Raw genomic sequence first — 43,737 nt, 5'->3', positions numbered from 1 at the left:
TGGTAGCTTGCGCCACCTTTCTAGTTCATCTCATGCGAGATGTTCTCTTATCTGGTATTAGCTCCGGTTTCCCGGGGTTATCCCAGTCTTACAGGCAGGTTGCCCACGTGTTACTCACCCGTCCGCCGCTAGGAATTAGAAGCAAGCTTCCAATTCCTCGCTCGACTTGCATGTATTAGGCACGCCGCCAGCGTTCGTCCTGAGCCAGGATCAAACTCTCCATAGAAACTTTTAATGTTTTAGCATTTAGAGTTTCTTGTCCTGTGATTCAGCTACAGAAACATCTTCACGAGGGCATAAAAAGTTATCCTTAACTCTAATAAATTGATTAGGTCCACATTTCTGTGGTACGCTTGGCTTTTACACTGTTCAGTTTTCAAAGAGCAATCAAAGTTTCAATTAGTGTGTCGTAACAGCGACAAAATACATTTTATCATGCATTATGTTAACTTGTCAACTGTTTTTTTGTTTCTTTTTTATCGCTTATTTTAAGTCATATATTTTAAGCGACGATTTATAATTTAACATATCTATTCTATTCATGTCAATATAAAATATTTTTTTTTAATGTGTTTGGCGATTTCTTGCATATTTTGATAGTTCTTTATTTGATGCGGTTCTTGCTAACATTTTAAACACAGTATAATAACGATCTTCTATTGCATTTCTTAATGCACCATCAATCCTTTTATCACTTAAATCTAATAACATTTCATCAAGTTCTTTTTTTAACATATATTCTAATTCCCTACATTCTCTTTCATTAAATAGAAATCCTAACACATTTAATCACTCCATCTAAACTGTTTTCCCTAGTATCAATAATCTTCCATTTTTGAATAAAAAAAATACCCTAAAAATAGGGTATTTTTTTTATGGTTTTGTCTATAGATCGTATTTCTCGCCATTTATTTCAAAGCTAGCAGTAATTTGAGCATTTAAAGATTTGGATACTGAACAATAAGTTTCTTGTGTAAGCTTAACGGCTTTTCTAACTTTCTCTTCTACAAGGTTTGGACCTGTTAATTTGTAATTGATGTGTATTTTTGTAAATCTTTTTGGATGTTCTTCTGCTCTTTCAGCATCAATTTCCATATCAAAGGTCTCAATATCTTGGCGCATTTTCTTAAGAATAGAAACAACATCCATTCCTGTACATCCACCTAAACCAATAAGTACGGTTTCCATCGGTCTTGGCCCTTTGTTTTCTCCTCCTACTTGAGGAGCAGCATCTAATAAGACGGAGTGCCCTGATTGTCCAGTGCCCTCAAAAGCCATATTCCCTTTCCAAGCAACATTCATTTTCATATTTTTATCACCTCATAACAATAAATTTAATTAAGATTAGATAGGTTTGTCAACAAGTATCCTGTTAAAGTACTCTCGATGATTGCTGCTACAAACAAAATGGCAACTAGCCCTATTAGGATATAAAAGATTTGTTTTATTGTGTGCCAAAGATACAAGAAGTTATACTTTCTTTCCTGCCTTTTAAACACCTCAACACTTGCATGAAAAAAAGCAAAACCTAACTTCATTCCAAATGCTGCTGCAATGATAATAGCTGGTAATTCCAGGATTCCATGTGGTAAAATCCCCAATATTGCAAAACGAACCGTTTGACCGGCTTCCAGTAAACTTTTTAAGATATATCCAATAAATAAACCATTCATAAATAAGAGAAACATTGGATAGATTCCAAATAAAATACCTAGGGAAATCATCAAGAATGCAAGTCTCATATTATTAACAAAAATAGTGTAAATCATGTAAAATACACTATCCTTTTCTTTGATTTCTCCAACAATATTCTGCAATTGTTTAATAAGAGTTTGTATGTAAGCATTATTCTGATCAATAAAAAAATATCCAACCAACAAACTCATGAAAAATATAAGACTAGCCAATTTTATGTTTTTCTTATTCTCAATTATTGCAGCCCAAAATAATTTAAACATTTGGAACACTCCCTCTACCTTCTAATTTTTATCATATCATATTTATTCCATTTTTTCTTCATTTAAAGGTTAAGCATATCCTTGTCTCACATGCATATATATGTATATGAAACAACCAATCATTGGAGGTGAAAAAAATGAAATTTATATGGGTTTTAAGCGGAAAAAAGGTTAAACAATTTTTAGTTGTTCTTACCGCATTCCTTTTTACCATAGGTATTGTATATACTGAAAAGGAAAGCATTACTGTCTTTACCAACAGTGACGACCCAAAAGCACTTTATAGTGTAAATACAAAAAATAAACAAGTTGCTTTAACCTTTGATATTAGTTGGGGTGAGGAAGTTCCTGTTCCTATCTTAAATATCTTAGACCAACAAGGACTAAAAGGTAAAGTCACCTTCTTTTTATCCTCACCATGGAGCGAAAAACATCAAGACATTGTAAAAAGAATAGCTGATAGCGGTTATGAGATTGGAAGTCATGGCCACAAACATGTAAATTATAGTGAGTTGACTGATCAAGAGATTGAAAGTCAAATTCTAAAAGCAGAATCGATTTTAGAAAACCTTACTGGGCAAAAACCAACTTTAATTCGTACACCAAATGGAGATTTTGATAAGCGAGTCTTAAGAATTGCCGATCGTTTAGGCTATACTGTAGTTCAATGGGATACAGATTCAAGAGATTGGATGAAACCGGGCGTAAACGAAATTGTCAAAAGAGTAACAGAAAGAGTGCATCCCGGAGATATCATTTTAATGCATGCTAGTGATTCAGCAAAGCAATCTATTGAAGCTTTACCCATCATTATTGAAAATTTAAAAAAGCAAGGTTATACGTTTGTAACTGTTTCTGAACTTATTTCTAATGCAAAAATTAATTCAACTGAAGTTGAATAGGGTTAAAGCTAGACACGTAGGTCTAGCTTTCGTCTTTTTTAATGGTAAAATATAAGCTTCTTTTTTCTTCGTGAGCCACGCAGTATGAGAATTTGCTTCAAAACGAATCATCACTTTGTGCTTTCTTTGCTAACACCAAACCAATGTCTCCTTTAAATTCTTGGTCGCTAACTACAGACATTTCTAATCCTCGCTCTTTAACCTCTTTCATCATTTCTACTATGAATGTAGGATTAAGTTCTGCATGTAAGACCATTAGTTGAACTCTATGATCCTTCAGATTTTCTTTTATTTTTTTCATAATTGAGGAATGCTTTAACTCGTCGAACCTATATGTATATAGTATATTTCCTAGGTTTTGGCCTAATAAATTAGCCTTTTCTTTATCAAAAAACACTTTATTATCGTTTGCTATTATTCTTTCGATTCCTGTTCTTTTTTCGATTTGATGCATGGTTTCTAGAAGAAAATCATCTTCAACTTGTGATATATTTTTCTCATTTTCTTTGTCCATTTCTTTTTTCACCAACCTCTTTCTACAATATTTTTTTTCATAAAATTTTAGCTTTTAAGGCATATTATAGGTAAGGATACGATTAGGAGGGGTGTGTTTTGGTCACTCATAGATATTATAAAATTTACACCTATTTTACCTTTTTACTCATAACTTTAATCTTATTAAGCGGTTGTAATGCTTTTCGAAAATCTGAGTCTTCCTCAATGCCCAATTATAAAGAATTAAAACAAATGGTAGTGGATATTCTGCAAACAGAGGATGGCAAAAAAGCTGTTGCAGAGGCTCTTAATGACCAAGAAACGAAAAAGAAAATGACCTTAAACACTGATGATGTTCAGAAAATTATCCAAAATGAAGTTTTATCCCCTGAGAATAAAGCAAAATTGAAAAAGATGTATGAAGATCCCAAATTCGCCTCTGAATTAGGAAAGACACTTAAAAAGGAAAATGAGAAAATTTTAAAGGATTTAATGAAAGACCCTGATTATCGGAAAATGGTTATTGAAACAATGAAAGACCCTGAATTTGAAAAAATGATAATGGATGTAATGAAATCAAATGCATATCGTCGGCAAATGATGCTTGTTATCAAAGATTCTTTAGAAAGTCCTATGTTCCAAGATGATTTGCTTAAATTGATGGAAAAAGCAAATGAGGAAGCTTTAAAACCTGAAAAAGAGAAGGGTAAGAAAAAAGAAGATACAGGAAAAACGGGTGAAGAACAATCCCAGTAAGTGAATAAAATATAAAAGGCCTTCTAACTAAACGTTTGGGTAGAAGGCCTCTACATAGCGAATACAATATTACGCTTTTTCAATTATTTTTTGAGCCAATTGTTGATAGATTTCTCCAGTAACACTTCCCTGAGGATAGACAGATGGAGCAAATTCTTCCTCGTCTTCACGGTCAGGTGCCCCAATTGGGATTTGTGCAATCAATTCGGTATTTAATTCTTCGGCAAGTTTCCTTCCGCCATCTTTTCCAAAGATATATTCCCTTTTGCCTGATTCACATTCAAAATAAGACATGTTTTCTACTACACCAATAATTTCATGATTTGTTTTTAAAGCCATTGTGCCTGCTCTAGCTGCTACAAATGCTGCCGTAGCATGAGGTGTAGTTACAATAATTTCTTTACTTTGGGGAATGGTACTATGCACATCTAATGCCATATCACCTGTACCTGGTGGCAAGTCTAAGACAAGATAATCTAACTCTCCCCAATGGACTTCTTCGAAAAAGTTCTTTAACATTTTACCAAGCATAGGTCCACGCCAAATAACAGGTGTGTTGTCCTCAACGAAAAATCCCATCGACATGACCCTAACTCCAAAACGTTCTACTGGCAAAATCACGTTATCAATTACAGTAGGTCTAAATTCAATCCCCATCATGTCAGGCACGCTAAAGCCATAGATATCAGCATCAATTAATCCAACTTTCTTTCCGGTTCTTGCCAAAGCAACTGCTAAATTAACGGAAACAGTTGATTTCCCTACCCCACCTTTACCACTCGTGACTGCGATAAATTTCGTCTTAGAATCAGGAGCTAATAATGGTGAACCTTTTTGCGGATTTAATGAAACCGTATTCTTATTTCCATGTAATTTTTCTGCTAGAGCAGTTCTTTCCTCATCAGTCATTGAGCCGAAAGTCAAATCCACTTCTTTTGCACCGATTGCCTTTAATGCTTTTTCGACATCTTGTCCAATTGTTGCCTTTAATGGACATCCTTGTATGGTTAATACAATCTCTAACCGAACATGATCCTCATTTATTTCGATGTTGCGCACCATATCAAGTTCAACAACACTTCGATGGATCTCTGGATCTTCAACGCCTTTTAAGGCCTCAAGGATTTGTTCCTTTGTAATCATGTTGGCACCCCGCTTTACTTTTACAGTTTTTCATAGTACAAACTTTATTATAGCATAAAATATTCCCCTCGTAGTGAGTGATTTTTATTCTGCAGGAACGTCATCACCTGAATAGTATCTTAATATTCCCTGATAAATAGCGAAAGCGATTTTCTGCTGGTATTCTGTTTGATTTAATAAAGCTGCTTCTGTAGGATTTGATAAGAATCCAACCTCTACCATGGTGGAAGGAATATTCGCATATTTTAATACCATAATATCGTTACGGGGTAGGGCAACACGATCTGTATTTTTTAGGTTGATCCTTAATTGCTCTTGGATTAACCTAGACATTTGTTCATTTTCACTTCGAATTGGATAATAAAAGGTTTGTGCCCCATGCCATTTTTCTGAAGGTATACTATTTAAATGGATACTAATAAAAAAGTCTGCATCACTATCATTCGTTAATCTCACTCTATTTTGTAGATCCTCAAGTTTTCGATTAGCGATTCCTCTTGTATGTTCATCTGCCAAATCAACATCTGATTCTCTTGTCATGATCACTAATGCTCCAGCCTCATTTAAATAATCCTGTAGATATTTTGTGATTTTCAGGGTGATATTCTTTTCAACGATACCATCTTTACTGACTGCACCTCCATCAGGGCCACCATGTCCAGCATCTAAAATAAGGATTTTCCCTGATAACGGAAGGGACCATACAAACCATGAATCATTTATAGGCACATCATACAACATGATTGTAATTAGCAAAACAAGTGCTAAAATAAAGCTTACGATTTTCATTTTTAACATCGATTTTCCCCCTTGCTATCTTTCTTCCCTTTCATAATGTATGGGACGAGTTAGGGGTTTATGACAAAAAAGAAAAGCACCCAAAAAAATGAGTGCTTTTGAAATCGAAAAAAATTAACGTTTAGAGAATTGTGGTGCACGACGAGCAGCTTTGAGACCGTATTTTTTACGCTCTTTCATACGTGGATCACGAGTTAAGAATCCTGCCTTCTTTAATGTAGGGCGATACTGAGAATCTACTTTTAGTAATGCCCTAGCGATTCCATGACGAATCGCTCCCGCTTGACCAGTAAATCCGCCACCTCGAACATTTACTAAAACATCATAGGCATTGGTTGTATCTGTTGCAACCAATGGTTGTTTTACAATTAATTTTAATGTTTCTAAGCCAAAATAATCATCTAAATTGCGTTTATTGATAATGATTTGACCGTCCCCAGGTACCAAACGTACACGGGCTACAGAATGCTTACGACGACCTGTACCATAGTATTGAACTTGTGCCACAAGCTAAACCTCCTTATTAGCCTCTAATTTCCCAAACTTCTGGTTGTTGTGCTTGATGTGGATGTTCTGATCCTGCATAAACTTTTAATTTCATACCTTGTTTACGACCTAATGAACCTTTTGGTAACATACCTTTTACCGCAAGTTCAATCATTTGTTCTGGTTTATTCTTAACCATATCAGCAGCAACTGTTACTTTTAAACCACCTGGATAACCTGAATGACGGTAGTATTTTTTGCTTTGCATCTTCTTACCGGTTAATTCAACTTTACCAGCATTAATAATGATTACAAAGTCTCCCGTATCTACGTGTGGGGTAAATTGTGGTTTATGTTTACCGCGAAGGATTGTTGCAGCTTCAGTAGCTAAGCGACCAAGTGTTTTACCTTCAGCGTCGATAATGTACCATTTACGTTCAACTTCGTTAGGTTTTGCCATGTATGTGGTACGCATCGTTTTCCCTCCTAATCTATTACAAATCATCTTTATCCATTATACAAATTCATAGTTGTTCTGATTTTATTTTAAGACCCGGGGCTAGTGGGTTTTAAAATACCAAAGAATATAATACTATACTCAATCATAAGAGTCAAGGATTTTATACGCGAGGTTCTGTTGTCTAATATTGGACATCCCAAAGTGTAAGTCCCTTTGCTGGCGCTGTTAAACCTGCTAATGATCGATTCTTTTTTTCGAAAAGTTCCATTACTTCTTCTGGATCCATTTTATTTCTGCCGACCTCAACCAATGTTCCCACCACGATTCGAACCATATTATACAAAAAACCATTACCTGTAATCTGAAAATAGATTTCATTTTCCTTCTTCCAAAGATCTGCGGCATAAATTTTCCTTACTTTATTTTCGACAGTGGTTTTTGCTGAAGAAAAAGCAGTAAAATCATGTTCCCCTATAAATACTTTGCTTACTGCTTTCATTTTTTCCACATCCAGTGGGTATGGATAATGCCAGGTGTAATGCCGGCGAAATATGTTTACGTATGTATGATGATAGATAGAATATCTGTATGTCTTTTGTCTTACGTCAAACCGAGAATGAAATTCTAATGGGACCTCACTAGCAGAATTGACAACAATATCTTCTGGCAAAAGAGCATTTAGTGCAACAGGCCATTTAGATAAGGGCATCGAGTGGTTAATCTTAAAATTACAAACTTGTTTTTTTGCATGTACTCCTGCATCTGTTCTTCCCGATCCAATAATCTTAACTGGTTGGTTAGTCAGTCTTTGCAATGCATCTTCTAATTCTCCTTGTATCGTTCGTTGATTTGGTTGGACTTGAAACCCATGGAAAGCTGTCCCATCATAACTAACTTCTAGTTTAATATTCTTTATTTCTTCCATCTAAGAACCCCTCAAACTGTTATCATTAAAATAAATAGGAGAAGGAAAATGAACATAAGTAAAAGATCCCTCCATGTAAATACAGACACTCTTAACCTTGTTCTACCTTTTCCACCTCGATAGCCTCTGGCCTCCATAGCAATTGCTAATTCATCTGCACGTTTAAATGCACTGATAAATAATGGAATGATGATTGCCACCATATTTCTTACTCGTTTATGAATTGGACCAGATTCAAAATTTGCGCCTCTGGCTGTTTGGGCTTTTATAATTTTGTCTGTTTCATCAAGTAAAGTTGGAATAAAGCGAAGTGATATAGACATCATTAAAGCCAATTCATGTACAGGTACCTTTAAAAAAGTGAAAGGATACATCAATCTTTCAAGTCCCATAGTTAAATCTATCGGAGATGTGGTTAAGGTTAAAATAGTCGCAGTTAAGACAAGAAGAAGCAATCTTATCGAAATATAAATCGCTTGTTTTACCCCCTCTTCATAAATGGTTAACCAGTACCACTGAAATAAAAGGTTACCCCCTTTTGTCATGGATAGATGGAGAATAATCGTTAATATAATCATCCAAAAGATAGGGAGTAATCCTTTAAAATAATAAGAGAAAGGAATACGTGAAAGAATAACTCCTGATAAAATAGTTAAGATGAGAACGAAATAGCTTGTTAGATCCTTGGCAAGAAAAACAAGGATAATAAATAAAAACGTAAAAATAAGCTTTGATCTTGGGTCAAGTCGATGTAAAAATGAGTGATTCGGTATGAATTGTCCGATAATCATGTATTGAGATAGACTCATACTTTTTTCCCCTTCAATAGCCAATCGATTAAATATTCTTCTAATTCTTCCCTAGAAAAACAATCAAGGGGGATAGGCGGATTTATTTTCTGGTTTAATCGTTGAATAAATTTCGTGATATCAGGAATATCAAGGCCTATTTGCTGTAGACGTTCTTCTTCCTTAAAAATTTCCTTAGGGGTTCCCTCTAATATGATCTTTCCTTGATTCAACACAATAAGACGTTCAACCATATTTGCAATATCATCCATACTATGTGAAACCAAGATTGTTGTTATTTCTCTGGACTGATGTAATTCTTTAATCATGTTGAGAATTTCTTTTCGCCCTTTTGGATCTAAACCTGCAGTTGGCTCATCTAAGATTAATATTTTAGGTTGAAAGGCAATGACTCCTGCGATTGCAACTCTTCTCATTTGTCCCCCACTTAGTTCAAAAGGGGAACGTTTTGCAAATTGTTCATAGTCTAGTCCTACTTCTTTCATTGCTTCTTTTACACGTATTGCTATAAGCTCCTCTGGAAAGTCAAAATTTCGGAGTGCAAAAGAAATATCCTTTTCAACGTTTTCTTCAAATAATTGATGTTCAGGGTATTGAAAAACCACCCCAATCTTATTCCTAATTGGTGATAGATTTTTCCTTTTGGATGACCACGCTAAATCTCCTACTTTGATTGTTCCATTTGTGGGAAGGATGAGTCCACTTATCAGTTGAATCAGTGTCGACTTACCTGATCCAGTATGTCCGATAACACCAATGATCGATCCGCTCTTTATCGTTAGATTTACTTCTTGTAAAGCAATTTTCTCAAAAGGAGTATTTTTCATATAAGTGACAGAAACATCTTTTAACGTAATGTCCATAATGCCTCAATAAACTCCTCTTCTCTTACAAGATCGGTATGAAATGAATATCCTTTTTCTTTAAGTCTATGAGCTAAATCAACGGCAATCGGTACATCTAACCCTGTTTCTTCCAAAAGATCTTTTTTAGACAAAATCTCTTTAGGGGATCCATCTGCAATTATATATCCTCGATCCATGATGAGAATCCGATCAGCCAATAAGGCTTCTTGAACAAAATGAGTAATATGAAGAATGGTAATTCCTTCTTCCTCATTTAATTGTTTTGCCACTTTGAGGACTTCGGCTCTTCCTATTGGATCAAGCATGGATGTCGCTTCATCAAAGATAATCACTTTAGGTTTCATCGCAATGATGCCAGCAATCGCTACTTTTTGTTTTTGGCCTCCAGAAAGATGGTGAGGTTCTGTGTGTTTATATTCTTCTAGATTCACCTTCTGTAAAGCATCTTCAACCCTTTTTGCCATTTCACTTGATTCGATCCCCTGATTTTCTAATCCAAAAGCAACATCTTCTTCGACCGTACTTGCGACAATTTGATTATCAGGGTTTTGAAAGACAACTCCAACATGTTGCCTAATATGCCAAATCAAATCCTCATTCTTTGTGTCGATTTGGTCTACGATCACTACGCCATCTGTAGGATGTAATATTCCATTTAGACATTTAGCTAATGTAGACTTTCCAGAACCATTTGGGCCTAATATCGTGATAAACTGTCCCTCAAAAAGATTTGTAGTTAAATTGTTTAATACCCTTTCTGCATTCTTATACTGAAAGGAAAGATTCCTAAGTTGGATGATTGGTTGCATGTTTTCTGCCTCCAAAGTTAAAAAACTTTCTAAAATCATAAAGAAAAAAGGGCATTGAATCAGAATCAAATGATTCTGCCCTCACCCTTTTCTTTCATCATTATTCTACTAATTCTAAATATACCATAGGTGCTGCGTCCCCGCGGCGAGGCCCAATCTTTAAAATACGTGTATATCCCCCTTGACGTTCAGCAAATCGAGGAGCAATTTCACTAAATAGTTTTTGAACTGCATCCTGACCACTTTCACGATAAGCTACTTCTTTTCGAACATATTCTGCAACTTGACGTCTTGCATGTAAATCGCCACGTTTTGCAAGAGTAATCAATTTTTCAGCAATTGAACGAACTTCTTTCGCCTTTGATTCAGTGGTTTCAATACGTTCATTAATAATTAAATCAGTCACGAGATCACGGAACAGTGCCTTACGTGCTGCTGAATTACGACCAAGTTTTGCGTATGCCATCCCTTGTCCCTCCTTTATTCAGTTCACAATTTCTACTCTTCTTTTTTAAGTTCAAGTCCAAGTTCAAGCAACTTTTGTTGAACTTCTTCCAGTGATTTGCGCCCAAGATTACGGACCTTCATCATATCTTCTTCTGTTTTCGTAGTTAATTCCTGCACGGTATTGATACCAGCACGTTTCAAGCAGTTATAGGAACGAACTGAAAGATCCAATTCTTCAATGGTCATCTCAAGAACCTTTTCTTTTTGGTCTTCTTCTTTTTCTACCATAATTTCCGCTTCTTTTGCTTCTTCAGTTAAGCCAACGAATAAATTGAGATGTTCTGTTAAGATCTTTGCTCCTAAACTAACAGCCTCTTCTGGATGAATACTGCCATCAGTCCATACTTCTAAAGTTAACTTATCATAGTTTGTAACCTGACCTACACGAGTGTTATCTACTGTATAATTAACCCTTGTAATCGGAGTATAAATGGAATCGACTGGAATAACTCCAATCGGTTGATCTTCCCTTTTATTCCTGTCCGCTGGAACATAACCACGACCACGGTTCGCATGAATTCTCATATGAAATCTTGAATTTTCATCGACCGTAGCAATATGAAGATCAGGGTTTAGAATCTCAACATCACTATCTGCACGAATATCAGCAGCAGTGATATCCCCACCACCATCAACATCAATTTCAAGAACTTTCTCTTCATCAGAGTGAATCTTTAAGGAAAGCTTCTTAAGGTTTAATATAATCTCTGATGTATCTTCAACGACACCAGGAATTGTAGAAAATTCATGAAGAACACCATCGATTTGAATAGAGGTTACAGCAGCACCTGGCAAAGAAGAAAGAAGAATTCGTCTTAGAGAATTACCAAGTGTTGTACCATATCCTCGTTCTAAAGGCTCTACTACAATTTTCCCGTAAGTAGATTCTGAATTAATTTCTACGACTTCAATTCTAGGCTTTTCGATTTCGATCATTTATCTAAACCCTCCTTCAAAACGTCCATTTCAATGGCAACCACGATATTCGAGGGTAAGGTACCAAAAAAGAACAATCGGTGGTACCGTTTATTAACCTAACCATGTTCTAAAATAAGTAGATCTAGTTGAGAGAGTACATACTTACCCTATCTTACCATTCTATTATTCACATGTTCAGGCAATCTATACATCTATTGGTAAAAATATCACTAGACACGACGACGTTTTGGTGGACGGCAACCGTTATGAGGTATCGGCGTGACATCTTTAATCATATTAACCTCTAGTCCAGCTGCTTGTAAGGAGCGAATAGCTGCCTCACGTCCAGCACCAGGACCTTTAACTAATACTTCAACAGTTTTCATGCCATGCTCCATTGCTGTTTTGGCAGCTGCTTCAGCAGCCATTTGTGCAGCAAAAGGGGTACTTTTTCTTGAACCTTTAAACCCAAGTGCACCTGCACTACTCCAAGAAATTGCATTACCATGTGTATCAGTGATGGTAACAATGGTGTTGTTAAAAGTAGACTTAATATGTGCTACTCCTGACTCAATATTTTTACGATCGCGCCTTTTTGTACGAGTTGTGGTTTTTCTTGTAGCCATTTCGTCATCCCTCCTTACTTCTTCTTGTTCGCTACGGTACGACGTGGACCTTTACGTGTACGTGCATTGGTTTTAGATTTTTGACCACGGACAGGTAATCCACGACGATGACGAATGCCTCGATATGAACCAATTTCAATTAGGCGCTTAATATTAAGAGCCACCTCACGTCGCAGATCTCCCTCAACCTTAACGTTTTTGTCGATAATTTCACGTAATTTTGCTACTTCATCTTCTGTTAAATCACGTACTCTAGTATCTGGATTGATTCCTGTTTCAGTTAAAAGTTTTTTGGATGTTTGAATACCAATACCATAAATATAGGTTAATGCAACTTCTACTCGTTTATCACGAGGTAAGTCTACACCTGCAATACGTGCCATTTAACACACCTCCTTGAATTAACCTTGTTTTTGTTTGTGTTTTGGGTTTTCACAAATGACCATGACTGTGCCTTTACGACGAATAACTTTGCACTTTTCACAGATTGGTTTGACGGATGGTCTAACCTTCATGTTTATAACCTCCTTATGTGCAAACAAATACCTACTTATAACGATACGTAATCCGACCACGTGTCAAATCATAAGGTGATAATTCTACAGTAACTTTATCACCAGGTAAGATCCTAATAAAATGCATTCTAATTTTCCCTGAAACGTGAGCCAAAATTTTGTGACCATTTTCTAATTGGACTCGAAACATTGCATTAGGAAGAGGTTCAATCACTGTACCCTCAACTTCAATCACATCATCTTTAGCCATTTTCATTCTCCTTTCTCTTCATCCAAAGGCAAGCGGTTTGAAAGATAATCCTGCAAGACATATCGTAATTTTGCATTTGTCACTTTGCCGTTTTTATCTAGAGAATCTACTATTTCTTTAGAAATATATCCAGTTGCTCGTATATGGCGAATGTTTTTCCTTTTTGGTTGGTCAAACTTACGTTTATCACCATCTGCAATGAATATATACCGATCGTTTTCTTTCCCAATAATAACCCCGTATTTCCCTTTTTCGCGTCCTGTTAAAATCTCAACGATTTCACCTATATTTAATAAAGGCTTTTCTTTTATCATCACTTCACCCATCATTTCGTCAAAATTTCATGACCAGACTCTGTAATGATAATCGTGTGCTCAAAATGAGCACATAATGAATGATCTTCAGTAACTACAGTCCAGCGATCAGCTAATGTTTTAACATATCGCTTTCCCATATTTACCATCGGCTCAATCGCTAATGCCATCCCTGGCTTTAGTATAGGACCTCGATTGGGTGGGCCATAATTAGGAACTTGTGGATCTTCGTGTAGATTCTGTCCAACTCCATGACCAACATATTCCCTAACAATAGAGTAACCAAAAGCCTCTACATGTTCTTGAATAGCGTGCGATATATCAGATAATCTATAGGCTGGAGTAGCCTTTTCCAGTCCTTTATATAATGATTCTTCTGTAACTTTCAATAATCGATCTGCTTCGTCAGAGATCTTCCCAACAGGATAAGTCCAAGCAGAATCACCATGATATCCCTTGTATTCTGCCCCGATATCAATACTAATGATATCTCCTTCTTTTAATACACGATCACTTGGAATACCATGAACCAATTCATCATTTACAGAAGTACATATACTTGCTGGAAATCCTCCATAACCTAAGAAAGAAGGAATGGCTCCTTTACTGCGAATGAATTCTTCTGCAATATGGTCAAGTTCTTTTGTTGTAATTCCAGGGCGAATTGCCTCTTTTAAAACTTGATGAGTCTCTGCAACAATTCGTCCAGCAATTCGCATCAGGTCAATCTCAAAATCGGATTTACGTATAATCATTACGCCTGACCTCTCAGTATTTTTTCAATTGAATGAAATACCTCATCGATCTCTTGATTACCCTCTATTGTTCGTAAGACTTGCTTATTCTGATAGTAATTCAATAATGGTTCAGTTTGCTTGATATTTACCTCAAGTCTTGTTGCGACTGTTTCTTCTTTATCATCATCACGCTGATAAAGTTCTCCGCCACATTTATCACATCTTCCCTCAATTTTAGGAGGGTTATAAATAATATGATAAGTAGCACCACATTCACGACAAATTCTACGACCAGTTAGACGATTTAATAATAGATTCTTGTCTACATCTATATTGATTACATGTTCGATCTCTTTATTCATTTCGCCAAGCATTTTATCTAGCGCTTGAGCTTGAGCTACTGTACGCGGAAAACCGTCTAGTAAAAAACCTGAGTTTGTGTCTTCTTTACTTAGACGATCTTTCACAATACCAATTACGACTTCATCGGGTACAAGCAATCCTTGATCCATATAAGACTTTGCTTCTAATCCCATTTTAGTTCCTTCTTTAATTGCGCTTCTAAACATATCTCCAGTAGAAATATGTGGGATTAGAAATTCAGCAACGATTTTTTCAGCTTGAGTTCCCTTACCTGCCCCCGGAAGACCCATGAGCACGATATTCAAAAAACATCCCTCCATCAAAATGGCCTATTTTTACTTTTTAATAAAGCCATCATAATGACGCTTGATCAGTTGTGTTTCAATTTGCTTCATTGTATCAAGCGCTACACCAATAACGATGAGTAATGAAGTTCCACCAATCCTTACAGATTGAGGTAAAGTTGTTGCAGCAGTAAAGATGACTGGTAAGATAGCAACAGCTGCTAAAAAAATAGATCCAGCTAAAGTGATTCGGTTTAACACTTTAGAAATATAGGTGGAAGTTGCCTTTCCTGGTCTAATCCCTGGAATATAACCACCATTCTTCTTCATATTCTCTGCCATTTGTATTGGATTGATTTGTACGAATGTATAGAAATAGGTAAATCCAATAATCAATATCACATAAAGAAACATTCCAAATGGATCAGCATAGTTAAAGTGTTTGATAAACCACTGAGCTATACCATTGTTTGGCCAAAAACTTGCGATCGTTGATGGAAACATGAGTAGAGAAAGCGCAAAGATGACCGGAATAACTCCAGCTGAGTTAACTTTAAAAGGAATGTGGCTGGATTGGCCACCGTACATTTTTCTACCTACAACACGTTTTGCATAATGAACTGGAATCTTTCTAATTCCCTGTTGAACATAAATAACGCCAACAACAATTAGAAGAATGACTAACAAGATCAATAGTAACTTAATAATATTAAGGAATAACTGATCAGTAGCCCCTTTAAATTGGGTATCATAAATCGCATAGATTCCATCAGGAATCCCCGCAATGATACCTGCAAAAATGATAATGGAAATCCCGTTGCCAATACCATTTTCTGTGATTTGTTCACCAAGCCACATTAAGAAAGCAGTTCCTGCGGTTAGCGTAATGGCAATAAGAGCATAAGTTGTGAAACTTGGATCGATGACTAAACCTGGATAAATATTGTTAAAACCAATCGATAATCCAATAGATTGGATCAACCCTAGTACAATCGTGCCATAACGGGTAACTTGAGCTAATTTTCTACGTCCTGTTTCTCCTTCTTTTGCCCACTCAACAAATTTAGGTACAACATCCATAGTTAATAGTTGGACAATGATTGACGCTGTAATATAAGGCATGATACCCATTGCAAAAATAGAAAAATTACGTAATGCTCCACCAGAAAAAGTATTTAAGAAACCAAAAATATCTCTTTCAGTTAAAGCAGTTAACGCATCAGCATTGATATTTGGTACTGGAATAAAACTTCCAATACGGAACACGACTAGCATAAGAAGAGTAAAAATGATCTTCTTACGCAAGTCGTTTACCCTAAATATGTTGGAGATCGTATTAAACATTAGATCACCTCAGTTGTACCGCCTGCAGCAGCAATTTTCTTAACAGCAGTTTCTGAAAACTTATTTGCTTTTACTGTTAGTTTTACAGTCAATTCTCCGTTGCCAAGAACCTTAATGCCATCTTTTACTTGTTTTACATACCCTTTTTCAGTCAATAACTCTGGAGTAACTACAGTACCGTCTTCAAAGTTATTAAGAAGATCTAAATTGATTATAGAGTATTCTTTGCGAGTTGGATTATTAAATCCTCGCTTTGGTAAACGACGGTATAATGGGTTTTGACCACCTTCAAAACCAGGGCGTACACCACCACCGGAACGTGCATTTTGACCTTTATGACCACGTCCAGCCGTTTTACCCGTTCCAGAACTAGTTCCACGTCCTACACGTTTGCGTGTATGACGCGCACCTTTCACTGGTTTAAGTTCATGTAACTTCATGGTAGCACCTCCTCTATCTTAAAGCATGTTATTACGCTTCTACTTCAACTACATCAAGTAAATGCTTTACTTTGTTAACCATCCCACGAATCGCAGGATTATCATTATGAATAACTGTTTGGTTAACTTTACGTAATCCCAAAGTACGAACGACTACTCTTTGTGATTCAGGACGACCTATAACGCTACGTTTGAGGGTGATTTGTAATTTTTTCTGCATCATAATCCCTCCTTATCCTAACAGTTCTTCGATCGATTTACCACGTAATTTAGCAACCTCTTCAACGCGTTTTAAACGTTTCAAACCATCAATTGTGGCATGAACCATATTGATTGAATTTGAAGAACCTAAAGATTTACTTAAGATGTCTTCAATTCCTGCTAACTCAAGTACTGCACGAACAGGTCCACCAGCAATTACTCCAGTACCTTCAGAAGCAGGTTTTAATAACACTTTACCTGCACCGAAAATTCCTGTAATAGGATGTGGAATTGTTTTGCTAGTTAATGGTATATGAATTAGGTTTTTCTTTGCATCTTCAATTCCTTTGCGGATAGCATCTGGCACTTCACTAGCTTTACCAATACCAGCACCTACCCAACCATTTTTATCACCAACGACAACCAATGCACTAAAGCTAAAGCGGCGTCCACCTTTAACAACTTTAGCTACTCGATTGATGTGAACCACTTTCTCTTGTAGATCAAGGGTATTTGGGTCAATTCGCATCTTTTTCCCTCCTTCGTATCCGATTAAAACTGAAGCCCTGCCTCACGCGCAGATTCAGCTAAAGCTTTAATTCTTCCATGATATAGATAACCACCACGATCAAATACTACTGAAACATAACCTTTTTCAACAGCACGTTTAGCTACTAGTTCACCAACTAATTTAGCAGCTTCAATATTTCCGCCGTTTTTAATTTCACCGCTAAGTTCTTTATCTAAAGTGGATGCAGAAACTAGAGTTGTTCCAGTTACATCATCAATCAATTGAGCATAAATGTTTTTAGATGAGCGAAACACGTTTAAACGAGGACGCTCTGCTGTTCCAACAATATTCTTGCGAATGCGTAAGTGTCTTCTTTTACGTATTTTATTTTTATCTTGTTTGTTAATCAACTTCAATTCACTCCCTTCGTTTGAACGAAAGTTCTATTGCTAAGTCGTTTATACAAGAAATTACTTACCTGTCTTACCAACTTTACGACGAATACGTTCATTTTCGTATTTAATCCCTTTTCCTTTATAAGGTTCAGGTTCACGGATTGAGCGGATCTTTGCAGCCATCTCACCAACACGCTCTTTATCGATTCCTTTTACAACCACTTTGTTTTGTGCAGGAACTTCTAAATCAATTCCTTCTTCAGGGAATACTTCAACAGGATGTGAATAACCTACATTCAATGTTACCTTATTACCAGACTTTGCTGCACGGTAACCTACACCAACTAATTCTAAAGTCTTTTCATATCCTTTGGTTACACCCTCAACCATGTTATTGATAATACTACGAGTAGTACCATGTAAGGCACGGTGTAGTTTGTTATCAGATGGGCGTTCAACAGTTAGTTGATTATCTTGAATAACAATCTTGATATCTTTATGAAATGATCTTGTTAAAGTTCCTTTTGGCCCTTTAACAGTCAAAATGTTTTTATCATTTGTAATTTCTACACCTGATGGAATTTCAATCGGTTTTTTACCAATACGAGACATTGTTACACCCCCAATCGGATTTGAGTTGATTACCAGATGTACGCTAAAACTTCTCCACCAACTTGGGCTTTGCGGGCTTCTTTATCAGTTAAGACGCCTTGTGGTGTTGAAAGAATCGCTATTCCTAATCCACCAAGCACTTTAGGAATTTCGTTACTCTTTGCGTAAACACGCAAACCTGGTTTACTAATACGTTTTAATCCAGTAATTACACGCTCATTATTTGAACCGTACTTTAAAAATAAACGGATGATCCCTTGTTTATTATCTTCAACAAATTCAGCATCACGGATAAATCCTTCACGTTTTAAAATTTCGGCAATATCTCTTTTGATTTTGGATGCTGGTACTTCAACGATTTCATGACGAACAATATTTGCATTTCGAATACGAGTTAGCATATCTGCAATTGGATCTGTCATCGCCATAACGAAAAACCTCCTTCCCTAACTAGGTTTTACCAACTAGCCTTCTTCACTCCAGGAATTTGCCCTTTGTAAGCAAGTTCGCGGAAGCAAATACGACACAACTTAAACTTACGCATTACACTATGTGGACGACCACAGCGTTCACAGCGAGTATATTCTCTCACTTTAAATTTTTGAGGCCGTCTTTGTTTAGCGATCATTGACTTTTTTGCCACGCTATTTCCTCCTCAAATTTAAGATCACTTATTTTGCAAAAGGCATTCCTAACTGATTTAATAACTCATGAGCTTCTTCATCAGTATTTGCAGTTGTAACAAATACAATATCCATTCCACGAATTTTATCGATCTTATCATATTCAATTTCCGGGAAAACCAATTGTTCTTTTAAACCTAATGTATAGTTCCCACGACCGTCAAAAGCTTTATTGGATACTCCACGGAAGTCACGCACACGTGGTAATGACACATTAAATAACTTGTCGATAAAATGGTACATACGTTCACCGCGAAGAGTTACTTTTACACCAATAGGCATCCCTTCACGTAATTTAAATCCAGCAATAGATTTTTTTGCACGAGTTACAACAGGTTTTTGACCAGAGATTAACTCTAAGTCAGCAACAGCACTATCTAAAACCTTTGGGTTTTGAACGGCATCACCAACACCCATATTGATTACTACTTTCTCTACACGTGGTACCTGCATCACAGAAGCGTAGTTGAATTTTTGCATCAATGCAGGAACAACTTCTTTACTATATTTTTCTTGTAATCTTGCTGCCATTGTTTTTGCCTCCCTTCTTCACCTGACTACTTATCTAACTCTTCGCCAGACTTTTTAGCAATACGCACTTTTTTACCATTAGCTAAAATTTTATGCCCAACTCTTGTTACTTCACCGGTTTTAGGGTCAACTAACATCACATTTGAAGAATGAATTGGAGCTTCTTGAGATACAATGCCGCCATTTGGGTTTGCTTGAGATGGGCGTGTATGTTTCTTAACAATATTTACACCTTCAACAAGTACACGTCCTTCTTTTGGAAAAGCTTCTAAAATACGACCTTTTTTACCCTTATCCTTACCACTAATAACAATAACTGTATCGCCTTTTTTAACATGAAGTTTATTTTTTGAGGATTTCATAAAAGCACCTCCTTTTAAAACAATTCCCTTAGGATATTTAGATAACCTCTGGAGCTAGAGAAATAATTTTCATAAAGTCCTTTTCACGCAGCTCACGTGCTACTGGACCAAAAATACGAGTTCCACGAGGACTTTTATCATCTTTGACAATAACAGCCGCATTCTCATCAAATCGGATATAAGATCCATCATTACGACGAACACCACGTGTAGAACGAACAATAACCGCCTTAACTACGTCACCTTTCTTGACAACGCCTCCTGGTGTCGCTTCTTTTACCGAACAAACAATAACGTCACCAATATTAGCAAATTTACGATGAGAACCACCTAATACTTTGATAGCCATTAGTTTTTTAGCACCGGAGTTATCTGCTACTTGTAATAACGTTTGTGGTTGAATCATTGAATAGTCCCTCCTTCCGGAACATGAGTAAATATACAGTTTATTAGATAATTACAGCTTCTTCAACAACCTCAACTAATCTCCAACGCTTATCTTTGGATAATGGTCTGGTTTCCATAATTTTAACAATATCGCCAATTTTCGCTTGATTGTTTTCATCATGAGCTTTAAATTTTTTGGTGTATTTAATACGTTTTCCGTATAATGAATGCTTTTTATAAGTTTCAACAGCAACGACGATGGTTTTATCCATTTTGTCACTAACAACTTTACCTATTTGTACTTTACGTTGATTACGCTCTGACATTTGATAACCTCCTTTCAGGATTATTTACTGATCCCTAATTCTCTTTCACGCAAAACAGTTTTCGCACGTGCGATCGCTTTGCGCACTTCTGAAATGCGCGTTGGAGTTTCTAATTGACCTGTTGCCAATTGAAATCGGAGGTTGAATAATTCTTCTTTTAAAGAATTGATTTTTTGTTCTATTTCAGCAGTGGTCATATTTCTTAACTCATTAGCTTTCATTTGCGTCACCACCCACTTCTTCACGCTTAATAAACTTAGTCTTAATTGGCAGCTTATGGGATGCCAGACGCATAGCTTCACGTGCTACTTCTTCAGAGACACCAGCTAATTCAAACATAACTTTACCAGGTTTTACAACCGCTACCCATTTTTCTGGAGAACCTTTACCACTACCCATACGAACTTCAAGCGGTTTTTGAGTAACTGGTTTTGAAGGGAAAATCTTAATCCATACTTTACCGCCACGCTTAATATAACGTGTCATTGCAATACGAGCTGCTTCAATTTGACGATTCGTTACCCATGCTGGTTCTAATGCCTGTAATCCGTATTCACCGAAAGCTATCTCTGTGCCGCCTTTAGCGCGACCACGCATTTTTCCACGATGTTCTTTACGATGTTTTACACGTTTTGGCATCAACATAATTATCTGCCTCCTTCCTTTGTTTCTCTATTCTTCGCAACAGGAAGAACATCCCCGCGATAAATCCAAACTTTTACTCCTAGACGTCCATAGGTTGTATGTGCCTCTGCAGTACCGTAGTCAATATCTGCACGAAGTGTATGAAGAGGAACAGTTCCCTCACTATAACCTTCACTACGAGCAATTTCAGCCCCACCTAAACGTCCACTTACTTGAGTCTTAATTCCTTTAGCGCCGGCACGCATTGTACGTTGAATCGCTTGTTTCATAGCGCGGCGGAAAGAAATACGACGCTCTAATTGTTGTGCAATATTTTCAGCAACTAATGTTGCATTGACGTCTGCATTTTTTACTTCACTAATATTGATATGAACCTTTTTACCAGTCATCTTGCTTAACTGTTGACGAAGAACTTCTACTTCTGCTCCACCTTTACCAATAACCATACCAGGTTTTGCAGTATGAATGGTAATATTCAAACGATTTGCAGCTCTTTCAATTTCAATTTGAGGAACTGCAGCATCATAAAGGCGTTTCTTTAAGAATTCACGAATTTTGATATCTTCAAGTAAAAGATCAGCATAATCTTTACCTGCATACCATTTTGAATCCCAGTCGCGTATAATTCCTACACGAAGTCCATTTGGATTAACCTTTTGACCCACGCTTTATCCCTCCTTTTTTTCCGTTAATACAACAGTGATATGACTCGTACGCTTATTGATACGACTTGCACGTCCCATAGCTCTTGGACGAAAACGTTTCAAGGTAGGACCTTGATTTGCATATGCTTCACTAACCACTAGTTCTTCAACATTCATATTATAATTATGCTCTGCATTCGCAATCGCAGAGTTTAACACTTTTTCAATAACTGGAGAAGCTGCTTTTGGCGTATGGCGAAGAATTGCAATTGCTTCTCCAACTTTTTTGCCCCGAATAAGATCTAATACAAGACTTACCTTGCGAGGAGCAATCCGCACGTATCTGGCTACAGCTTTTGCTTGCATGAACGTAAACCTCCTCTCAACTCAATTAGCGCTTGGTTTTCTTATCATCGCCAGCATGTCCTTTGAAAGTACGTGTAGGTGCAAATTCACCTAACTTATGACCAACCATATCCTCAGTCACATAGACTGGTACATGTTTCCTTCCATCATACACGGCAATTGTGTGTCCAACAAAATCAGGGAAAATAGTAGAACGACGAGACCAAGTTTTGATCACTTTCTTTTCATTTTTTTCGTTCATTTCAACGACCTTTTTCATTAGATGATCATCTACAAAAGGTCCTTTTTTCAAACTACGCCCCATACATAAACCTCCCTTCGAGATGAAGAATAGTGGCAATTGACATATTACTTCTTACGACGACGTACAATATATTTATCAGATGCTTTATTTTTCTTACGAGTTTTGTAACCCAATGTTGGTTTACCCCAAGGAGATACAGGTGATTTACGTCCGATAGGAGCTTTACCTTCTCCACCACCGTGTGGGTGATCGTTAGGATTCATAACAACCCCACGAACAGTAGGTCTTTTACCTAACCAGCGTGAACGTCCAGCTTTACCGATCGTTACGTTTTCATGATCTAAGTTACCTACTTGACCAACAGTTGCACGGCATTCTTTACGAATCATGCGCACCTCGCCAGAGCCAAGGCGAATGATTACGTAGTCTCCATCTTTACCTAGTAATTGTGCTTCAGCACCAGCAGCACGAGCTAATTGTCCACCTTTTCCAGGCTTTAGTTCAATATTGTGAATGACTGTACCAACTGGGATGTTTTCAAGTGGAAGTGCATTCCCAATTTTAATATCTGCATTTGGACCAGATTCAATTTGATCGCCAACCTTTAATCCTAAAGGTGCAAGAATATATCTTTTTTCACCGTCAGCATAATTGATTAAAGCAATATTTGCTGAGCGGTTTGGATCGTATTCAATCGTCGCTACGCGTCCAATCACATTATCTTTGTTACGTTTAAAATCAATGATACGATATTTACGTTTATGACCGCCACCTTGATGACGTACAGTAATTTTCCCTTGATTATTACGTCCAGCATTCTTGTTTAAAGGCGCTAACAAGGATTTTTCCGGTTTATCTGTGGTGATTTCTTCAAAAGTTAACACTGACATTCCGCGACGGCCAGCTGAAGTTGGTTTATATTTTTTGATTGCCATTGTGTTTTCCCTCCTTCACTGATGAATTAAACTTCAAAAATTTCGATTGGTTTGCTATCTTCTTTTAATGTAACAACTGCTTTCTTCCAAGCAGATGTATATCCACTAAAACGACCATAGCGTTTAGGTTTTGCAGGCATTTTAATGGTGTTTACTTTAGCAACTTTAACTCCAAAAATACTTTCGATCGCAGATTTGATCTCTGTCTTGTTTGAACGCATATCTACTTCAAAAACATATTTATTTTCTGCCATTAAATCACTTGTTCTTTCAGTAACAACTGGGCGCTTAATGATATCGCGAGGATTTTTCATTACGCAAGCACCTCCTCTACTTTCGCCACTGCCTCTTTCGTCATGATCAACTTATCATGTTTTAAGATATCAACAACATTGACACCTTCAGCAGATACGAATTTAACCCCTGGAATATTACGTGTTGATAATGCCAAAACATCATTGTAATCTTTATCAACGATTAATGCTTTACGATCTACTTTTAAATTATTTAAGATGACAGCCATTTCCTTTGTCTTTGGTGCAGATAATACAATTTCATCCAATACGATGATTTGACTATCTAAAACTTTACTGGAAAGTGCTGATTTTAACGCTAAACGGCGAACTTTTTTAGGAAGTTTGTACGCATAACTTCTTGGTGTTGGACCAAAAACTGTACCACCACCAACCCATTGTGGAGCACGAATACTTCCTTGGCGTGCACGTCCTGTCCCTTTTTGACGCCATGGCTTACGACCACCACCACGCACTTCAGAACGACCTTTAACTTTGTGAGTTCCCTGACGTAAAGACGCTTGTTGCATGACAACAGCATCATGTAGTACTGACTCATTAGGTTTTATTCCAAAGACAGCGTCAGATAACTCGATTTCTCCTATTTGAGCACCATTTACATTATATAGAGCTACTTTTGGCATAGCGAATCCTCCTTTCCTACAACAACTTACTTACCTGCATTTTTTACTGTTTCTTTAATGACAACATAACTATTTTTTGGACCAGGAATAGAACCTTTTACAAGGATAACGTTACGATCTGTATCCACTTTTACAATTTCAAGGTTCTGAATTGTTACTTGGTCTGTACCCATACGTCCTGGCAATGGTTTTCCTTTCAATACTCGGTTTGGAGCAATTGCTCCCATAGAACCTGGGCGTCTGTGATAACGTGATCCGTGCGCCATTGGTCCACGAGATTGATTGTGTCTTTTAATGGAACCAGCAAAACCTTTACCTTTTGTTGTTCCTGTTACGTCAACCATCTCACCTTCAGCAAATAAGTCAGCCTTGATTTCTTGTCCTACAGCGACATCCATAGACATGCCACGGATTTCTTTTATGAAGCGCTTAGGTGCTGTGCCAGCTTTTTTTGCATGACCTAGCTCTGGTTTATTTGCACGGAATTCCTTTTGATCATCGAAACCTAATTGAACAGCTTCATAACCGTCATTTGCAAGGTCTTTTTTTTGAAGAACAACACAAGGGCCTGCTTGCACTACAGTAACTGGTACTACTTTGCCTTCAGGAGTAAAAACTTGTGTCATTCCTAGTTTTTTCCCTAAGATTCCTTTGGCCATATTTGCCACCTCCTATATCTATTTCAACACATTTTCTCATTATAATTTGATTTCGATATCTACACCAGATGGTAAATCCAATCTCATTAATGAATCAACTGTTTGAGGTGTTGGATTTAGAATATCGATCAAACGCTTGTGTGTGCGCATTTCAAATTGCTCACGAGAATCTTTATATTTGTGAACTGCTCTAAGGATTGTGTAAACTGATTTTTCTGTTGGTAAAGGAATTGGTCCAGATACACTTGCCCCAGAACGTTTTGCAGTTTCAACAATTTTCTCAGCGGATTGATCAAGAATTCTGTGATCATATGCTTTTAAACGAATTCTAATTTTTTGTTTTGCCATTTAAATTCCCTCCTTCTCGCCCATTTTATTAACGGACAGTTTCTCAGTAGAAATTTCCTGCTCACATCCATGGCAAAGGGGCCGGGTGTGTCAGCAACCTTCTACCTCATCGCAGTCCTTTGACCAACGATAAATATTATATAAAAAAGAGTCTATTTATGCAAGTTTTATTTTCAATTAATTATTTTGAACGATTTGGTAACGTTGAAAAACATATAGACCAAGGAGGATAATCAATCCACCAATGATCTGTATTAGGGTGGGTGCTTCTTTATATATCAAGGTTGCTAAAATTGAGGCGCCGATTGGTTCCCCTAACAATACCATTGAAATCGTTGTAGCATTCGTATATTTAATTGCCCAATTAAATACGGTATGACCTAGGATATTGGGTATCACAGCTAAGGCAATGAAAACGATCCAGTCAGTTTTTTCGTATTGAGTAAATGAATAGTGAAAAGAAAACGAGTAAATCACCAAAATGATCGTTGAAGAACCATAGACTAATAATGTGTAGGGAAGTAATGTTAATCTTGTTCTTACTTTTTGCCCAAACAGCCAATAAACTGTCACCATAAGTGCACCTAACAATGCAAGTAGATCACCCAAAAGTGCTTTTCCGCTGATACGAAAATCTCCAAGGCCGATCAAAATGCCTCCGATAATTGAAACAAGGCTACCTAATATAGAAAGTAAGGGATATCTCTTTTTAAAAAAAATAGATTCTCCGATCATTGAGAAGATGGGTGACATCGTAACCAATACGACTGAGCTTGCAATAGAAGTATACTTTAGTGATTCGAACCATGTAATAAAGTGAAATGCCAGAAAAAGTCCTGATAAAAAAGAGTATAGGTAATCTTTCTTCTGCAACTTCTTCATCTCTTGAAAATGAAAAAAGAACGTTGGAATGATCATAATTAAAACAGTAAACATCATCCGATAAGTAGCAATGATCGCAGAGGGAGCTGTTGTTTGTTTTACAAGTATAGCGGATGAAGAGACAGCGATGATTCCTATGAATAAAGCTATGGCTAATTTTATTTGGCTGGGTTTATCAGAATTCATTTTATATCCCCCACCTCAGAAAAAAAGAGCCTCAATTGAGGCCCTTTTATTTTAAGATGTTATTACTTAGAAATAGAAGCTACAACTCCAGCACCAACAGTACGTCCACCTTCACGAATAGCGAAGCGTGTACCTTCTTCAATAGCGATAGGAGCAATTAGTTCAACATCCATAGTAATGTTATCTCCAGGCATAACCATTTCTGTACCTTCTGGTAATTTGATAACACCAGTTACGTCAGTTGTACGGAAATAGAATTGAGGACGGTATCCGTTAAAGAATGGAGTATGACGTCCACCTTCTTCTTTTGTTAAGATATAAACTTCTGCTTTGAATGTAGTATGAGGTTTAACAGAACCTGGCTTTGCTAATACTTGTCCGCGCTCGATCTCTTTACGATCAACACCGCGTAATAAAGCACCGATATTGTCACCAGCTTGTGCTTGGTCTAGAAGCTTGCGGAACATTTCTACCCCAGTAACAACAGATTTTTTAGTCTCTTCATGAATACCAACGATTTCAACTTCATCTTGAACTTTAACAGTACCACGCTCAACACGACCTGTTGCAACAGTACCACGACCTGTAATGGAGAATACGTCCTCAACAGGCATTAAGAAAGGTTTGTCAGTATCACGCTCTGGAGTTGGAACATATTCGTCAACTGCAGCCATTAATTCATGAATTGCATTAGCCCATTCACTGTCTGGATTTTCTAATGCTTTTAATGCAGAACCTTTAACAACTGGAATGTCGTCGCCAGGGAATTCATATTCAGATAGAAGATCACGAATTTCCATTTCAACTAATTCTAATAGTTCTTCGTCGTCTACCATGTCAACTTTGTTCATGAATACAACGATGTATGGTACACCTACTTGACGAGAAAGAAGAATGTGTTCACGGGTTTGTGGCATTGGACCATCAGCAGCAGAAACTACTAGGATGGCTCCGTCCATTTGTGCAGCACCAGTGATCATGTTTTTAACATAGTCAGCGTGTCCTGGGCAGTCAACGTGTGCATAGTGACGATTTGCAGTTTCATACTCAACGTGTGCAGTTGAGATAGTGATACCGCGTTCGCGCTCTTCTGGAGCTTTGTCGATTTGATCATAAGCAGTAGCTTGCGCACCACCTGTTTTAGCTAATACAGTAGTGATTGCAGCTGTTAAAGTTGTTTTACCATGGTCAACGTGTCCAATCGTACCAATGTTAACGTGTGGTTTAGTACGTTCAAATTTTGCTTTTGCCATTTTAATAATCCTCCTTAAGTATATATTTATTTAAAAGAAAGGTACCCGCAGAAAAATCTGCAGGTAAAATTCTATGTGGTTTTTAATACAAGAAATTATTCTCCCTTATTCTTGGCAATGACAGTCTCAGCAATGCTCTTTGGAACTTCTTCATAATGGTCAAAGTGCATGGAATAATTACCACGACCTTGAGTACGCGAACGAAGTGCAGTTGCATAACCAAACATCTCTGCTAATGGAACCATTGCACGAATATTTTGGGCTCCTGAAGCAGCTTCCATCCCTTCAATACGACCACGACGGGAGTTAAGATCACCCATTACATCGCCCATATATTCTTCTGGAACAGTAACTTCAACTTTCATTACAGGTTCTAGAAGAACAGGATCACATTTAGATTTTGCAGCTTTTAATGCCATAGAACCAGCAATCTTAAATGCCATTTCTGAAGAGTCAACATCATGGTAAGATCCGTCAACAATGGTTGCTTTTAGATCAATAACAGGATAACCTGCTAGCATACCATTTTGCATGGACTCCTCAATACCAGCCTGAACCGCAGGGATATATTCTTTAGGAACGACCCCACCAACGATTTTATTTTCAAAAATAAAACCTTGGCCTGGTTCAAGTGGTTCAAATTCAATCCAGACGTGACCATATTGTCCGCGACCACCAGATTGACGAACAAATTTACCTTCAACCTTCGCAGGTTTACGAATGGTTTCTTTGTATGCCACTTGAGGAGCACCTACATTTGCTTCAACTTTAAACTCTCGACGTAAACGGTCTACGATGATATCTAGATGTAATTCACCCATACCAGCAATAATGGTTTGTCCAGTTTCTTCATCTGTATGAGTCTTAAATGTTGGATCTTCTTCTGCTAATTTAGCTAAAGCTAGACCCATTTTATCTTGGTCAGCTTTTGTTTTTGGTTCCACAGAAAGACGAATAACTGGTTCTGGGAATACCATTGATTCCAAAATGATTGGAGATTTTTCATCACAGAGCGTATCACCAGTTGTCGTATCTTTAAGACCGACAGCTGCTGCGATATCCCCGGCATAAACGGTACTAATCTCTTCTCTATGGTTTGCATGCATTTGCAGGATACGACCGATACGTTCGCGTTTCCCTTTTGTAGAGTTTAATACATAGGAACCAGAGTTTAGCGTACCAGAGTATACACGGAAGAAAGTAAGTTTACCAACATACGGGTCAGTCATGATTTTGAATGCTAATGCAGAAAATGGTTCACTATCATCTGCATGTCTCTCAGCCTCGGTTTCATCTTCCAAGTGTCCCTTAATCGCTGGAATATCAAGTGGAGATGGTAGGTAATCAACGACAGCATCAAGCATAAGCTGAACACCTTTGTTTTTATATGAAGAACCACATAGTACAGGGAAAATCTCTACATTGATTGTTCCCTTACGAAGACCAGCTTTAATCTCTTCTTTTGTGAATTCTTCTCCTTCAAGATACTTCATCATTAAATCTTCATCAAGCTCTGCAACAGATTCGATTAACTTTGTTCTCCATTCTTCAGCTAATTCCTTGTATTCTGCTGGAATTTCACGCTGTTCTGAACGAGTGCCTAGATCATCTAAATAATAATAGGCAACCATATCAATCAAGTCGATAATACCTTGAAATTGATCTTCTGCCCCAATCGGTAATTGAATTGGAACAGCCTTTGCTTGTAAACGGTCATGAATCGTTTGTACTGACTTTAGGTAATCTGCACCAAGTATATCCATTTTGTTTACATAGACAATACGTGGTACTCCATAAGTCGTAGCTTGCCTCCAAACGGTTTCAGTTTGGGGTTCAACACCGCTTTTTGCATCAAGTACTGTTACAGCTCCATCCAATACGCGTAAAGAACGTTCAACTTCTACTGTAAAGTCTACGTGTCCTGGGGTATCAATAATATTGATTCGGTGACCTTTCCACTGAGCAGTTGTAGCAGCAGAAGTAATGGTGATGCCGCGTTCTTGTTCTTGTTCCATCCAGTCCATCGTTGCAGCGCCTTCATGCACTTCTCCGATTTTATGGGTACGACCGGTATAGTAAAGAATACGCTCAGTTGTTGTAGTTTTACCCGCATCAATATGAGCCATGATCCCAATATTACGAGTATTTTGTAAGGAGAATTCTCTTGCCATATTATTTTCTCCTTTCTAGTTCGTTTTGTTAGATTACCAACGATAGTGCGCAAAAGCTTTATTTGCTTCAGCCATTTTATGAGTATCTTCACGTTTCTTCACAGAAGCACCAGTGTTGTTTGCTGCATCTAAAATTTCAGCAGCCAAACGCTCTTCCATGGTCTTTTCTCCACGAAGGCGTGAATAGTTTACTAGCCAACGTAACCCTAATGTTGTGCGGCGTTCTGGTTTAACTTCAACTGGAACTTGGTAGTTCGCGCCACCAACACGGCGTGCTTTAACTTCAAGAACAGGCATAATATTTTTTAATGCTTGATCAAACACTTCCATAGGATCTTTACCAGTACGATCTCTTACAATGTCAAATGCACTATATAAGATGTTTTGGGCTACACTTTTTTTACCATCAACCATCATACGGTTAATTAGACGAGTTACTAATTTACTATTATAAATTGGATCAGGCAATACATCTCTACGAGGTACAGGACCTTTACGTGGCATTCCGTCTCCCTCCTTTTTCTTCGTTATTTATACCATTAATACATTATTTCTTCTCTTTTGGACGCTTTGTACCATATTTAGAACGGCCTTGTAGACGATTTTGAACACCAGCGGTATCTAAAGCGCCACGAACGATATGATAACGAACCCCAGGTAAGTCCTTAACACGTCCACCACGAACAAGAACAACACTATGCTCTTGCAAGTTATGACCGATACCAGGAATATATGCCGTTACCTCGATCCCGTTTGATAAACGCACACGCGCATATTTACGAAGAGCAGAGTTTGGTTTTTTAGGCGTCATTGTACCCACACGAGTACATACTCCACGTTTTTGAGGGGAGTTTTGATTTGTTTGCTCTTTTTTAAAGCTATTATAACCTTTTTGCAAAGCTGGAGATTTTGATTTAACAACCTTTTTCTCTCTTCCCTTACGAACGAGTTGGTTAATTGTTGGCATACTGCCACCTCCTTCCGCATATTTAAGCCCACAGATCCAGGCGGTTCAAAAAACCTCAAAATAAATTGCATGACAAACATCAAAGTCACATAAAGCAACTTGATGTTTATCTTGCAACTTTAATCTTTCAAAATAGCAACAGCTGCAGCCCCTACTTCAATTCCAGAGGCTTTACCTAGTTGCTTCATTGAATCAACATATGTGACGATGAGGTTTTTTTCAGCACCAAACTGAATCACCTTCGAAGTTAGACGTTTATCGGCATCCTTCGCAATTATGATCTCTTGAGCAAGATTTTGCTCAATGGCTTTTAGTGTTTGTTTCAGTCCTATAGATAAGTGCTTTGCCTGTTTTACTTTTTCATAAGACATTTTTACATCCTCCAAAGTACAGGATTTACGCACACTTAAAAATATTATCACCATCAACTTAAAATGTCAATTCTTTTTATGATTCAATTTTTACTACTTCTGGTTCCTCAACAACTAAAGGCTCTGCTTTTTTGATACGAATGTTTCGATATTTAGATAATCCCGTTCCAGCTGGGATTAGTTTACCGATAATCACATTCTCCTTAAGACCTAATAGCTTATCGATCTTTCCTTTAATTGCTGCTTCAGTTAGCACACGTGTCGTTTCTTGGAAAGATGCAGCAGATAAAAATGAATCTGTTTCAAGGGAGGCTTTTGTGATTCCAAGTAAGACTGGCCTTGCAATAGCTGGGTCTTTTCCATTCATAAAGGCATGCTTGTTTGCTTCTTCATATTCATGAACATCTACCATTGATCCTGGAAGTAGATCTGTTCCACCATTCTCAATTACCCGCACTTTACGTAGCATTTGTCTTACCATGATTTCAATGTGTTTATCGTTGATTTCTACACCTTGTAAACGATATACTCTTTGAACTTCTTGTAAAATATAGTTTTGAACCCCTCGTAAGCCTTTAACCCTTAGCATTTCTTTTGGATCAACAGAACCCTCAGTTAATTCATCTCCAGCATCAACTTGAGAATTGACTGAAACTTTAATTCTAGATCCAAATGGTACAGCATAAACTTTTACTTCTGTTTCACCAGTAACTTCTATTTCACGACGGTCTTTCCCGTCTCGAATATCTGTTATGATACCATCTATTTCGGTAATAACTGCTTGCCCTTTTGGATTCCGTGCTTCAAATAATTCTTGAATACGTGGTAGACCTTGTGTAATATCGTCTCCAGCAACCCCTCCAGTATGGAAAGTTCTCATGGTCAACTGAGTACCTGGTTCACCGATCGATTGGGCTGCAATTGTTCCTACTGCTTCGCCAATTTCGACTATTTTACCAGTCGCAAGGTTTCGTCCATAACATTTTTTACATACACCATGTCTTGTTCTACAACTTAGTACTGAACGAATAGATAGGCCTCTGATTTTGGCAGCAGTAATTTTTTCTGCTTTTTCCTCATCAATCAATTCATTTCGTTGAACAATGACTTCATCAGTTTCTGGATGACGAATGGTTTCAAGTGAATATCTACCTACAATTCGATCGTAAAGGTTTTCGATCACTTCGTTTCCATCTTCGATATTCTTTACAAATAATCCTTTATCCGTACCGCAATCTTCTTCACGTACGATCACGTCTTGTGCGACGTCAACCAAACGACGGGTTAAGTAACCTGAGTCAGCAGTACGTAAAGCTGTATCCGCTAGACCCTTTCTAGCACCGTGTGTTGAGATAAAGTACTCTAGCACAGTTAGTCCTTCACGGAAATTCGATTTAATCGGTAATTCGATAATTCGACCTGATGGTGCCGCCATAAGTCCACGCATACCTGCTAACTGAGTAATCTGTGAAACGTTACCACGTGCACCTGAATTCGCCATCATATAAATGGAGTTAGAACGGTCTAAAGAATCCATTAGAACCTCTGTTAAATCATCCTTTGCTTTGCTCCATATCGAAATAACACGATCATATCGCTCATCTTCTGTAATTAAACCACGACGATATTGTTTAATTACATTTTGAACCTTCTCTTCTGCGTCGCGAAGAATCTGATCTTTTTCTTTTGGTACGATAACATCTGATACTGCAATAGTAATACCTGCTTTTGTAGAATAGGTGAATCCAAGTTCCTTTATTCTATCAAGGATAATCGAGGTTTGTGTTGTATGAAAACGTCTAAATACTTCGGCAATGATTGAACCTAGATAACCTTTTTTCACTGCACCACGGTTTGGTATGTTTTTAATAAATTCGCGTATATTAACCCCTTTATCATAGATAAAGTAATCGTCAGGAGTACCTTCAATTAAATTTTCTTTTGTAGGTGCATTGATATAAGGAAACTCTGGCGGGAAAATTTCATTAAAAATAATTTTCCCTATTGTAGTGACAAGGAGTGCCTTTTGTTGTTTCTCAGTAAACGACGTTTTCTTTAACGCTTTTACAGGTATTGCAACCCTTGCCTGAAGTGTCGCATATCCATTTTGGTAAGCTGCAATAGCCTCATCTGGACTATGAAAGATCATTCCTTCCCCTTTGTCACCTTCTGTCTCAATGGTTAGATAATAACAACCTAGTACCATATCCTGAGAAGGGGTAACAACAGGTTTTCCATCTTTCGGGTTCAGTATGTTATTTGCTGCTAGCATTAGTAATCTTGCTTCTGCTTGTGCTTCAGCAGAAAGAGGGACGTGAACAGCCATTTGATCCCCATCAAAGTCAGCGTTATAAGCAGTACAGACCAAAGGATGCAACTTAATTGCGCGCCCTTCAACCAATGTAGGTTCAAATGCTTGAATTCCTAACCTGTGTAAAGTAGGGGCACGGTTCAGTAATACAGGATGCTCTTTAATAACTTCTTCTAAAACGTCCCATACCTCAGGGCTAACTCGTTCCACTTTTCTCTTCGCACTTTTAATGTTATGTGCGATGCCTTTGCTAACAAGTTCTTTCATCACAAAGGGTTTAAAGAGTTCAAGCGCCATTTCTTTTGGCAAACCACATTGATACATTTTAAGGTTTGGACCAACAACGATAACTGAACGTCCTGAGTAGTCTACCCTCTTACCTAAAAGATTTTGACGGAAGCGACCTTGTTTACCTTTAAGCATATGACTCAAAGATTTTAAAGGACGATTCCCAGGACCTGTAACAGGTCTTCCCCTACGACCGTTATCGATTAAAGCATCTACTGCCTCTTGAAGCATTCTCTTTTCGTTTTGAACGATGATATCAGGTGCTCCTAAATCTAGTAGTCTTTTTAAACGGTTATTTCGGTTGATCACTCGACGATACAAGTCGTTTAAATCTGATGTAGCAAAACGACCTCCATCTAACTGTACCATTGGACGTAATTCTGGAGGAATAACTGGTAAGACATCTAATACCATCCAAGAAGGAACATTACCAGATATTCTAAATGACTCAAGAATTTCTAATCTTTTAATGATTCGATTTCTTTTTTGGCCTTGAGCCGTTTTTAATTCTTCCTTCAGAAAATCAACTTCTTTATCTAAGTCGATCTCTTCAAGAAGCTTTTTAATCGCTTCAGCCCCCATTCCTGCTTGGAAGGAAGGGCCATATTTCTCTCGATAAGTTCGGTATTCTTTTTCAGAAAGTAGTTGTTTTTTCTCTAGAGGTGTCTCTCCAGGGTCTGTAACTACATAAGAAGCAAAGTATATAACTTCTTCTAATGCTCGGGGTGACATATCAAGTACTAAGCCCATTCGGCTTGGGATTCCTTTAAAATACCAAATATGTGATACTGGGGCTGCTAATTCAATATGCCCCATTCTCTCTCGACGAACTTTTGAACGAGTAACTTCAACTCCGCATCGGTCGCAGACAACACCTTTGTATCGCACTCGTTTATATTTCCCACAATGACATTCCCAATCTTTTGTAGGACCAAAGATTTTTTCGCAGAATAAACCTTCTTTTTCTGGCTTTAATGTTCGATAGTTAATCGTTTCCGGTTTCTTTACTTCCCCATGAGACCAAGAACGGATTTTTTCAGGAGAAGCTAGACCGATTTTCATAAATTCAAAATTGTTCACATCCAACAAAGGGCATACCTCCCTTATTATTCAAACCAGTCGTTCTAATTGACGTATTCTTCATTTCCTTCAAGATTTAATGTTAGTTTTTCAGTGTGATGATCATCTTCATCATCAAGTTCTTTCATTTCAATCTCTTCTTCGTTTTCGGAAAGAATCTTCACGTCCATTCCTAAGCTTTGTAGCTCTTTGATCAATACTTTAAAGGATTCAGGAACTCCTGGTTCAGGAACATTCTCCCCTTTTACGATAGATTCATAAGTTTTAACACGACCAACTACATCATCTGATTTTACGGTTAGAATTTCTTGTAGTGTATAGGCCGCTCCATAGGCTTCAAGTGCCCAAACTTCCATTTCACCAAAACGTTGTCCACCAAATTGCGCTTTACCACCTAATGGCTGTTGTGTAACTAAAGAATATGGGCCAGTTGAACGAGCATGAATCTTATCATCAACCATGTGCGCTAATTTGATCATATACATCACACCAACGGTTACTGTTCTTTCGAACGGCTCTCCCGTTCTACCATCATAAAGAATCGTCTTTCCGTCCCTTGAGAATCCAGCTTCTTCAAGAGCATCAAAAACATCATTTTCTCTTGCACCATCAAAGACCGGTGTCGCAACATGAATCCCTAATGCTTTTGCAGCCCAACCAAGGTGGACTTCTAATACCTGCCCGATGTTCATCCTTGACGGAACACCTAATGGATTTAATACAATCTCAACAGGTCTTCCGTCTGGTAAAAATGGCATATCTTCTTCAGGTAGTACTCGGGCGATAACCCCCTTATTACCATGTCGTCCAGCCATTTTATCCCCTTGAGAAATTTTCCGTTTTTGAGCGATATAGACACGTACCAACTGATTTACACCTGGAGGTAGTTCGTCTCCATTCTCTCGAGTAAATACTTTAACGTCGACAATGATCCCATCTTGTCCATGAGGCACTCTTAAAGAGGTGTCTCTTACTTCACGCGCCTTTTCACCAAAAATTGCATGTAGTAATCTCTCTTCAGCTGTTAATTCTGTTACCCCTTTAGGAGTTACTTTTCCGACTAGGATATCGCCAGGTCGTACCTCAGCTCCAATTCGAATAATCCCACGCTCGTCTAAATTCTTTAAAGCTTCTTCACCGACATTGGGAATATCCCTAGTGATTTCTTCAGGCCCAAGTTTTGTATCTCTTGCCTCTGACTCGTATTCTTCGATATGGATTGAGGTATAAACATCCTCTTTGACTAGTTTTTCACTTAGAAGGATCGCATCCTCGTAGTTATATCCTTCCCATGTCATAAAGGCAACTACAACATTCCTACCTAGCGCAATTTCTCCCATTTCAGTCGAAGGACCATCGGCAATAATGTCGCCAGCTTTTATTACATCTCCTTTACGAACAATAGGCCTTTGATTAATACATGTTCCTTGGTTAGAACGCATGAACTTATGAAGTTTATATTTTACAATATCTCCACTAATAACCCTGCCATCAATCTCTTTTTGTTCACGAATCCATATTTCACGTGCATCTACACGCTCTACAATACCGTCTTGCTTTGCAACAATACAAACACCAGAATCTTTGGCTGCCTTATGCTCCATTCCAGTTCCGACCAATGGTGCTTCAGGTACTAATAACGGAACAGCTTGGCGCTGCATGTTAGAACCCATCAAGGCACGGTTTGAGTCATCATTTTCCAAGAATGGAATCATTGCAGTTGCCACAGAAACAACCTGTTTTGGAGATACATCCATAAAGTCTACACGTTCTTTTGGTACAATCAGGTTTTCATTTTTGTATCTAGCAACAACTTCATCTTCTAGGAAGTTACCCTCATCATCTAACTTCGCGTTTGCTTGAGCAACAACATAGTTATCTTCCTCATCCGCAGTTAAATATACAATTTGATCAGTAACGCGATGAGTTTCAGGATCTACTTTTCGATAAGGAGTTTCAATAAAACCATATTCATTTACTCTTGCATAACTTGATAAAGAGTTGATTAACCCAATGTTAGGACCCTCTGGAGTTTCAATCGGACACATTCTGCCATAATGTGAATGGTGAACGTCACGAACTTCAAACCCAGCCCTTTCTCTTGTTAAACCTCCAGGACCTAAGGCACTTAAACGCCTTTTATGTGTTAACTCTGCCAGAGGGTTAGTTTGATCCATAAATTGTGATAACTGACTACTACCAAAGAACTCTTTAATCGCAGCTATCACTGGTCTTATATTAATAAGAGCTTGAGGGGTAATCATATTTGCGTCTTGAATCGACATTCTTTCGCGAACGACTCTCTCCATCCTTGATAATCCAATTCGGAATTGGTTTTGTAATAATTCTCCTACTGAACGTAAGCGTCTATTACCAAGGTGGTCAATATCATCTGTATCCCCTACCCCATATAACAAATCAATAAAGTAGCTTATAGAGGCTATAATATCTGCTGGTGTAATATGTTTTATCGATTTGTCAATGATGCGATTTGAGATTACTTTGATTACTTTACCATCTTCAATTGGTGAAAAAATATTGATCGATTGTAAAGGAATGGTTTCTTCTACAACTCCACCCCTTGGTTCTAATTCAATATAATTAACACCATTTTCAAGGAAAGGCAAAATTTTATCTAATAATCTTCGATCAATCACTTGGCCAGCTTCTGCAATAATTTCCCCTGTTTCTGGGTCAACAAGCGTTTCAGCTAGTCGTTGATTAAATAACCTGTTTTTAATATGAAGCTTTTTATTTACTTTATATCGGCCAACTTCAGCCAAATCATATCTTTTTGGATCAAAGAATCTTGAAACTAATAAACTTTTTGCATTTTCAACAGTAGGTGGTTCTCCAGGGCGTAGACGCTCGTAGATTTCAATTAACGCTTTCTCAGTGGAATCTGTATTATCTTTGTCTAAGGTATTTCTTATATATTCATTATCACCTAACAAATCGATGATCTCAGCGTCTGTCCCAAATCCTAATGCCCGCAAAAGTACAGTAACTGGTAGCTTTCTAGTCCGATCAATTCGAACATAAATCACATCTTTAGCATCAGTTTCTAATTCTAGCCAAGCACCACGGTTAGGAATCACAGTGGAAGTAAAAGCCTTTTTACCGTTTTTGTCAACTTTTGTGCTAAAATAAACACTAGGGGAGCGAACTAATTGACTGACAATAACCCTCTCTGCTCCGTTGATAATAAATGTTCCGGTGTCCGTCATTAGCGGGAAGTCTCCCATAAAAACTTCTTGTTCTTTTACTTCACCAGTTTCCTTATTAATCAAACGCACTTTTACTCTTAGTGGTGCAGCATAAGTTACATCTCGCTCTTTGGAGTCGTCTACAGAATACTTGGGTTCTCCTAAACTATAATCGAAGAACTCTAAAATTAAATTCCCTGTAAAGTCCTGAATAGGAGAGATATCTTTAAACATCTCCCTTAGCCCGACATCCAAAAACCAATCATAAGACTTTTTTTGGACTTCAATAAGATTAGGTACCTCCAATACCTCTTTGATTCTAGCATAACTTCTACGTTGTCTTCGGCCTAACTGTACAAGATGACCCGCCAAGTCTTTTCACCCCTTAAGACCAGTGTTTTGAAATGCAAACAAAAAGAAAAATGGGTTAGATAACCTCATTTTTATTCAACTTATTATATTATTGATTTCTTTCCATTTTTTAATAAATCCATTCTCATCTATGTAAAAATTATTGTATAAGATGATTGACAGAAATTTTCTAACTTAGCATTTTGTAATATTACCACAAACGAAATATGTAGTCAAGCCTTGAAATTCATTTATTTCGTATTCTTGATAATATAATATCCTTTACTACGTGCTACAATTTCTACCGATGAAAATAAGGTATTCAGTTTGTTGGTGGCTGAAGGTGCACCCTGCTTTTTTTGTATGACGATCCAAAACTCCCCACCTTCACGTAAATGGTTAAAGGCACCCTCGAATAGTTCAAATACAACGGATTTACCTGCTCTTATTGGAGGATTTAACATAATTAAATCGAAGTTCTTTTTATCTATATGATCGAAACCATTACTATGTTTGACTTCTAATGAAACCTGCTGATTGATTAATGACTGGTTTAGGCGAATATTTTCCTTTGTGAGATTAATCGCTCTTTCATTAATATCTACGAAAAGAACATAACCATGATCTAATAGCGAAGCAATCGTAATTCCTACTGGTCCATAACCACAACCCATATCTAATATTTTTTTATGATTTGAGAGTTTGACAGTTTCTATTAATAAGGAAGTGCCAAAATCAACTCTTTGTTTTGAGAAAACCCCTGCGTCTGTTTTGAATGTAAAGATTTTATTATAAAAATTAGCTTTGAACCATCTTTCATCATGGGCAACATTTGGACTTTGGGTATAATAGTGCTCACTCATAAAAAACTCCTTAGGGATTTGAAATAGATTTTAAAAAACCCGCTGAGCAATCAGCGGGTTATACATTAATCAAGATTATTTAACTTCAACAGATGCTCCAGCTTCTTCTAATTTAGCTTTAATAGAATCTGCTTCTTCTTTGGAAACTTTCTCTTTTAATGGTTTTGGAGCATTATCAACAAGCTCTTTTGCTTCTTTTAAGCCTAAACCAGTGATTTCGCGAACAACTTTAATTACGTTGATCTTTGAAGCACCAGCACTTGCTAAGATAACATCAAATTCAGTTTGTTCTTCAGCTGCTTCAGCGCCTGCAGCTGCGCCACCAACAACAGCTACAGGAGCCGCTGCAGTAACACCAAATTCTTCTTCAATTGCTTTTACTAAATCATTTAATTCAAGAACAGACATATTTTTAATCGCTTCAATAATTTGCTCTTTACTCATTTTTATTTTCCTCCTATTTTATCAAATTATAATTTTGTATAACAGGTATTAAGCCTCTTGTCCGGCATTTTTTTCTGCAACGGCTTTAACAGCAAGTGCCATATTACGCATTGGAGCTTGTAATACACTAAGCAACATAGAAAGTAATCCTTCGCGTGATGGTAATGAAGCTAAAGCTTTTACTTCATCGACACTAACAAGTTTGCCTTCTAGTACCCCAGCTTTAATCTCTAATGCTTCGTGTTTTTTAGCAAAATCAGCAAGTACTTTTGCTGGAGCAACAACATCATCAAAACTAAATGCGATGGCAGTAGGGCCAGTTAAAAATTGATCAATCTCTGTAAGTTCAACTTCAGCTGTCGCACGGCGAACCATGGTGTTTTTAAGTACTTTGTATTCCACACCGGCTTCACGAAGGGCTTTACGAAGTTCTGTTACTTCAGCAACATTTAGACCACGATAATCTGTAATGATTGTTGTTTTGCTATCACGTAGTTTTTGAGCAATTTCTGCAACTAATTGCATTTTTTCTTCACGAACACTCATCTTTACACCTCCTGCATCACATAATTCCCGTAGAACAACCATTAAAAAATGCCTTCGCAAACAGCAAAGGCATAATAATCCCGAAGAATATATTAGAACCTCGGTAGGATATTAAGCTTTATGCACCTACTGTCTACGGTAAAATGATTATTTAGTTACTTACAGTTTTATATAGTAGCACAACAAAGGTTATATGTCAAAATCCTTTATTTTACAACTTTAGATAAATTGATTTTGACACCTGGTCCCATTGTTGAGCTTACTGTCACATTACGTACATATTGTCCTTTAGCAGCTGCTGGTTTTACTTTAATTAAAGTATCAATAATCGTTTGTAAGTTCTCAATAAGCTTTTGATCATCAAAAGAGACCTTACCAATAGGAGCATGGATATTTCCTGCTTTATCTACACGATATTCAATCTTACCAGCTTTAATTTCATTTACTGCTTTAGCAACATCAAAAGTAACTGTACCAGTTTTAGGGTTTGGCATTAATCCTTTTGGACCTAGGACACGACCAAGTTTACCTACTGCTCCCATCATGTCCGGTGTTGCAACAACAACATCAAATTCAAACCAACCTTGTTGGATTTTATTGATGTAATCTTCATCACCAACATAATCTGCCCCAGCCATTTCGGCTTCTTTTGCCTTTTCCCCTTTAGCAAATACCAATACGCGTTGTGTCTTACCAGTTCCGTGTGGTAATACAACTGCGCCACGAATTTGTTGATCTGCCTTTTTGGGGTCAACTCCTAAACGAACAGCAACTTCTACTGTTTCATCAAACTTAGCTGGTGCTACTTTTTTCACAAGTGCAACAGCCTCTGCAGGATCATATGTTTTTGCCTTATCTACTTGTTTTAAAGCCTCTAAATATTTTTTACCAAATTTAGCCATTTTTCTTTCCTCCTTTGTGGTTATGCGGTTATACCTCCCACGATTTAGGGTTGGCTACATTAAACCAACCCCGTCCAAGCCATCTCATTAGCATTAGTCTTCAATTACGATTCCCATGCTACGCGCTGTACCTTCTACCATTCGCATAGCTGCTTCTACACTAGCTGCATTTAAATCAGGCATTTTTTGCTCAGCAATTTGACGTACTTTATCGCGTTTTACTGTAGCAACTTTTTTCCTATTTGGTTCACCAGAACCACTTTCTATTCCAGCAGCTTTTTTAAGTAATACTGCAGCAGGTGGGGTTTTTGTAATAAATGTAAAAGAACGATCCTCAAACACAGAAATCTCAACAGGAATAATCAATCCTGCTTGATCTGCTGTACGAGCATTAAATTCTTTACAGAATCCCATAATATTTACACCTGCTTGACCAAGCGCAGGACCAACTGGTGGTGCTGGGTTTGCTTTTCCAGCAGGAATTTGAAGTTTAACAACTTTGATTACTTTTTTCGCCATACGACACACCTCCTAAATTCGTAATGCGTTGTAGTTCGATTAAATTTTTTCAATTTGTGTAAAATCTAATTCAACAGGAGTTTCTCTACCAAACATGTTAACTAACACTTTAACTTTATGTTTCTCTGCATTGATTTCTTCAATATGACCAACAAAGTTTTGAAATGGCCCTTCAATGACTTTTACGTTTTCTTTTAATACAAAGTCTACTTTAGGACGAGCCTCTTCCATTCCCATTTGTTTAAGAATCGCTTTGGCTTCCTCGTCCAATAGGGGGGTTGGTTTAGAACCAGCGCCAGATGAACCCACAAAACCTGTAACACCAGGTGTGTTACGAACGACATACCACGAATCATCTGTCATAATCATTTCTACTAAAACATAGCCTGGAAAGACTTTTTTCATGGTAGATTTCTTTTTTCCGTCCTTGTTCTCAATTTCCTCTTCCATTGGAACAAGAACTCTAAAAATCTTATCTTCCATGCCCATGGATTCAACCCGTTTTTCCAAATTGGTTTTTACCTTATTTTCATACCCTGAATAAGTATGAAGGACATACCATCTTTTTTCCATACTACGATTGGACGCTTGTCCATACCCTCCCTTTTCAGGCAATTACTTTCCTAACCCTATTAGTTGCAACAATGAAGAAATCCCTAAGTCAACCACAAAAAAGAAGACTGTTACGAAAACGACAGTAGAAACCACAATCGTCGTGTAACTAACCAACTCTTTTCGATTAGGCCAGCGAACTTTTTTAAGCTCACGTATCCCATCACGAATAAAATCTATTGTTGAAGTAAATCCGTTTTTGATTTTGTTGAGAAATCCCATAACCGCACCCCCATTATCGAGTTTCGCGATGTAATGTATGATCATTACAGAACTTGCAATACTTCTTCATTTCAATGCGGTCAGGATTGTTTCGCTTATTCTTATTTGTGGTATAGTTGCGTTGTTTGCATTCGGTGCAAGCTAATGTTACTATAACCCGCATGGTTGTACACCTCCCACGTTCGATCTTTCAGTCACCATATTAAATAATCCTTAACGGCATCATTTGCACATCATAAATGTGTATTTGCATGGTTACCTCAAATACTTTATCACAATCGAATTTTGATGTCAAGATTTTTTATACTATATTGTTATTGTTCTGTGATATTGTCATGTTATAACTGTTCAGAGAAAATGTCACTATGGGACAGGAGAAGATTACATTGACAAAAGCAGAACTCAAAAAAGTATTGGTCATTGAAAAGCTTGTTTCTCGTCAAATTAAAGTGGAGGAAGCTGCAACCCTACTGCAACTTTCTACCCGACAGGTTTTGCGCCTTAAAAAAACCTATCTTAAGGAAGGAGCTGAAGGCATTGCCCATAAAAATCGAGGGCGTAAACCTGTTCATGCGATTGCAGATTCAATCAAGGATCAAGTCGCTTCGTTGTATCAAAACACTTACCATGGCTGTAATAACTGTCATTTTGCCGAACTATTGCAGGAACATGAATCCTTGACTCTTAGTGTGTCTACTGTTCGCCGCATTCTCTTGGAGAAAGGACTGAAGCAAGTAAAACAACGACGCCGAGGAAGTATTCATCGTCCCCGCAACCGCAAGCCCCAAGCCGGGATGCTTTGGCAGATTGATGCCAGTGCTTATGCCTGGCTAGAGGATAGAGGGCCCAAACTTACATTGCATGCCGCAATTGACGATGCTACCGGAATAGTTGTTGGTGCTGTTTTCCGTCCTACAGAAACCCAAGAGGGTTATTTCACCGTTATGCAACAAGCTATTGAGCAATATGGCCTTCCACTTGGTTTGTACAGCGATCGGCATACGATCTTCCGATCTCCCAAGGAATCGTTAACTGTAGAGCAGGAATTAGCGGGTGAAATCAAGCCGTTATC

General features: G+C 37.6%; 62 protein-coding genes, 1 rRNA gene and 1 other annotated feature. Of the genes, 3 read left to right on the top strand and 60 right to left on the bottom strand.

Annotation, left to right across the window (positions count from 1 at the left end; genetic code table 11):
• From TEPIDINF_RS14440 to TEPIDINF_RS14425, 4 genes are all read right to left on the bottom strand, one after another.
• A 16S ribosomal RNA gene (locus TEPIDINF_RS14440) occupies nucleotides 1-226 on the bottom strand; the annotation flags it as partial.
• Nucleotides 227-564: 338 nt separating this feature from the next.
• On the bottom strand, nucleotides 565-783 hold the full coding sequence (locus TEPIDINF_RS14435) for a hypothetical protein (protein ID WP_069799531.1): 219 nt from the start codon (nucleotides 781-783) through the stop codon (nucleotides 565-567).
• Between the two features lie 102 nt (nucleotides 784-885).
• On the bottom strand, nucleotides 886-1,308 hold the full coding sequence (locus TEPIDINF_RS14430) for an OsmC family protein (RefSeq protein WP_068727295.1): 423 nt from the start codon (nucleotides 1,306-1,308) through the stop codon (nucleotides 886-888).
• A 26-nt stretch (nucleotides 1,309-1,334) separates the two neighbouring features.
• Complete coding sequence (locus tag TEPIDINF_RS14425) at nucleotides 1,335-1,958, bottom strand: stage II sporulation protein M (protein ID WP_069799533.1); 624 nt, start codon at nucleotides 1,956-1,958, stop codon at nucleotides 1,335-1,337.
• Between the two features lie 137 nt (nucleotides 1,959-2,095).
• On the opposite strand from TEPIDINF_RS14425, the gene pdaB reads away from it, so the two are divergent.
• Nucleotides 2,096-2,860 (top strand): polysaccharide deacetylase family sporulation protein PdaB, encoded by a 765-nt coding sequence (gene pdaB / locus TEPIDINF_RS14420; protein ID WP_069799535.1) that lies wholly within the window; start codon nucleotides 2,096-2,098, stop codon nucleotides 2,858-2,860.
• A 97-nt stretch (nucleotides 2,861-2,957) separates the two neighbouring features.
• Here pdaB and TEPIDINF_RS14415 read toward each other — a convergent pair whose 3' ends face one another.
• Nucleotides 2,958-3,374, bottom strand: a complete 417-nt coding sequence (locus TEPIDINF_RS14415; protein WP_421692378.1) for a DUF1694 domain-containing protein — start codon at nucleotides 3,372-3,374, stop codon at nucleotides 2,958-2,960.
• Nucleotides 3,375-3,472: 98 nt separating this feature from the next.
• Here TEPIDINF_RS14415 and gerD point away from each other — a divergent pair, with 98 nt between their 5' ends.
• A complete protein-coding gene (gene gerD / locus TEPIDINF_RS14410) occupies nucleotides 3,473-4,111 on the top strand; it encodes a spore germination lipoprotein GerD (protein ID WP_084818824.1) in 639 nt (212 codons plus the stop codon).
• A 69-nt stretch (nucleotides 4,112-4,180) separates the two neighbouring features.
• Here gerD and TEPIDINF_RS14405 read toward each other — a convergent pair whose 3' ends face one another.
• The 55 genes from TEPIDINF_RS14405 to rpmG all read right to left on the bottom strand — a co-directional run bounded on the left by TEPIDINF_RS14405 (nucleotide 4,181) and on the right by rpmG (nucleotide 42,828).
• Entirely contained in the window at nucleotides 4,181-5,254 is a 1,074-nt protein-coding gene (locus TEPIDINF_RS14405; protein WP_421692377.1) for an Mrp/NBP35 family ATP-binding protein, read from the bottom strand.
• A gap of 84 nt (nucleotides 5,255-5,338) precedes the next feature.
• Nucleotides 5,339-6,052, bottom strand: a complete 714-nt coding sequence (gene cwlD / locus TEPIDINF_RS14400; protein ID WP_421692376.1) for an N-acetylmuramoyl-L-alanine amidase CwlD — start codon at nucleotides 6,050-6,052, stop codon at nucleotides 5,339-5,341.
• A gap of 114 nt (nucleotides 6,053-6,166) precedes the next feature.
• Entirely contained in the window at nucleotides 6,167-6,559 is a 393-nt protein-coding gene (gene rpsI, locus TEPIDINF_RS14395; RefSeq protein WP_068727281.1) for a 30S ribosomal protein S9, read from the bottom strand.
• Between the two features lie 16 nt (nucleotides 6,560-6,575).
• Nucleotides 6,576-7,013: a 50S ribosomal protein L13 gene (gene rplM / locus TEPIDINF_RS14390; protein WP_068727279.1), complete on the bottom strand. Its 438-nt coding sequence runs from the start codon at nucleotides 7,011-7,013 to the stop codon at nucleotides 6,576-6,578.
• Nucleotides 7,014-7,179: 166 nt separating this feature from the next.
• Nucleotides 7,180-7,914: a tRNA pseudouridine(38-40) synthase TruA gene (gene truA / locus TEPIDINF_RS14385; protein WP_068727716.1), complete on the bottom strand. Its 735-nt coding sequence runs from the start codon at nucleotides 7,912-7,914 to the stop codon at nucleotides 7,180-7,182.
• A gap of 20 nt (nucleotides 7,915-7,934) precedes the next feature.
• On the bottom strand, nucleotides 7,935-8,732 hold the full coding sequence (locus TEPIDINF_RS14380) for an energy-coupling factor transporter transmembrane component T family protein (RefSeq protein WP_421692375.1): 798 nt from the start codon (nucleotides 8,730-8,732) through the stop codon (nucleotides 7,935-7,937).
• Complete coding sequence (locus TEPIDINF_RS14375; protein ID WP_421692374.1) at nucleotides 8,729-9,595, bottom strand: energy-coupling factor transporter ATPase; 867 nt, start codon at nucleotides 9,593-9,595, stop codon at nucleotides 8,729-8,731. The genes TEPIDINF_RS14380 and TEPIDINF_RS14375 overlap by 4 nt, the downstream gene beginning before the upstream one ends.
• A complete protein-coding gene (locus tag TEPIDINF_RS14370; protein WP_069799545.1) occupies nucleotides 9,580-10,407 on the bottom strand; it encodes an energy-coupling factor transporter ATPase in 828 nt (275 codons plus the stop codon). The genes TEPIDINF_RS14375 and TEPIDINF_RS14370 overlap by 16 nt, the downstream gene beginning before the upstream one ends.
• 100 nt (nucleotides 10,408-10,507) lie before the next feature.
• Complete coding sequence (gene rplQ / locus TEPIDINF_RS14365; RefSeq protein WP_421692373.1) at nucleotides 10,508-10,873, bottom strand: 50S ribosomal protein L17; 366 nt, start codon at nucleotides 10,871-10,873, stop codon at nucleotides 10,508-10,510.
• Between the two features lie 32 nt (nucleotides 10,874-10,905).
• A complete protein-coding gene (locus TEPIDINF_RS14360; RefSeq protein ID WP_068727267.1) occupies nucleotides 10,906-11,850 on the bottom strand; it encodes a DNA-directed RNA polymerase subunit alpha in 945 nt (314 codons plus the stop codon).
• 212 nt (nucleotides 11,851-12,062) lie between these two features.
• Nucleotides 12,063-12,458 carry a 30S ribosomal protein S11 gene (gene rpsK / locus TEPIDINF_RS14355; RefSeq protein WP_068727264.1) on the bottom strand — a complete coding sequence of 132 codons (396 nt, stop codon included), beginning with the start codon at nucleotides 12,456-12,458 and terminating at the stop codon, nucleotides 12,063-12,065.
• A 14-nt stretch (nucleotides 12,459-12,472) separates the two neighbouring features.
• Nucleotides 12,473-12,841, bottom strand: a complete 369-nt coding sequence (gene rpsM, locus TEPIDINF_RS14350) for a 30S ribosomal protein S13 (protein ID WP_069799547.1) — start codon at nucleotides 12,839-12,841, stop codon at nucleotides 12,473-12,475.
• Between the two features lie 18 nt (nucleotides 12,842-12,859).
• Complete coding sequence (rpmJ, locus tag TEPIDINF_RS14345) at nucleotides 12,860-12,973, bottom strand: 50S ribosomal protein L36 (RefSeq protein ID WP_003322638.1); 114 nt, start codon at nucleotides 12,971-12,973, stop codon at nucleotides 12,860-12,862.
• A 31-nt stretch (nucleotides 12,974-13,004) separates the two neighbouring features.
• The gene (infA, locus tag TEPIDINF_RS14340) at nucleotides 13,005-13,223 is read right to left on the bottom strand and encodes a translation initiation factor IF-1 (protein WP_068727259.1); all 219 of its coding nucleotides are present in this window, start codon (nucleotides 13,221-13,223) and stop codon (nucleotides 13,005-13,007) included.
• A gap of 2 nt (nucleotides 13,224-13,225) precedes the next feature.
• Entirely contained in the window at nucleotides 13,226-13,537 is a 312-nt protein-coding gene (locus tag TEPIDINF_RS14335; protein WP_069799596.1) for a KOW domain-containing RNA-binding protein, read from the bottom strand.
• 11 nt (nucleotides 13,538-13,548) lie between these two features.
• Nucleotides 13,549-14,292: a type I methionyl aminopeptidase gene (gene map / locus TEPIDINF_RS14330; RefSeq protein WP_068727257.1), complete on the bottom strand. Its 744-nt coding sequence runs from the start codon at nucleotides 14,290-14,292 to the stop codon at nucleotides 13,549-13,551.
• The gene (locus TEPIDINF_RS14325) at nucleotides 14,292-14,942 is read right to left on the bottom strand and encodes an adenylate kinase (protein ID WP_069799549.1); all 651 of its coding nucleotides are present in this window, start codon (nucleotides 14,940-14,942) and stop codon (nucleotides 14,292-14,294) included. The genes map and TEPIDINF_RS14325 overlap by 1 nt, the downstream gene beginning before the upstream one ends.
• Nucleotides 14,943-14,972: 30 nt before the next feature.
• A complete protein-coding gene (gene secY / locus TEPIDINF_RS14320) occupies nucleotides 14,973-16,265 on the bottom strand; it encodes a preprotein translocase subunit SecY (RefSeq protein ID WP_068727253.1) in 1,293 nt (430 codons plus the stop codon).
• Nucleotides 16,265-16,705 carry a 50S ribosomal protein L15 gene (rplO, locus tag TEPIDINF_RS14315; RefSeq protein ID WP_068727250.1) on the bottom strand — a complete coding sequence of 147 codons (441 nt, stop codon included), beginning with the start codon at nucleotides 16,703-16,705 and terminating at the stop codon, nucleotides 16,265-16,267. The genes secY and rplO overlap by 1 nt, the downstream gene beginning before the upstream one ends.
• 31 nt (nucleotides 16,706-16,736) lie before the next feature.
• Nucleotides 16,737-16,925, bottom strand: coding sequence for a 50S ribosomal protein L30 (gene rpmD, locus TEPIDINF_RS14310; protein ID WP_421692379.1), 189 nt, complete (start codon nucleotides 16,923-16,925; stop codon nucleotides 16,737-16,739).
• 12 nt (nucleotides 16,926-16,937) lie between these two features.
• On the bottom strand, nucleotides 16,938-17,435 hold the full coding sequence (gene rpsE / locus TEPIDINF_RS14305) for a 30S ribosomal protein S5 (RefSeq protein ID WP_068727245.1): 498 nt from the start codon (nucleotides 17,433-17,435) through the stop codon (nucleotides 16,938-16,940).
• A 23-nt stretch (nucleotides 17,436-17,458) separates the two neighbouring features.
• Nucleotides 17,459-17,827, bottom strand: coding sequence for a 50S ribosomal protein L18 (gene rplR / locus TEPIDINF_RS14300; RefSeq protein WP_082732548.1), 369 nt, complete (start codon nucleotides 17,825-17,827; stop codon nucleotides 17,459-17,461).
• A gap of 60 nt (nucleotides 17,828-17,887) precedes the next feature.
• On the bottom strand, nucleotides 17,888-18,424 hold the full coding sequence (gene rplF, locus TEPIDINF_RS14295; RefSeq protein WP_421692372.1) for a 50S ribosomal protein L6: 537 nt from the start codon (nucleotides 18,422-18,424) through the stop codon (nucleotides 17,888-17,890).
• A 29-nt stretch (nucleotides 18,425-18,453) separates the two neighbouring features.
• Nucleotides 18,454-18,852 carry a 30S ribosomal protein S8 gene (gene rpsH, locus TEPIDINF_RS14290; protein ID WP_068727234.1) on the bottom strand — a complete coding sequence of 133 codons (399 nt, stop codon included), beginning with the start codon at nucleotides 18,850-18,852 and terminating at the stop codon, nucleotides 18,454-18,456.
• 29 nt (nucleotides 18,853-18,881) lie between these two features.
• Entirely contained in the window at nucleotides 18,882-19,067 is a 186-nt protein-coding gene (locus tag TEPIDINF_RS14285) for a type Z 30S ribosomal protein S14 (RefSeq protein WP_068727232.1), read from the bottom strand.
• Nucleotides 19,068-19,095: 28 nt separating this feature from the next.
• Nucleotides 19,096-19,638, bottom strand: coding sequence for a 50S ribosomal protein L5 (rplE, locus tag TEPIDINF_RS14280; RefSeq protein ID WP_068727230.1), 543 nt, complete (start codon nucleotides 19,636-19,638; stop codon nucleotides 19,096-19,098).
• 26 nt (nucleotides 19,639-19,664) lie between these two features.
• Nucleotides 19,665-20,000, bottom strand: a complete 336-nt coding sequence (gene rplX, locus TEPIDINF_RS14275) for a 50S ribosomal protein L24 (RefSeq protein WP_069799551.1) — start codon at nucleotides 19,998-20,000, stop codon at nucleotides 19,665-19,667.
• Between the two features lie 37 nt (nucleotides 20,001-20,037).
• Nucleotides 20,038-20,406 (bottom strand): 50S ribosomal protein L14, encoded by a 369-nt coding sequence (rplN, locus tag TEPIDINF_RS14270; protein WP_068727225.1) that lies wholly within the window; start codon nucleotides 20,404-20,406, stop codon nucleotides 20,038-20,040.
• Nucleotides 20,407-20,449: 43 nt separating this feature from the next.
• Entirely contained in the window at nucleotides 20,450-20,713 is a 264-nt protein-coding gene (rpsQ, locus tag TEPIDINF_RS14265) for a 30S ribosomal protein S17 (RefSeq protein WP_068727222.1), read from the bottom strand.
• A gap of 20 nt (nucleotides 20,714-20,733) precedes the next feature.
• Entirely contained in the window at nucleotides 20,734-20,934 is a 201-nt protein-coding gene (gene rpmC / locus TEPIDINF_RS14260; RefSeq protein ID WP_068727220.1) for a 50S ribosomal protein L29, read from the bottom strand.
• Complete coding sequence (gene rplP / locus TEPIDINF_RS14255; protein ID WP_068727218.1) at nucleotides 20,924-21,358, bottom strand: 50S ribosomal protein L16; 435 nt, start codon at nucleotides 21,356-21,358, stop codon at nucleotides 20,924-20,926. Before rplP ends, rpmC begins: the two co-directional genes overlap by 11 nt.
• A gap of 2 nt (nucleotides 21,359-21,360) precedes the next feature.
• Nucleotides 21,361-22,023, bottom strand: coding sequence for a 30S ribosomal protein S3 (gene rpsC / locus TEPIDINF_RS14250; RefSeq protein WP_068727216.1), 663 nt, complete (start codon nucleotides 22,021-22,023; stop codon nucleotides 21,361-21,363).
• A gap of 3 nt (nucleotides 22,024-22,026) precedes the next feature.
• Nucleotides 22,027-22,368, bottom strand: a complete 342-nt coding sequence (rplV, locus tag TEPIDINF_RS14245; RefSeq protein WP_068727213.1) for a 50S ribosomal protein L22 — start codon at nucleotides 22,366-22,368, stop codon at nucleotides 22,027-22,029.
• 25 nt (nucleotides 22,369-22,393) lie between these two features.
• The gene (rpsS, locus tag TEPIDINF_RS14240) at nucleotides 22,394-22,672 is read right to left on the bottom strand and encodes a 30S ribosomal protein S19 (protein WP_068727211.1); all 279 of its coding nucleotides are present in this window, start codon (nucleotides 22,670-22,672) and stop codon (nucleotides 22,394-22,396) included.
• A gap of 44 nt (nucleotides 22,673-22,716) precedes the next feature.
• Nucleotides 22,717-23,547 carry a 50S ribosomal protein L2 gene (gene rplB / locus TEPIDINF_RS14235; RefSeq protein WP_069799553.1) on the bottom strand — a complete coding sequence of 277 codons (831 nt, stop codon included), beginning with the start codon at nucleotides 23,545-23,547 and terminating at the stop codon, nucleotides 22,717-22,719.
• Between the two features lie 26 nt (nucleotides 23,548-23,573).
• The gene (rplW, locus tag TEPIDINF_RS14230) at nucleotides 23,574-23,861 is read right to left on the bottom strand and encodes a 50S ribosomal protein L23 (protein WP_068727206.1); all 288 of its coding nucleotides are present in this window, start codon (nucleotides 23,859-23,861) and stop codon (nucleotides 23,574-23,576) included.
• Nucleotides 23,861-24,484, bottom strand: a complete 624-nt coding sequence (rplD, locus tag TEPIDINF_RS14225) for a 50S ribosomal protein L4 (RefSeq protein WP_421692371.1) — start codon at nucleotides 24,482-24,484, stop codon at nucleotides 23,861-23,863. Before rplD ends, rplW begins: the two co-directional genes overlap by 1 nt.
• 26 nt (nucleotides 24,485-24,510) lie before the next feature.
• Nucleotides 24,511-25,143, bottom strand: a complete 633-nt coding sequence (gene rplC, locus TEPIDINF_RS14220) for a 50S ribosomal protein L3 (protein ID WP_069799555.1) — start codon at nucleotides 25,141-25,143, stop codon at nucleotides 24,511-24,513.
• Between the two features lie 39 nt (nucleotides 25,144-25,182).
• Nucleotides 25,183-25,491, bottom strand: a complete 309-nt coding sequence (gene rpsJ / locus TEPIDINF_RS14215; protein WP_068727202.1) for a 30S ribosomal protein S10 — start codon at nucleotides 25,489-25,491, stop codon at nucleotides 25,183-25,185.
• Between the two features lie 177 nt (nucleotides 25,492-25,668).
• Entirely contained in the window at nucleotides 25,669-26,559 is an 891-nt protein-coding gene (locus TEPIDINF_RS14210; protein ID WP_069799558.1) for a DMT family transporter, read from the bottom strand.
• A gap of 62 nt (nucleotides 26,560-26,621) precedes the next feature.
• Entirely contained in the window at nucleotides 26,622-27,812 is a 1,191-nt protein-coding gene (tuf, locus tag TEPIDINF_RS14205; RefSeq protein ID WP_421692370.1) for an elongation factor Tu, read from the bottom strand.
• A gap of 95 nt (nucleotides 27,813-27,907) precedes the next feature.
• Nucleotides 27,908-29,983: an elongation factor G gene (gene fusA / locus TEPIDINF_RS14200; RefSeq protein ID WP_068727197.1), complete on the bottom strand. Its 2,076-nt coding sequence runs from the start codon at nucleotides 29,981-29,983 to the stop codon at nucleotides 27,908-27,910.
• 33 nt (nucleotides 29,984-30,016) lie between these two features.
• Nucleotides 30,017-30,487 (bottom strand): 30S ribosomal protein S7, encoded by a 471-nt coding sequence (gene rpsG / locus TEPIDINF_RS14195; RefSeq protein ID WP_068727195.1) that lies wholly within the window; start codon nucleotides 30,485-30,487, stop codon nucleotides 30,017-30,019.
• Between the two features lie 43 nt (nucleotides 30,488-30,530).
• Nucleotides 30,531-30,950: a 30S ribosomal protein S12 gene (gene rpsL, locus TEPIDINF_RS14190; protein WP_068727192.1), complete on the bottom strand. Its 420-nt coding sequence runs from the start codon at nucleotides 30,948-30,950 to the stop codon at nucleotides 30,531-30,533.
• 119 nt (nucleotides 30,951-31,069) lie between these two features.
• A complete protein-coding gene (locus TEPIDINF_RS14185; RefSeq protein ID WP_068727190.1) occupies nucleotides 31,070-31,321 on the bottom strand; it encodes a 50S ribosomal protein L7ae-like protein in 252 nt (83 codons plus the stop codon).
• Nucleotides 31,322-31,397: 76 nt separating this feature from the next.
• On the bottom strand, nucleotides 31,398-35,009 hold the full coding sequence (gene rpoC / locus TEPIDINF_RS14180; RefSeq protein ID WP_421692369.1) for a DNA-directed RNA polymerase subunit beta': 3,612 nt from the start codon (nucleotides 35,007-35,009) through the stop codon (nucleotides 31,398-31,400).
• Nucleotides 35,010-35,044: 35 nt separating this feature from the next.
• Entirely contained in the window at nucleotides 35,045-38,578 is a 3,534-nt protein-coding gene (rpoB, locus tag TEPIDINF_RS14175; protein ID WP_421692368.1) for a DNA-directed RNA polymerase subunit beta, read from the bottom strand.
• A gap of 230 nt (nucleotides 38,579-38,808) precedes the next feature.
• Complete coding sequence (locus TEPIDINF_RS14170; RefSeq protein WP_421692367.1) at nucleotides 38,809-39,420, bottom strand: class I SAM-dependent methyltransferase; 612 nt, start codon at nucleotides 39,418-39,420, stop codon at nucleotides 38,809-38,811.
• Nucleotides 39,421-39,495: 75 nt separating this feature from the next.
• On the bottom strand, nucleotides 39,496-39,864 hold the full coding sequence (rplL, locus tag TEPIDINF_RS14165; RefSeq protein ID WP_068727181.1) for a 50S ribosomal protein L7/L12: 369 nt from the start codon (nucleotides 39,862-39,864) through the stop codon (nucleotides 39,496-39,498).
• A gap of 48 nt (nucleotides 39,865-39,912) precedes the next feature.
• Entirely contained in the window at nucleotides 39,913-40,410 is a 498-nt protein-coding gene (gene rplJ, locus TEPIDINF_RS14160) for a 50S ribosomal protein L10 (RefSeq protein WP_084818825.1), read from the bottom strand.
• A 33-nt stretch (nucleotides 40,411-40,443) separates the two neighbouring features.
• Nucleotides 40,444-40,567: a sequence feature (ribosomal protein L10 leader region), on the bottom strand.
• 49 nt (nucleotides 40,568-40,616) lie between these two features.
• Nucleotides 40,617-41,312 carry a 50S ribosomal protein L1 gene (gene rplA / locus TEPIDINF_RS14155; RefSeq protein WP_068727177.1) on the bottom strand — a complete coding sequence of 232 codons (696 nt, stop codon included), beginning with the start codon at nucleotides 41,310-41,312 and terminating at the stop codon, nucleotides 40,617-40,619.
• A 93-nt stretch (nucleotides 41,313-41,405) separates the two neighbouring features.
• A complete protein-coding gene (gene rplK, locus TEPIDINF_RS14150; RefSeq protein ID WP_068727175.1) occupies nucleotides 41,406-41,831 on the bottom strand; it encodes a 50S ribosomal protein L11 in 426 nt (141 codons plus the stop codon).
• Between the two features lie 39 nt (nucleotides 41,832-41,870).
• The gene (gene nusG, locus TEPIDINF_RS14145) at nucleotides 41,871-42,404 is read right to left on the bottom strand and encodes a transcription termination/antitermination protein NusG (protein WP_069799598.1); all 534 of its coding nucleotides are present in this window, start codon (nucleotides 42,402-42,404) and stop codon (nucleotides 41,871-41,873) included.
• A 42-nt stretch (nucleotides 42,405-42,446) separates the two neighbouring features.
• Complete coding sequence (secE, locus tag TEPIDINF_RS14140) at nucleotides 42,447-42,665, bottom strand: preprotein translocase subunit SecE (protein ID WP_068727173.1); 219 nt, start codon at nucleotides 42,663-42,665, stop codon at nucleotides 42,447-42,449.
• Between the two features lie 13 nt (nucleotides 42,666-42,678).
• Nucleotides 42,679-42,828 carry a 50S ribosomal protein L33 gene (rpmG, locus tag TEPIDINF_RS14135; protein ID WP_082732547.1) on the bottom strand — a complete coding sequence of 50 codons (150 nt, stop codon included), beginning with the start codon at nucleotides 42,826-42,828 and terminating at the stop codon, nucleotides 42,679-42,681.
• Between the two features lie 223 nt (nucleotides 42,829-43,051).
• Between rpmG and TEPIDINF_RS14130 the strand changes: the two genes are divergently transcribed.
• The coding region (locus TEPIDINF_RS14130; RefSeq protein ID WP_421691277.1) for an ISNCY family transposase at nucleotides 43,052-43,737 on the top strand (686 nt) is incomplete at its 3' end.

This window comes from Tepidibacillus infernus, from assembly GCF_048898065.1.
Taxonomy (GTDB): domain Bacteria; phylum Bacillota; class Bacilli; order Tepidibacillales; family Tepidibacillaceae; genus Tepidibacillus_B; species Tepidibacillus_B infernus.
The sequence above is the reverse complement of the archived record's forward strand: the minus strand, read 5'-3'. Positions and strand labels throughout refer to the sequence as shown.

Excerpts from the sequence above, each read along its gene's own strand:
- TEPIDINF_RS14430 (WP_068727295.1), bottom strand. The coding sequence starts at position 1,308 with ATGAAAATGAATGTTGCTTGGAAAGGGAATATGGCTTTTGAGGGCACT.
- TEPIDINF_RS14425 (WP_069799533.1), bottom strand. The coding sequence starts at position 1,958 with ATGTTTAAATTATTTTGGGCTGCAATAATTGAGAATAAGAAAAACATA.
- pdaB (WP_069799535.1), top strand. The coding sequence starts at position 2,096 with ATGAAATTTATATGGGTTTTAAGCGGAAAAAAGGTTAAACAATTTTTA.
- TEPIDINF_RS14415 (WP_421692378.1), bottom strand. The coding sequence starts at position 3,374 with ATGGACAAAGAAAATGAGAAAAATATATCACAAGTTGAAGATGATTTT.
- TEPIDINF_RS14405 (WP_421692377.1), bottom strand. The coding sequence starts at position 5,254 with ATGATTACAAAGGAACAAATCCTTGAGGCCTTAAAAGGCGTTGAAGAT.
- cwlD (WP_421692376.1), bottom strand. The coding sequence starts at position 6,052 with ATGTTAAAAATGAAAATCGTAAGCTTTATTTTAGCACTTGTTTTGCTA.
- rplM (WP_068727279.1), bottom strand. The coding sequence starts at position 7,013 with ATGCGTACCACATACATGGCAAAACCTAACGAAGTTGAACGTAAATGG.
- TEPIDINF_RS14380 (WP_421692375.1), bottom strand. The coding sequence starts at position 8,732 with ATGAGTCTATCTCAATACATGATTATCGGACAATTCATACCGAATCAC.
- TEPIDINF_RS14375 (WP_421692374.1), bottom strand. The coding sequence starts at position 9,595 with ATGGACATTACGTTAAAAGATGTTTCTGTCACTTATATGAAAAATACT.
- TEPIDINF_RS14370 (WP_069799545.1), bottom strand. The coding sequence starts at position 10,407 with ATGCAACCAATCATCCAACTTAGGAATCTTTCCTTTCAGTATAAGAAT.
- rplQ (WP_421692373.1), bottom strand. The coding sequence starts at position 10,873 with ATGGCATACGCAAAACTTGGTCGTAATTCAGCAGCACGTAAGGCACTG.
- TEPIDINF_RS14360 (WP_068727267.1), bottom strand. The coding sequence starts at position 11,850 with ATGATCGAAATCGAAAAGCCTAGAATTGAAGTCGTAGAAATTAATTCA.
- rpsK (WP_068727264.1), bottom strand. The coding sequence starts at position 12,458 with ATGGCTACAAGAAAAACCACAACTCGTACAAAAAGGCGCGATCGTAAA.
- rpsM (WP_069799547.1), bottom strand. The coding sequence starts at position 12,841 with ATGGCACGTATTGCAGGTGTAGACTTACCTCGTGATAAACGAGTAGAA.
- rpmJ (WP_003322638.1), bottom strand. The coding sequence starts at position 12,973 with ATGAAGGTTAGACCATCCGTCAAACCAATCTGTGAAAAGTGCAAAGTT.
- infA (WP_068727259.1), bottom strand. The coding sequence starts at position 13,223 with ATGGCTAAAGATGATGTGATTGAAGTTGAGGGTACAGTGATTGAACCT.
- TEPIDINF_RS14335 (WP_069799596.1), bottom strand. The coding sequence starts at position 13,537 with ATGATAAAAGAAAAGCCTTTATTAAATATAGGTGAAATCGTTGAGATT.
- map (WP_068727257.1), bottom strand. The coding sequence starts at position 14,292 with ATGATTATACGTAAATCCGATTTTGAGATTGACCTGATGCGAATTGCT.
- secY (WP_068727253.1), bottom strand. The coding sequence starts at position 16,265 with ATGTTTAATACGATCTCCAACATATTTAGGGTAAACGACTTGCGTAAG.
- rplO (WP_068727250.1), bottom strand. The coding sequence starts at position 16,705 with ATGAAGTTACATGAACTTAAACCAGTGAAAGGTGCGCGTCATACACGC.
- rpmD (WP_421692379.1), bottom strand. The coding sequence starts at position 16,925 with ATGCAGAAAAAATTACAAATCACCCTCAAACGTAGCGTTATAGGTCGT.
- rpsE (WP_068727245.1), bottom strand. The coding sequence starts at position 17,435 with ATGCGAATTGACCCAAATACCCTTGATCTACAAGAGAAAGTGGTTCAC.
- rplF (WP_421692372.1), bottom strand. The coding sequence starts at position 18,424 with ATGTCTCGTATTGGTAAAAAACCGATTGAAATTCCATCAGGTGTAGAA.
- rpsH (WP_068727234.1), bottom strand. The coding sequence starts at position 18,852 with ATGGCGATGACAGATCCAATTGCAGATATGCTAACTCGTATTCGAAAT.
- rplE (WP_068727230.1), bottom strand. The coding sequence starts at position 19,638 with ATGGCAGCAAGATTACAAGAAAAATATAGTAAAGAAGTTGTTCCTGCA.
- rplX (WP_069799551.1), bottom strand. The coding sequence starts at position 20,000 with ATGAAATCCTCAAAAAATAAACTTCATGTTAAAAAAGGCGATACAGTT.
- rplN (WP_068727225.1), bottom strand. The coding sequence starts at position 20,406 with ATGATTCAACCACAAACGTTATTACAAGTAGCAGATAACTCCGGTGCT.
- rpsQ (WP_068727222.1), bottom strand. The coding sequence starts at position 20,713 with ATGTCAGAGCGTAATCAACGTAAAGTACAAATAGGTAAAGTTGTTAGT.
- rpmC (WP_068727220.1), bottom strand. The coding sequence starts at position 20,934 with ATGAAAGCTAATGAGTTAAGAAATATGACCACTGCTGAAATAGAACAA.
- rplP (WP_068727218.1), bottom strand. The coding sequence starts at position 21,358 with ATGTTGATGCCAAAACGTGTAAAACATCGTAAAGAACATCGTGGAAAA.
- rplV (WP_068727213.1), bottom strand. The coding sequence starts at position 22,368 with ATGCAAGCAAAAGCTGTAGCCAGATACGTGCGGATTGCTCCTCGCAAG.
- rpsS (WP_068727211.1), bottom strand. The coding sequence starts at position 22,672 with ATGGGGCGTAGTTTGAAAAAAGGACCTTTTGTAGATGATCATCTAATG.
- rplB (WP_069799553.1), bottom strand. The coding sequence starts at position 23,547 with ATGGCAATCAAAAAATATAAACCAACTTCAGCTGGCCGTCGCGGAATG.
- rplW (WP_068727206.1), bottom strand. The coding sequence starts at position 23,861 with ATGAAAAATCCTCGCGATATCATTAAGCGCCCAGTTGTTACTGAAAGA.
- rplD (WP_421692371.1), bottom strand. The coding sequence starts at position 24,484 with ATGCCAAAAGTAGCTCTATATAATGTAAATGGTGCTCAAATAGGAGAA.
- rplC (WP_069799555.1), bottom strand. The coding sequence starts at position 25,143 with ATGGCCAAAGGAATCTTAGGGAAAAAACTAGGAATGACACAAGTTTTT.
- rpsJ (WP_068727202.1), bottom strand. The coding sequence starts at position 25,491 with ATGGCAAAACAAAAAATTAGAATTCGTTTAAAAGCATATGATCACAGA.
- TEPIDINF_RS14210 (WP_069799558.1), bottom strand. The coding sequence starts at position 26,559 with ATGAATTCTGATAAACCCAGCCAAATAAAATTAGCCATAGCTTTATTC.
- tuf (WP_421692370.1), bottom strand. The coding sequence starts at position 27,812 with ATGGCAAAAGCAAAATTTGAACGTACTAAACCACACGTTAACATTGGT.
- fusA (WP_068727197.1), bottom strand. The coding sequence starts at position 29,983 with ATGGCAAGAGAATTCTCCTTACAAAATACTCGTAATATTGGGATCATG.
- rpsG (WP_068727195.1), bottom strand. The coding sequence starts at position 30,487 with ATGCCACGTAAAGGTCCTGTACCTCGTAGAGATGTATTGCCTGATCCA.
- rpsL (WP_068727192.1), bottom strand. The coding sequence starts at position 30,950 with ATGCCAACAATTAACCAACTCGTTCGTAAGGGAAGAGAGAAAAAGGTT.
- TEPIDINF_RS14185 (WP_068727190.1), bottom strand. The coding sequence starts at position 31,321 with ATGTCTTATGAAAAAGTAAAACAGGCAAAGCACTTATCTATAGGACTG.
- TEPIDINF_RS14170 (WP_421692367.1), bottom strand. The coding sequence starts at position 39,420 with ATGAGTGAGCACTATTATACCCAAAGTCCAAATGTTGCCCATGATGAA.
- rplL (WP_068727181.1), bottom strand. The coding sequence starts at position 39,864 with ATGAGTAAAGAGCAAATTATTGAAGCGATTAAAAATATGTCTGTTCTT.
- rplJ (WP_084818825.1), bottom strand. The coding sequence starts at position 40,410 with ATGAGTGTTCGTGAAGAAAAAATGCAATTAGTTGCAGAAATTGCTCAA.
- rplA (WP_068727177.1), bottom strand. The coding sequence starts at position 41,312 with ATGGCTAAATTTGGTAAAAAATATTTAGAGGCTTTAAAACAAGTAGAT.
- rplK (WP_068727175.1), bottom strand. The coding sequence starts at position 41,831 with ATGGCGAAAAAAGTAATCAAAGTTGTTAAACTTCAAATTCCTGCTGGA.
- nusG (WP_069799598.1), bottom strand. The coding sequence starts at position 42,404 with ATGGAAAAAAGATGGTATGTCCTTCATACTTATTCAGGGTATGAAAAT.
- secE (WP_068727173.1), bottom strand. The coding sequence starts at position 42,665 with ATGGGATTTCTCAACAAAATCAAAAACGGATTTACTTCAACAATAGAT.
- rpmG (WP_082732547.1), bottom strand. The coding sequence starts at position 42,828 with ATGCGGGTTATAGTAACATTAGCTTGCACCGAATGCAAACAACGCAAC.